This window comes from Streptomyces sp. NPDC029138 (assembly GCF_055564375.1).
This window is the reverse complement of sequence record NZ_JBVHWM010000002.1, coordinates 15,610-70,615: the sequence shown is the minus strand read 5'-3', so window position 1 is coordinate 70,615 and position 55,006 is coordinate 15,610. Positions and strand designations below refer to the sequence as shown.

Here is a 55,006-nt window from a genome sequence, read left to right as displayed (position 1 = left end):
GACTCGTCGTTGTCGAGGATCTCCTGGAACAGACTCCTGGCCGACAGCATGGCAGACACCTCTCCGCAGCTCCGCCGGACTCCGCGAGAACGGATCCCGCGAAGAACGAGTCAAATGCGGAGGACAGGGTGCCGCAACAGGGGGTGAGGGCGGACTGGGCCGAACGGAGGACAGGGGGCTGGGCGACAGGCCGGGTCCTCGTGCCACCGGAGTCGTGAAGGCCGAGTGCGGCGGGGGTCGTGAAGACCGATGCCGCTGGGGTCGTGAAGGCCGAGTGCCGCTGGAGTCGTGAAAGAAAGGGGGCGCGGTCGTAACCGCGCGGTGCCGGGCGCGTTGTTCCCGGTGACGGCCGTGGCGGGGAAGACCCCCGAGCCCCCACCACGGCCGCTGACATCCCCCTACGCGAGCCCGGCGCGCTCCAGCGCCTCGCTGCCGGCCCGCAGGGAGGCGATCCGCTCCTCCAGCGTGAAGCCGGCCGGGGCGAGGCTGAGGGTGGTGACCCCGGCGGCGGCGTAGGCCTTCATCCGGTCGGCGATCCGGTCGACGGAGCCCAGCAGGGTGGTCCGGTCGATGAGGTCCTGCGGGATCGCGGCGGCGGCACCCTGCTTGTCGCCGGACAGGTACGCCCGCTGGATCTCGGCGGCCTCCTTCTCGTACCCCATGCGCTGGGCGAGCTGGTTGTAGAAGTTCTGCTTGGCGCTGCCCATGCCGCCGACGTACAGCGCGGTGTACGGGCGGAAGGTGTCGGCGAGCCGGGCCACGTCCTTGTCGTCGCCGAGGGCGATCGGCAGGGTCGGGCACACGTCGAAGCCGTCGAGCGTCAGCCCCGCCTTCTCCCGGCCCGCGCGGAGGTACTTGACCGTGGTCTCCTCCAGGTGCTCGGCGGAGGGGAAGATCAGCAGCGCGCCGTCGGCGATCTCGCCGGTCTGCTCCAGGTTCTTCGGGCCGATGGCGGCGATGTAGAGCGGGATGTGCTCGCGCTGCGGGTGCACGGTCAGCTTGATCGGCTTGCCGGGGCCGCCGGGCAGCGGCAGCGTCCAGTGCTCGCCCTCGTACGTCAGCCGCTCTCGGGTCATCGCCCTGCGGACGATCTCCACGTACTCGCGGGTGCGGGCGAGCGGCTTGTCGAACTTGACGCCGTACCAGCCCTCGGAGACCTGCGGGCCCGAGACGCCGAGGCCGAGCCGGAACCGGCCGCCGGAGAGCGAGTCGAGCGTGGCCGCGGTCATCGCGGTCATCGCGGGCTGGCGGGCCGGGATCTGGAAGATGGCCGAGCCGACGTCGATGCGCTCGGTCTGCGCGGCGACCCAGCTGAGCACCGTGGCGGCGTCGGAGCCGTAGGCCTCGGCGGCCCAGCACACCGCGTAGCCCAGCCGGTCGGCCTCCTGCGCCACGGCCAGGTTGTCGCCGTCCATTCCGGCACCCCAGTAGCCGAGGTTGATCCCGAGCTGCATGGCCGAATCCCCTTACCCATGAGTAACGTCCTGTGCGGCAGACCTTAGCGCGGGGGCGGGGGTCGGGGGCAGGGTGCCCGGCTCCGGCGGGTCCTCGGCGGGTCCTCGGCGGTGCCTCGACGGTTCCTCGACGGTAGTTCGGCTGCGGGCCGGTGGGGGCCGGGCGCGCAGGTCCTCGCGCCCTTCGGGGCACTCCGAACGGGTTATCCACAGGCAACCCACCGCACCGGTTCTGGCCAGTAATCTCGCGGTCATGGAGCAGAGGCATCTCGGCCGGACCGGCCTGCGCGTGTCCCGGATCGGACTCGGCACCCTCACCTGGGGCCGGGACACCGACGAGCACGACGCCGCGGACATGCTAAAGGCGTTCTGGGAGGCCGGCGGCACCCTCGTCGACACCGCGGACGTGTACGGCGACGGGGAGGCGGAGTATCTGCTGGGGCAGCTCATGGACGGCCTGGTGCCCCGCCGGGACCTCGTCATCTCCACCAAGGCCGGCAGCGTGCCCGACCCCGACCGCCGGTTCGACGGCTCCCGCGGCCATCTGCTCGCCGCGCTCGACGCCTCCCTGGCCCGCCTCGGCACGGACTACGTCGACCTGTGGCACATCCACGCCTACGACCCCGACACCCCCCTGGAGGAGACGCTCCACGCCCTCGACCTCGCGGTGAGCAGCGGCCGGGCCCGGTATGCGGGAGTGTCCAATTTCTGCGGCTGGCAGCTGGCCAAGGCGGCCACCTGGCAGCTCGCCGCGCCGGGCGTCCGCACCCGGCTGGCCAGCACGCAGATGGAGTACTCGCTGCTCCAGCGGGGCGTGGAGCGCGAGGTGCTGCCCGCCGCGCTCGACCTCGGCGTGGGCCTGCTGCCCTCCTCCCCGCTCGGCCGGGGCGTGCTGACCGGCAAGTACCGGCACGCCACTCCCCCGGACTCGCGCGGCGCCTCCGAACACCTGGCGCCGTTCGTGGAGCCGTATCTGGACGACACGGCGACCCGCATCGTGGACGCGGTGACGACGGCCGCCGACGGGCTCGCGGTCACCCCGCTCCAGGTGGCCCTCGCCTGGGTCCGGGACCGGCCCGGTGTGGCCGCGCCGATCGTGGGCGCGCGCAACGCGCAGCAGCTCACGGCGGCGTTGTCAGTGGAGGCCCTTAGTCTTCCTGACGAGATCTGCCGGGCGCTGGACGATGTGTCGGCGCCCGTGCACCGCTATCCCGATCACGACTGGAGCACGCTGTGAGCACGGAGCCGGAGACCACGGAGGAAGCCGGGCCGGGGACGCCGGACACACCGGGGACCACGGAACAGGGCACCGACGGGGCCGTCACGGCCGACGCCGCAAGCGCGGACGCGGCCGGCGACTCCGACGGCGCCGATGCCGTCGGCGCTTCGGACGGTGCGGGTGACGCCGACGGCTCGGACGGTACGAATGCCGCGGACGGCTCCGAGGGCGCCGAGGGCGCCGCTGCCGAGGGCGCCGAGGGTGCCGAGGGTGCCGCTGCCGAGGGTGGCGCCGCCGCTGCCGAGTTGTCCGAGGCGGAGGCGGAGTTGGCCGCACAGCGGATCGAGCGGGAGCGGATCGAGCGGCGCAAGGCCGAGAAGAGCGGCCGGATCGACAGCGGCGCCAAGCTCAGCGGCAAGGCGGCCGACCTGCTCGCGGCGGTCCGGGCCGTGGAGGCCGGCGAGAAGCCGGTGGCCGCGGTGTTCGCGGAGCCCGCACCGGCACCGCGCCGCCCCGCCCCGGAACCGGTTCCCAGGCCCCAGCCGGCCCCCGCCCCGGTCGTACCCAGCGGCCCCGCGCCGGAGACCGTCGACGCCGTGCGCCGCGTGCTGACCGAGGGCGGCGCGCCCGACACCCTGGCCCCCCAGGTCGCCGCGGCCCTCGGCGAGGGCGCCGACACCGCGCTCCGGGAGGACCCCTGGCAGCTGCTCCGGGTCGGCGGTGTACGGCCGGAGCAGGCCGACGGCTTCGCCCGGGCGCTGCTCGGCGCCGCCTGCGGCCCGGACGACGAGCGGCGGGGCCGCGCGGTGACCGTCTGGCTGCTGGAGCAGGCGGCCGTGGCCGGACACACCGCCCTGGAGCTGCCCACGCTCACCTCGGCGCTCGGCAAGCAGGGCGTGCCGGACCCGGACGCGGCGGTGCAGGGCACGCTCGCCGAGGGCGAGGCGCTGGTGTTCCAGGACGCCCTGGAGGAGCCCGGTGCCCCCGCGCCCCAGGAGAGCGACGAGGACACCGACGAGGAACGGGAGCGGCCGGTCCGGGTCCTGGTCGGCCTGGAGCGGTACGCACTGGCCGAGGAGAGCCTCGCCGACGGGCTGGCCCGGCTGGTCAACTCCCTGTCCAAGGAGGCCGGGCAGGCCTGGGAGGCCACCGCGGGCGGGGTGTCCGGCGGTGCGGCCGAGCTGGCCCGCGCGGTCGCCGGGCACGGCCTGGTGCTGCACACCGGCGGGGAGGCGGCCCGCGCCGAACCGGCCGCGCTGCTCGGTGCCGCCCGTGCAGCGGGCCTGCGGGCCTTCGCCGCCTGCCACACCCCGGACGGGCGCCGGCGTCTGGCCGAGCGGCTGGGCGGGGAGCCGGCGGAGCATGGCGTGGGCACGGTCGCGGGGCTGCTGTCCGGCGCCGAGGGCCCGGGCCGCGACGCGGACGGCGCCCTGGAACTCGATCTGCTGATCGTGCTGGACGCGCCCCAGCTCGACGTGGAGAGCGCCGCGATGCTGGTGGAGTCGCTGCCCGACGGGGCCCGGCTGCTGCTCAGCGGCGACCCCGGGGTGCTGTGGTCGGCCGGTCCTGGCCGGGTCTTCGCCGACCTGCTCGCGGCCCGTGCCTGCCCGCAGATCGCCTCCCGCGTCCCGGACCCCGGTCCGCTCGGCGAGCTGGTCTCCGGCATCGGCGTCGGCGAGCTGAACCAGGTCGCCGCGCCCGGCAAGGAGATCGTCATCGTGCCGGTGCGGGACGCGGGCGAGGCCGTCCACCGGACGGTGCAGCTGGTCGCGGACTCGGTGCCACGGGCGATCGGCGTCCCGGCCGACCAGACCGTGGTGATCACCCCGGGCCACGGCGGCGCCGCGGGCACCCGCGCCCTCAACTCCGCCCTTAAGGAGCGCCTCAACCCCGGCCCCGGCCGGTTCGGCGGCTTCGACCCCGGCGACCGGATCGCCTACTCCCCCGCGCCGGGGCGCACCGTGCCGGGTGTGGTGGTGAAGGCCGACGCCGACGGGCTGCACCTGTCGTGCGCCGGCGCCCCCGTCGTCGTACCGCGCGAGCGGGTGGAGGGCAGCGTCCGGCACGGCTGGGCGCTGACCGCGCACCAGGCGGTGGGCACCCGCTGGCCGGCGGCGGTCGTGGTCCTCCCCGGCGACGCGGCGCAGGCCCTCAGCCGGGCCTGGGTGTACACGGCGTTCGGCCGGGCGGAACGGCACCTGTCCGTCGTCCACGGCGTGGAGCAGGCCCTGCCGAAGGCGGTGGCCGAGATCCCGCCCAAGCCCCGCACGACCCGCCTCCAGACGCTGCTGCGCCCGCAGGAGGCCTGACTTTCCTCTCGGCCGCGCGTGCACGCGATCCGACTTTCAGCTCGTCGATGCGCCGGTGCTCGCCCGGCGAGGCGCCGCCGCGACGGCGATCAGCGACGACGGCGGATTCCGGCGGTGCCGTACCGCTCCCAGGCCCCTACGGCACCGCCGACCCCGCTCACTTCTCGGCGTCGATCGGCTCCAGCTCCCCGTCCTCGTCCTCGTCGACGAAGTCGATGTCGTCCTCGCCGTCGGAGACCTCGTCGTCGAACACCGCGCTCACGTCGAACCGGCACACCACCTGCTGCGGGTCGATGTGCTCGAACGGCGCCTCCAGCCACTCCCCGGCCTCGGGCGGCTCCTCGGCCGCGGTGACCCAGAGCGTGGAGTCGCCCTCCTCCAGGCCGAACTCCTTGTGCCGGGAGGCGATCTCGTCCGGTTCGAACTCGCCGAAGAGGATGCCCAGCGCCCCTGGGACCGTCCCGGCGGCATCGTCTTCGTCCACGACGTCGTCGTACTCCGCCGCCTCGACCCGCTGGGCCTGCGCCAGCAGCCGCTGGGGTTCCGCCACGGTGTAGTCGCGGCGGATCAGCACACTGATCGCGTTGGGCTCCTCCGGGCCCGCGTACGGCGGCAGCGCCTCCTCCGCGCCGGGGATCTCGAAGGGCGTGACCTCGTCGTAACCGTCGTAGAGCAGTTCGTCGTACGCCTCGGCGGCAGCGGCCAGCTGGTTGAACGCCTCGGACACGGCCGGGTCGTCCTCCCCCGACCTGCGTTCGACCGCGGCGAGATGACGGTCGAGCGCGGTCTTGACGGCCTCGGCGGCGGCGCGTACCTCGGCAGCGGTGGGCTGCGCAGCATCAGACATAGTGCAGACGCTATCCGTACCAGGCACCAGCCCGCACAATAGATGCGATGGCGGAATACGAATTTGTCGACGTGTACGTACCTCGCGGGGTCTCCCGCAAGGAGGCCACACGTCTGCTGACGGACCATGCCGAGTACGGACACTGGGAGTTGGACCGACTGAGCCTGTTGCGCGACGGCAGCCGCAGGGTGCGGTTGCGCCGGCGGATCATCCGCCAGGTGCGAGCGACATGGTGAGCGTGATCACAGGGTGAGTGTGGACGGATGAACGGAGCGGGCCCCCGCCGGCATGGCAAGGCCCGCTCCGTTTCGGGTCACGCCTTGGCGCGACCGTTCTTCCGGTCACGCCTTGGCGCGTGCCTTGCGGTAGAGCACCGCGCCCGCGAGCAGCGCGCCAGTGCCGGCCGGCAGGGCGATGCCGAGCGGCACCTCACTGCCCGTGTGGGCGAGCTGGGCGGTGCCCAGGGGCTGGCCGGCGCGGCCCACCTGGGCGTTGACCTGGGACGTACTGTGCGTCCCGGAGCCGCCCTTGCCGGTGTGGGAGCCGGTGCCGGTGCCGGGATGCCCCGGGTTGCCGGGGTGACCCGGATTGCCAGGGTGCCCCGGGTTGCCCGGCTTACCGGGGTGCCCGGGCTCTCCCGGCTTCCCCGGATGCCCGGGCTCCCCCGGCTTTCCCGGATGCCCAGGCTCTCCCGGCTGGCCCGGGTGCCCCGGATGTCCGGGCTTCCCGGGCGGATTGCCGTACCCGCCCGCGTTGGCGCAGTCGTTCCCGACCGCGGCGTTCCCCACCCCGATGACGTCGACGCTGTTGCCGCACACGTTCACCGGGACGTCGATCGGCACCTGCACGGTGTTGCCGGAGCCGACGCCCGGCGAGCCGCCGGAGTGGCCGCCCGCGTGCGAGCCGCCGGTGCTGCCGTGGTGACCCCCCGAGGCGCCGCCGTGGTTGGCGCATGTGTTGCCCACCGACGGGTTCAGGAGCCCGACGACGTTCACGGTGTTGCCGCAGATGTTCACCGGTGCGTGCACGGGTGCCTGCACCGTGTTGCCGGACAGTACGCCGGGTGAGCCCCCGGCGGAGCCCGCCGCACCCGAGTCGGCGTGTGCGTAGCCGCTCGCGGCCGCGATCACACCGGTCGCGGCGGCCATGGTCATCAGGCCCTTGCGCGTGCCCTGTCGCATGCTGAATTCCCCCCTGCCTTCCATGTCTTCGTTCGTCTTCGTTCGGAAAGACCGGTCGGCCTCGGAGCGCATGGCGCGCGCTCCGAGGCCGACGGCTCGTAAAAGACGCCCCTCAGGGAGCCGACGTCACTTGTTGACGCAGGCGTTGCCGAAGGCGGGGTTCAGGAGCCCGATCACGTTGATCGTGTTGCCGCACACGTTCACCGGGACGTGCACGGGCACCTGGATGACGTTGCCGGACACGACGCCCGGGGAGTGCACGGCGGCACCCTGGGCTCCGGAATCGGCGACGGCCAGGCCCGCGCCCGCGAGAACCAGCCCACCGGTGGCAGCCGCAGCAGCGACGACCTTCTTGATCATTGTTCCTCCTTGTTGGCAATGCGACCCCAAGGCGCGGGATCACATCAGATGCAACGAGGAGGAACTAATGAAGCTACGAGACTATCGTCGCATTCACCCTTCTCAGTCGATCTCGTACGGCTGCCCGATTACCGTGGCGCGCCCCTCGCCGGGGGCACGGACTCATGACGCGTCGATGAACCGGTCGAGCACCCGCACGCCGAACTTCAGCCCGTCCACCGGCACCCGCTCGTCCACGCCGTGGAACATGCCGGCGAAGTCCAGCTCCGGCGGCAGCTTCAGCGGCGCGAAGCCGAAGCCGCGGATGCCGAGGTCGTCGAAGGACTTGGCGTCGGTGCCGCCGGAGAGCATGTAGGGGATCGCCTTGGCGGTCGGGTCCTCGGCGAGCAGGGCGGACTGCATGGCCTCGACCAGGGCGCCGTCGAAGGTGGTCTCGACGGCCTTGTCGGCGTGCACGTCCTCGCGGCGGACCTTCGGGCCGAGGAGCCGGTCCAGGTCGGCGAGGAACTCCTCCTCGTGGCCGGGCAGGAACCGTCCGTCGATGTGGGCGGTGGCCTCGCCCGGGATGACGTTGACCTTGTAACCGGCGTTCAGCTGGGTGGGGTTGGCGGTGTTGCTCAGGGTCGCGCCGATCAGCTTGGCGATGCCGCCGAGCTTGGCGAGGGTGGACTCCATGTCCTCCGGGTCCAGCTCGGTGCCGAGCGCGTCGCCCAGCTCGTCGAGGAAGGCCCGGGTGGTCTTGGTGACCCGCACCGGGAACTTGTGCCGGCCGACCCGGGCGACGGCCTCGGACAGCTCGGTGATGGCGTTGTCGCGGTGGATCATCGAGCCGTGCCCGGCGGTCCCGGCCACGGTCAGCTTCATCCAGTGCATGCCCTTCTCGGCCGTCTGGATCAGATAGAGCCGCCGCTGCTCGTCCACGGTGAAGGAGAAGCCGCCGACCTCGCTGATCGCCTCGGTGACGCCCTCGAACAGCTCGGGGTGGTGGTCGACCAGGTAACGGGCGCCGTACGTGCCGCCCGCCTCCTCGTCGGCGAGGAAGGCGACGACGATGTCCCGCGGCGGCCGGCGCCCGCTGCGCAGCCGGTCGCGGACGAGCGCCAGCGTCATGGCGTCCATGTCCTTCATGTCGACGGCCCCGCGTCCCCACACGCAGCCGTCGGCGATCTCGCCGGAGAACGGGTGGTGGGTCCAGTCGACCGCGTTGGCCGGTACGACATCCAGGTGGCCGTGGATGAGCAGCGCGGGCCGGGACGGGTCCTCGCCCTCGATGCGGGCCACCGTGGAGGCGCGGCCGGGGTGCGACTCGTAGATCTTCGGCTCCAGCCCGACCTCGGCGAGCTTCTCGGCGACCCACTCGGCGGCCTTGCGCTCGCCGGGGCCGGAGTGGTCGCCGTAGTTGCTGGTGTCGAACCGGATCAGCTCGCGGCAGAGGTCCACGACCTCGTCCTCGCCGGTGACGCTCCTGGTCGTGTCCGTCTCGCTCACGCTGCTTCCTCCCACTGTCACTGCTGGTGGTCCCTGTCATCCTCTCTCCGGCGCCGCCCCGGGCCCAAGACCGGTCCCGGCCCGTCACACGCCGTTCACGCCCCCCGGCCCCGGGACCGGGGGTGATCAGCCACTCCCGAAAGCCTGGTAATGTTTCCTTCGTCGCCGCGAGGGAAACCCCGCCGGGGGAACCTCGCACGACAGACACCTTGTCCGGGTGGCGGAATGGCAGACGCGCTAGCTTGAGGTGCTAGTGCCCTTTATCGGGCGTGGGGGTTCAAGTCCCCCCTCGGACACCACAGCGAAGCCCTCAGGTGACTGGGGGCTTCACTCGTAGCCGCTCGCTGCGCCCTCGCGACGGGCTTCGCCCTCGTCGGTCCACGGCAGGCCGATCACATCGCCACGCTCGTCTGGGCCCTCGTCGCGGCGGCAGGGCTGGGCGTCGCCGTGCGGGCGGTCGTACCGGCGGTTCCTGGACGCCGGAGCATCCGGGTGACCGGCACTGGGGAAGTGAGAGCACGGGGTACCGGGTCGGCGGTGTCCGGGGCGGCTGTTTCGATCACGACGAGCAGCTGACCGCGTCGGCCGGCCGGCCCGGTGGCCGGGAAACGGCGGACCGGCGGGACGGTGGCAGCGTCCCGCACCGGCACGGCTTCGGACCTTCTGCGTGCCCCGGTGCCGCTTCCTAGACTTGAGGGGTGGCCCGCCGTAACGACGAGGTCGAGGCGCTCTTGCAGGAGTACGCCGATCTCATCGCGATCACCGGAGGCGACGCGTTCAAGGCGCGCGCCTACGAGAAGGCGGCGCGGGCGATCGGCGGGTACCCGGTGGACATCTCCACGCTGGACGTCGACGGGCTGCGGGAGATCCCGAACGTGGGTCGGTCGATCGCCGAGAAGGTGGCCGAGTATCTGCGCACGGGCACGATGGCCGTGGTGGAGGAGCGCCGGGCGAAGATCCCGGCCGGGGTGCGCGAGCTGATCACGATCCCGACCCTGGGGCCGAAGAAGGCGCTGCGGCTCTACGAGGACCTGCACATCTCGTCGGTGAACGAGCTGGCCGCGGCCATCGAGGCGGACGCGCTGGCCGATCTGAAGGGCTTCGGCGAGAAGACTCAGGAGAACATCCGGCACGGGATCGAGCTGCTCCAGCGGGCGGGCGCGCGGGTGCCGCTGTCGCTGGCGCTGGACACCGCCGAGGAGATCGTCGCCCAGCTGTCCGCCGTGACGGGCTGCACGCGCTGCGCGTACGCCGGTTCGCTGCGCCGGATGCGGGAGACCGTCGGCGACCTGGACGTGCTGGTCTCGGCGAAGCGGTCGGCGCCGTTCATGGACGCGCTGTGCGAGCTGCCGGTCACCGCTGAGGTGATCGCGCGGGGCACGAAGAAGACGTCGGTGCGCACCGGCAAGGGGCTCCAGGTGGATCTGCGGGTGGTGCCGCCGGAGTCGTGGGGCGCGGCGATGCAGTACTTCACCGGGTCGAAGGCGCACAACATCCGCACCCGGACCATCGCCGTGCACCAGGGGCTGAAGCTGTCCGAGTACGGCGTGTTCGACACCGAGAGCGGGGAGTCGGTCGCCTCCCGCACCGAGGAGGAGGTGTACGCGCGGCTCGGCCTGCCGTGGATTCCGCCGACGCTGCGCGAGGACCGCGGGGAGATCGAGGCGGCGCTCGGCGAGGGCCTGCCCGCGGTGGTGACCGAGCGGGACGTCCGCGGTGACCTGCACACGCACACCGATCTCACGGACGGCCTGGCCTCGCTGGAGGCGATGGTGGAGGCCGCCGCCGAGCGCGGTCACGCGTACTACGCGGTCACCGACCACGCGCCCAACCTGTACATGCAGCGCATGACGGACGAGAAGATCCTCGCCCAGCGGGAGCGGCTGCGGGAGCTGGACGGCACCCGGCGCCGGATGCGGCTGCTGCACGGCACCGAGCTGAACATCGGTCCGGACGGGGAGGTGGACTGGCCGGAGGAGTTCCTGGCCGGTTTCGACCTGTGCGTGGCCTCCCTGCACTCCCACTTCGACCTGGGCCGGGCCGCGATGACGCGGCGGCTGGTGCGGGCCTGTGAGCATCCGTACGTCAACATCATCGGGCATCCCACGACCCGGCTGATCGGCAAGCGGCCGGGCGTCGACGCCGACTGGGACGAGGTGTTCGCGGCCTGCGCGCGCACCGGAACCGCGCTGGAGGTCAACGCCCAGCCCGACCGGCTGGACCTGCGCGACGAGGACATCCTGCGGGCCAGGGAGCACGGCGTGAAGTTCGCCGTGAACACCGACGCGCACTCCGTCCCGCACCTCGGGCAGCTGCGCTACGGCGTGGCGACCGCGCAGCGCGGCTGGCTCACCAAGGAGGACGTGATCAACACCTGGCCGCTGACCCGGCTGCGGAGGTTCCTGCGCAAGGGCGGGCGCGCCTGAGCGTCCGGTGTCACCGCAGCGGCCGTACCGTCAGCGTGCCGGCGTCGGCGTGCTCGACCCGGGTGCCGAGGCCGCGGGCGTACCCGTCGAGGACCGTGCGCAGCCAGGAGGTGTCCTCGGCCGAGGCGTGTTCCAGGCGCAGCCGGCGCGCCTGGAACGGCACCATCCGCAGGCCGGTGAGCCGGCCGGTGCCGGGCTCGACGGACACCAGGTACAGGAGCCGCAGGTCGTCGCGGTAGCGCTCGTAGCCGCCGATGCCCTCGTAGTCGTCGACGAGGTCGCCGCAGCCGTACAGGACGAGCCGGTCCCGGTAGACCTCCGGTGGGCGCGGATGGTGCGAGGAGTGTCCGTGGACGACGTCGACGCCCGCGTCGATCAGCGCGTGGGCGAAGCGGACCTCGTCACGGGAGGCCGTGTAGCCCCAGTTGGGGCCCCAGTGGACGGACGCGACGACGAGGTCGCCGGGCCGCGCGGTGCGCCGCAGGCGGTCGGCGAGATCCTTCGCGGCGGCGGCGGTCGGCGCGGTGACGAGGGCCACGCCGGGGCGTTCGGCGGTGGCGGCCCAGCTCTGCGGGATGCCGCTGGACGGCATGCCGAAGGCGAAGACCAGGACGCGTCCGCCCGGCCGCAGCGGGACGGTCGCCGGGCGCCAGGCGGCGTCCGCGTCCCGGCCCGCCCCGGCGGTGCGCAGCCCGGCCGCGGCGAGGGAGTCGAGGGTCTCCGCGAGGCCGGACGGCCCGAAGTCGAGGACGTGGTTGTTGGCTAGGACGCAGACGTCGGGGCGGACGGCGGCGAGGCAGGGCAGGTTGGCCGGGTGCATCCGGTAGTGGACGCCCTTGCCGGGCGCGAAGTCGCCGTCCCGGGTGACGGCGGTCTCCAGGTTGATCACCCGCACGTCCGGGGCGGCTCGCTCCAGGACGGGCAGGGCCTCGCCCCAGGGCCAGGCGGGATCGGCGGGCCGGGGTACCGGTCCGTTGGCGGTCTCCGCCAGGGCGACGTAGTCGCGGGCGTCGCGCATGTAGTCCTCCCGCAGGGCCGGGTCGCCGGGGTGCGGGAGGATCTGGTCGAGGCCCCGGCCGAGCATCACGTCACCGGCGAGGAACAGGGTGACGGCCTTCTCGCCCATGGCGGCGGGGCTACACGTGCGCGGGTGCCATGTGGTCCGTGAACCAGTCACGTGCCAGCTCGGTCACCCGTTCCAGCGTGCCCGGCTCCTCGAAGAGGTGGGTGGCGCCGGGGACCACCTCCAGCCGGTTCTCGCAGCGGAGTCGTGCCTGTGCCTCCCGGTTGAGTTCGAGGACCTGCCGATCGGCGCCGCCGACGACGAGCAGGGTGGGCGCCGTCACCGCGGCCAGCCGGGGTCCGGCGAGATCGGGCCGGCCGCCCCGGGAGACGACGGCGGCGGGCCGCGCGTCGGGGTCGGCGGCGGCCCACAGGGCGGCGGCCGCGCCGGTGCTGGCGCCGAAGAAGCCGATGGCGAGCCCCTCGGTGCCGGGTTCCTCGTGCAGCCAGCGGGTGGCGTCCAGCAGCCGTCCGGCGAGCAGGGCGATGTCGAACACGTTGCCCCGGTCGGCCTCCTCCGCGTCGGTGAGCAGGTCGAACAGCAGGGTGCCGAGGCCGGCCCGGTGCAGCCCCTCGGCCACGAACCGGTTGCGCGGGCTGTGCCGGCTGCTGCCGCTGCCGTGCGCGAAGGCCACGACGCCGGTGGCGTCCTCGGGGACGGTGAGCCGCCCGCCCAGCCGGGCGCCGCCGGCGGTCACCGTCACCTCCCGGTCGGTGGACCCGGCGCCCGCGGTGTGCCGGTGGCGGCTCGCGGCCCGGCGCAGGCATGCGGTGACCTCCTCGTCGGCGACCTGGGCGAAGTCGCCGTAGAACTGGCCGACCGCGGCGAAGTCCCAGGGGGTGTCCAGGCAGACCAGTTCGTCGGCGTCCCCGCCCAGTCGCCGGGTGAAGTCCCGGGGGGCCACGGGGACGGCCAGCACGATGCGGGCGGCGCCCCGGGCGCGGGCGATCCGGCAGGCGGCCCGCGCGGTGGAGCCGGTGGCCACACCGTCGTCCACCACGACGGCGGTCCGTCCGGCGACGGGGACGAGGGGTGCGGCGCACCGGTAGCGCGCGGCTCGTTGCTCGAGCACCCTGCGCTCGCGTTCCTCGACCCGGGCGAGGTCCGCGGTGGAGACCCCGGTGCCGCGCAGCACCTCCTGGTTGATCACGCGCACGCCGTCCTCGCCGATCGCGCCCATGCCCAGCTCGGGCTGGTACGGCACGCCCAGTTTCCGCACCAGGCAGACGTCCAGGGGTGCGTCGAGCGCCTCGGCGACCTCGGCGGCGACCGGCACCCCTCCCCGGGGCAGCCCGAGCACCACGATGTCCTGGCCCCTGAGGTACTCCAGGCGTTCGCCCAGCCTCCGTCCCGCTTCGAGGCGGTTCCTGAAGTGCACGGTGGGCTCCTTCACTCCCGGGGCTGCCAGAGCGGCGCCGGGGCGTCTGTGTCGGCGGCTCCCGTCGCCTTCATGTCACCGTCGGCGGCGCGCAGCAGCCTGCGGCCCATGGCGATGAGCGCGCGTCCGGCGGCGAGTTCGTCGCCGATCTCCGGTATCGCCTGGTCGTAGGGGTTGCGGCGGGCCTCCGCGTGGCTCTCCAGGACGTTGTCGCCGGTGTCGAGGATGATCCGGGCCGTGGTGTCCGGATCGTGCTCGGACAGGTACAGGTTCAGCCGCCATTCCTTGACGGCGGGACGGCTGCTCATGGGTCCGGTCATCGTCCGCCACCTCGCTCCGCGGATTGTGCCGCGATGGACCGTCGAGCCGTCTGCCGGTCCATCGCGGCTGGTCGCGCAGTTCCCCGCGCCCCTGCGGGGGCGCTGCGGTCCGGCACTTCCACTGTGCACCCGACCCGCGGCGGACGCCTCCCCTGCCCCGGGCAGAATGTGGGTCATGACCTCGCGCACCTGCCCCTGCGGGCTCCCCCGGTCCTACGACGCCTGCTGCGGCCGCTTCCACGCCGGCTCGGCCGCCGCGCCGACGGCCGAGCTGCTGATGCGCTCGCGGTACAGCGCGTTCGTCCGGGGGGACGCGGGGTATCTGCTGCGCACCTGGCATCCGCGGACCCGGCCGGAACGGCTGGACCTCGATGCGCGGATGAGGTGGACGGGGCTGGAGATCCTGGACACGACGGACGGGTCCGCCTTCCACAGCACCGGCACGGTGACCTTCCGCGCCTCCTACCGGGGCGGCTCGCTGCACGAGCGGAGCCGGTTCGAGCGGGTGGACGGGGCATGGGTGTACGTGGACGGGGACTTCCTCGAATAGCCCGGACCAGGGCGCCGGGGAACAGCCCGGACTAGGGCGCGAGGATGTCCAGTTCCTGGAGGGCGCCCACGGTGATCTGCCGGGTCAGCTCCTCCGCGCGGGGCGCGTCGCCCGCGCGGACCGCCTCGGCCACCCGCACGTGCAGGGTGACGGCCGCCGGGTCCGGGTCCTCGAACATCACCTCGTGATGGGTGCGGCCGGCCAGCACCTCCGCGACGACGTCGCCGAGGCGGGCGAACATCTCGTTGCCCGAGGCGGTGAGGACGACCCGGTGGAAGGCGATGTCGTGGACCAGGTACTCCTCCAGCTTGTGGCCGCGTGAGTGGGCCACCATGCCGAGCGCGCACTCGGTGAGTTCGGCGCACTGCTCGGCCGTGGCGTGCTGCGCGGCGAGGCCGGCCGCGACGGGTTCGATCGCGGAACGCAGCACGGTGAGGGAGCGCAGCTGGTGCGGGCGGTCGGCGCCGGCCAGGCGCCAGCGGATGACCTGCGGGTCGTAGACGTTCCACTCGGCCTTGGGGCGGACCGTGACGCCCACCCGGCGGCGGGACTCGACCAGGTGCATGGATTCGAGCACGCGGACCGCCTCGCGCATCACGGAGCGCGACACCTCGAAGTGCTGTGCCAGTTCGTCGGTGCGCAGGACACTGCCCGGCGGGTACTCGCCTGCCGTGATCGCGGGGCCGAGGGTGTCGAGTACATGGCCGTGCAGCCCCCGGCCCGGTGTGGTCATGCACTCAGCGTACGGCGTGGATCACAGCGACAAAAAGTCAGACTTATATGTCACAGACTCTTGAATTCGTCGTACCTAATGGGTTTCAGTGTGGCGACGCCGCAGTGGCGTCGATGTCGAGGAAGACAGCGAGGCAGTGATGCGAACCCCCCAGGTCGTCGTCGTGATGGGCGTCGCGGGGACGGGCAAGACCACGATCGGTCCCTTGCTCGCCGCGCGACTGGGCGTCCCGTACGCCGAGGGCGACGACTTCCACCCCCAGGCCAACATCGACAAGATGTCGGCCGGGATTCCGCTCGACGACGCCGACCGGTGGCCATGGCTGGAAGCCATCGGGCACTGGGCGCACGGCCGGGCCGGACTGGGCGGGGTGGTCAGCAGCTCGGCGCTGAAGCGGTCGTACCGCGACCGGCTTCGGGCCGTGGCCCCCGGAATCGTGTTCCTGCACCTCACGGGCGACCGGCAGCTGATCGAGGAGCGGATGTCCCAGCGTCAGGGGCACTTCATGCCCACCGCGCTGCTGGACTCCCAGTTCGCCACCCTCCAGCCGCTCCAGCCGGACGAGGCGGGAGTCGCCGTGGACGTCATCGGCACTCCTCAGGAGATCACCGAGCGCGCCGTACAGGCCCTCGAACTGCTTCCCGACACCGCGGGCAGCGCTCAGTAGCGCCCGTCAGAACACCCCCGTCACCGCAAGGGAACCCCCGTGACCAGACTCAGCGTCGAGATGCTGGCAGCGGACGCGCCACCGCCGATCACCTCCGCCGGACACGCCCAGCTGGGCATAGCCGTCCTGGTGGGCATCGCGGTCATCGTCCTGCTCATCACCAAGTTCAAGCTCCATGCCTTCCTGGCGCTGACCATCGGGTCGCTGGCGCTCGGGGCGGTCGCCGGGGCGCCGCTCGACAAGGCCATCATCAGTTTCACCACCGGACTCGGCTCCACCGTGGCCGGCGTCGGCGTCCTGATCGCGCTCGGGGCGATCCTGGGCAAGCTGCTCGCCGACTCCGGCGGTGCCGACGAGATCGTGGACACGATCCTCGCCAAGGCCGGCGGGCGCGCCATGCCCTGGGCGATGGTGCTGATCGCCTCCGTGATCGGCCTGCCCCTGTTCTTCGAGGTCGGCATCGTGCTGCTGATCCCGGTCGTGCTGATGGTCGCCAAGCGCGGCAACTACTCCCTGATGCGCATCGGCATCCCGGCCCTCGCCGGTCTGTCCGTGATGCACGGCCTGATCCCGCCGCACCCCGGCCCGCTGGTCGCCATCGACGCGGTCAAGGCCAACCTGGGCGTGACCCTGGCGCTCGGCATCCTGGTCGCCATCCCGACGGTGATCATCGCCGGTCCGCTGTTCTCGAAGGTCGCGGCCCGCTGGGTGGACGTGCCCGCGCCCGACCGGATGCTGCCGCAGCGCGCCTCGGAGGAGCTGGAGCGCCGTCCGGGCTTCGGTGCGACGCTCGCCACCGTGCTGCTGCCGGTGGTGCTGATGCTGGCCAAGGCGCTGGTGGACATCGTCATCGACGACCCCGCGCACACCACCCAGCGCGTCTTCGACGTCGTCGGCTCCCCGCTGATCGCGCTGCTCGCCGCCGTGATCGTCGGCTTCTTCACGCTGGGCCGGCCCGCCGGGTTCACCAAGGACCGGCTCCAGCAGACCGTCGAGAAGGGTCTGATGCCCATCGCCGGCATCCTGCTGATCGTCGGCGCGGGCGGCGGCTTCAAGCAGACGCTGATCGACTCCGGCGTGGGCCAGATGATCCTGGACGTCTCCAAGGACTGGTCGATCCCGGCGCTGCTGCTGGCCTGGCTGATCGCGGTCGCGATCCGGCTGGCGACCGGCTCGGCGACGGTCGCGACGGTCTCGGCGGCCGGCCTGGTGGCGCCGCTCGCGGCCGACATGTCGACCACCCACGCGGCCCTGCTCGTCCTGGCCATCGGCGCGGGCTCGCTGTTCTTCAGCCATGTCAACGACGCCGGTTTCTGGCTGGTGAAGGAGTACTTCGGGCTGAGCGTCGGGCAGACCGTGAAGACCTGGTCGGTGATGGAGACGATCATCTCGGTGGTCGCCGGCGGTCTGGTCCTGCTCCTCTCCCTGATCATCTAGGGGTACGACGATGACGGCTCACCCCCTCTTCGACATCAGCGGCCGTACGGCCCTGGTCACCGGGTCCAGCCGGGGCATCGGCCTCGCGCTGGCCCGGGGCCTGGCCGAGGCCGGCTGCACGGTGGTCCTCAACGGGCGCGACCCCGGCCGGCTGGCCGAGGCCGCGGCGGACCTTCCCGGTGAGGTGCGTACGGCGGTGTTCGACGTGACCGACGGTCCGGCCGTGGCCGCCGGGATCGCGGACGTCGAGGAGCGGGTGGGCCCACTCGACATCCTGGTGAACAACGCGGGCATGCAACTGCGCGCCCCGCTGCTGGAGTTCGCCGACGCCGACTGGCACCGCATCCTCGACACCAACCTCACCAGCGCGTTCCTCGTCGGCCGGGAGGCCGCCCGGCGGATGACGGCACGCGGCCACGGCAAGATCGTCAACATCTGCTCGTTGCAGAGCGAGGTCGTCCGGCCCGGCATCGCGCCGTACGCGGCGACCAAGGGCGCGCTGAAGATGCTCACCAAGGGCATGTGCGCCGACTGGGGGCCGTACGGCGTCCAGGTCAACGGCCTCGGCCCCGGCTACATCGAGACCGAGCTGACCCGGCCCCTGGTGGAGGACGAGGAGTTCAGCGCGTGGGTGCGCCGCCGCACCCCGGCCGGACGCTGGGGCCGCACCGAGGACCTGGTGGGCGGACTGCTCTTCCTGGCCTCGCCCGCGGCGGACTTCGTCGGCGGGCAGGTGCTGTACGTCGACGGCGGCATGACGAGCGTGCTGTGAAAGGGGCGGCGGGCGTGCTGGGGTGTGTGATCCACGGGGCCGGCGATCTGCGGGTGGAGGAGCTGCCGCCCCGTCAGCCCGGGCCCGGCGAGGCCCTGGTGACCGTCCGGTACGGCGGGGTGTGCGGGTCCGATCTGCACTACTGGCGGCACGGCGGGGTCGGGGACTTCCGGCTCCGCGAGCCTATGGTGCTCGGGCACGAGGTGGTCGGCACGGTGGTGTCCTACGGCCCCGGGGCCACCGGTCCCGGTCCGGGTACTGCGGTCGCCGTGCACCCGGCCACGCCGTGCGGGGTCTGCCCGGAGTGCGCCGACGGACGGGCGAACGTGTGCCGCGACACGCGGTATCTGGGCAGTGCGGCGCGTTTTCCGCACGTACAGGGCGGGTTCGCGGGTCAAGTGGTCGTGCCGTCGGCGCAGTTGAGGGCGTTGCCGGACGGGCTCGGGCTCCGCCGGGCCGCGCTCGCCGAGCCGCTGTCGGTGGCGCTGCACGCGGTGCGGCGGGCCGGGGAGGTGGCCGGGCGGCATGTGCTGGTGACCGGGGCCGGGCCGATCGGGTGCCTGGTCGTCGCGGCGGCGAGGGCGGCGGGCGCGGCGCGGGTGACGGTGACCGACCTGGTGCCTGAGGCGCTCGGGTACGCGGCCGTCGCCGGCGCCGACACGCTCGTACGGGCCGACGATCCGGACGATCCCGGGTGGCCGGCGGAGGTGGACGTGGCCGTGGAGGCGTCGGGGGTGGCCGCCGGTCTGGACACCTGTCTGCGGCTGGTGCGGCGCGGGGGTGTGGTCGTACAGCTCGGGATGCTGCCGGCCGGGCGGACGCCCTTCGCCGGGAACCTGGTGGTGAGCCGGGAGATCGAACTGCGGGGCGCGTTCCGCTTCGACGTCGAGTTCGACGACGCGCTGCAACTGCTGGCGGCGCGTGGGGAGTTCGACGGGCTGGTCAGCGCGGTGGTCCCGGTGGAGGAGGCCGAGTCCGCGTTTGCCCTGGCCTCTGACCGGGGGCGGTCGTGCAAGGTGTTGCTGGAGTTCTGAGGGCGCTGAAGCGCTGAGGGCGGGTCGCTGACGATTCGGCACCGCCGGACCGCGCCGCCGTGCCTGAGCGCCGTCGCGGCTGAGCGCCGTCGCGGCGGGGAAAAGGGGAGCCTGCGGCGGCGGATAGAGGGTCGGCGGACACGGGCAGCGGCGGACGAAAGAGGCCGGCGGACACGGGCAGCGGCGGAGAAAAGGGCCGACTGCGAAGAAAAGAGGTCGGCCGACACGGGCAGCGGTGGACGAAAGAAGCGGCGGAGAAGGGTCGGTGGGGGCGAGGGGCGGTAGAGGCGGGCTGTCAGGGTGTTGGCGTCATGGGCGCCACAAGGAGTGTTCCCTGTCTGCCCAGTCTCTCGTCACCGTCCCCGTCCGCAGTCCCCTCCTCGCCTCCGGGTCCCCCAGGGCCATGCCGATGTGGCCGGCCAGGACCACGCCGATCGTGAGGGCCAGCCAGTCGTGGACGAAGGTCGCCGAGGTGCGCCACATCAGCGGGGTGAGGTGGGTGAACCACATCATCAGGCCGGTGCCGAGCATGACCAGGGTCGCGCCGGCGATCCACGCGGCGTAGACCTTCTGACCGGCGTTGAACTTGCCGGCGGGACGCGAGCCGTGGCGTCGGTCGCGGCGCAGGGCGGCCCGCAGCCAGACCCGGTCGTGCGGGCCGAAGCGGTTGAGGAAGCGCAGGTCGGCGCGGAAGGCGCGGGAGGCCAGGCCCAGCAGGACCGGCACCGGCAGCGCGATCCCCGCGCACTCGTGCACCCGGACGACCAGTTCCCGGCGGCCGACCAGGATCGCCAGCTGCGGGATGTAGAGGACGGCCGCGGTCACCACGCACACGCCCATCAGCGCGGCCGTCGCGCGGTGCACCCACCGTTCGGCGCGGGTGAAGCGGTGGACGCGGGCGCTCGGCGGGGCCGGGGTCTCAGCTCGTAGGCTCATCGTCGCGTCCGTTCGAACGGCCGACCCAGGCGTCGACGTCGTAGCCGAGGTTCTCCCAGTAGCCCGGTTTGACCCGGTCGGTGACGGTGATGCCGGAGAGCCACTTGGCGGACTTGTAGAAGTACATGGGGGCCACGTAGAGGCGGACCGGGCCGCCGTGGTCGTGGCCGATGTCCTTGTCCTGCATGCGCAGGGCGACAAGCACGTCCGGGCGGCGCGCCTGGTCGAGGGTGAGGCTCTCGGTGTAGGTGCCGTCGAAGCAGGTGAAGCGGAGGGCCTTGGCGGAGGAGCGGACGCCCGCCGCGTCGAGCAGGTGGGACAGGCGTACGCCCTCGAAGGGGGTGCCGGGGACCCGCCAGCCGGTGACGCACTGGACGTCCTTGACCAGCCGGGTCTGCGGCAGGGCGCGCAGTTCGTCGAGGGTGTAGCCGCGCGGGTGGTCGACCAGGCCGTCGATGGTGAGGCGGTAGTCCGTGGCGCTCTTGTGCGGGACGGAGGCGGCGACGGAGTAGTAGCGGAAGCCGCCGCCGTTGGGCAGCAGGCCGGTCAGGCCGGTGGGGTCGTTGCCGGCGACGCCGCCGAGGAAGCCTTCGAGGCCGCGTTGCAGCGCGGGCGCCGCGACCACGCCGAGCGCGCCCAGGCCGAGGGTGCCGAGGAAGACGCGGCGGCCGATGGGCCGGCCGTCCTGCTCGTGTGCGTGTTCCTCGGATTGTTCAGAGTTCACGTATTCATTCGAGCACTCGGGGCCGCGTAGGGCCAGGCGATCGGGCCACTGGTCAGGGTTCCGTAATCACTTCTTACCGAGCGCGCGGGCGCGGGCCGTGTCGAAGGCCGCCACGGGGTCGCGGTGCGCGTACGACCAGGGCGCCGGGGTGGCGTGCGCGCCGATGCGCTGGAAGAGGGCCGCCGCCTCGGCCGGTCGGCCGGCGCAGGACAGGGCGAACGCGAGGTGGTTGAGGTCGATGTGGCGGCGCGGGTGTTCGTCGTGCTCCCACTCCAGCCACCAGTCGAAGCAGGCGCGCAGGATGCGCCGGGCGCGCGGGCCGGACCAGTGCCCGGAGGCGGCCGGGTCGGCGGGGGCGAGGCCGGTGGCGGCGAGGACCCGGTACCGCTCGGCGTAGGCGACGACCGGCAGGACGGCCAGCGGGGAGTCGGCGGGGGCCTCCGCGGCGGCCAGCTCGGCGAGGTCGTACACCTCGTGGGCCTCGGCCCGGCCGCCCGCGGGCCGTTCGGCGAGGCGGGCGATGAGCAGGTGGTGGGCGTGGTGGTGCTCGGGATGACGGCGGCGCAGTTCGGCGAAGGCGGCGAGCACTTCCCGCTCCGGGCCGAGGGCGCGGGCGAGCAGCAGGCGGCCGAGCCAGGGGGTGGGGTCGGCGGGGGCGAGCGCGACGGCCGTGTCGCAGGCCTCGCGGGCCCGGTCGGGCTCCTCCTTGCCGCGTAAGGCGCGGTGCACCAGGGCGAGGGCCAGCAGCGCGGTGGCGTCGGCGGAGCCGGGCTCGGCGGTCAGCCAGTCGGTCGCCCAGGCGGCGGCGTAGGGGTCCTGGGCGAGCACGGCAAGGCGGTGGCCGCGGCGGTCCCAGTCGTCGCCGGTGTGCACCAGCAGGGAGCGGGCGGCCTGTCGCCGGCCCTGGGTCAACGCGGCACGGGCGGTGCGGAGTTCGGCGTCGTCCAGGGCGGCGTCGAAGGCACCGGAGTCGTCCTCGGCGGTCTCGCCGGACGGTTCCGTGGGGGCCCGGCGAGTGCCGAGCAGAGGCGGGAGAGGGGGCACCGCGCGACTTCCTGTTTCTCGGGCTGCCATCGACCGATCACGCACAGCAAACCCTCAGCCAAGGGTTGCGTCAAGCGGAACGGCGGTGTTACCAGCTTCAATTTCCCTTCGCGAAACGGAACTTGACCGTCCCGCCGCAGGTGGGCCGGGTCACGGCCCACCGGACCCCGGAATGTTCCTGTGGCGTATGCCATCGCGCTTTCGGGGCGTACGCCCCGGCTTCTGTGGCGTACGCCATGGCGCCGCGCGTCCCGGCCCCGGACCATGGCGAGTCAACCGCCCGGTTCCGGGTACTTCCGGGGCAATGCCGTCCCGGGAGCGCTACAGTCGGCCACTACCGCCCGGGTACGGCCGGATGATCGAGGTACACAGCGTGTCCGTTCTGGTTCTCCTTCTCGCCGTGAGCGCGGCCTGCTGTCTGGGTTTCGGATTCGTGCTCCAGCAGAACGCGGCGCAGAAGGCACCCCTCAGCGACTTCCTCTCCTTCCGCCTGCTGCTCGACCTGATGCGGATACCGCGCTGGCTGGGCGGACTCGGGCTGATGGTGGCCGGCATGGTGCTGGGCGCGATCGCCCTCGGCAAGGGCGAGATCTCCCTGGTGGAACCGCTGCTCGCGACCAACCTGCTGTTCGCCCTCGCCCTCTCCCGGTACCAGACCGGACAACCCCTCGGCCGCCAGGGCTGGGCCGGGCTGCTGCTGCTCGCGGGCGGGGTGAGCGCGTTCATCACGGCGGGCGAGCCGCGCGGCGGCACGGCGGTCACCGATCCGCTGCGGCACTGGCTGATCATAGGGGCCGTGGTGGGGGTGGCCCTGGTCCTCACCACGTACGCCAAGCGCTCCCGGCTGAACTGGGGCCCGGTGCTGCTGGCTGTGGCGGCCGGACTGCTCTACGGCGTCCAGGACGCGCTGACCCGGGTGAGCGGCACCCGCTTCTCCGACGGCGGCCTCACCGAACTGTTCACCGGCTGGCAGCCGTACGGCGTGGTGGTCTGCGGTGTCACCGGTCTGGTCCTGGTGCAGAGCGCGTTCGAGACGGCCCCGCTGCGCATGTCGCTGCCCGCGCTCACGGCGGCCGAGCCGCTCGCCGGGATTCTGTGCGGGGTGGGCTTCATGGGCGACCGGCTGCGCACCGACACCGGTGCGCTGGCCTGGGAGGCGGCCGGGCTCGCGGCGGTGGTGGCGGGCATCGTGCTGCTCGGCTGCCATCCGGCGATGCCGTGCGGCACGGCGGAGCGGGAGCCGGGAGCCCGGGACCTCCAGCGCCGCTGAGACAGCACCGCCCGGATGGGGCGGCCCTGCTGGGACGAGCCCGGCCCTGCTTGGATGACGGGCATGAATCCTGCTGACGAGATCCTCGACATCGTCGACGAGAACGACCGGGTCGTCGCCCAGTACCCGCGCGGCGAGGCCTACGCGCGCGGGCTGCGCCACCGCTGTGTGTTCATCGAGGCCCGGGACGCGGCCGGCCGGCTCTTCGTGCACCGGCGTACGGCGACCAAGCTGGTGTTCCCCTCGCTGTACGACCTGTTCGTCGGCGGGGTCGTCGGCGCGGGCGAGTCCTACGACGAGGCGGCGCTGCGGGAGGCCGAGGAGGAACTGGGCGTGACCGGGCTGCCCCGGCCGGAGTTCCTCTTCAAGTTCCTCTACGACGACGGCGCCGGGAACAGCTGGTGGTCGGCGGTGTACGAGGTGCGCTGCGAGCTGCCCGTGCGTCCGCAGGCGGAGGAGGTCCAGTGGCACGCCTTCCTGCCCGAGGAGGAGGTCGAGCGGCGGCTCGGCGAGTGGGAGTGGGTGCCGGACGGACTGGCGGCCCACGAGCGGCTGCGGGCGTTCCGGGCGGGCCGGTGACCGCCGGATAGGGTCGGCCGCGTGAGCGAATTCGTACGGAACATCCGGCTGTGGCTCGCGCCGGAGCGGGTGCGGGACGAGGGCGGCACGCCCGACTACCGGTTCTCGCTGGCCAACGAACGCACCTTCCTCGCCTGGCTGCGCACCGCGCTGGCGCTGATCGGCGGCGGATTCGCGGTGGACCAGTTCCTCCCCGACCTGCGCTGGGCCTGGCGGGTCGGACTCGCGCTCGCGCTGCTCGCGGCCGGTGTCCTGTGCTCCCTGCGCGCGGTGAACCACTGGGTGCGCTGCGAGCGGGCGATGCGCCGCGGCGAGGATCTGCCCGCGTCCCGTTTCCCCGCACTGCTGAGTCTGGTCGTGGCGGTGGTGGCCGTCGCGATGGTGCTGGTGGTCCTGGTCGGGTGGGAGGGGTGAGTGCCGGGGAGGCGGACGCCGGGCGGGATCCCGGGCTCCAGCCCGAGCGCACCCGGCTGGCCTGGCGGCGTACGACCCTGTCGGCGACCGTGGCCACCGTGCTCGCGGTGAAGACGGCGCTGCACGACCGGCCGCCGGCCGCCGGGATCGCCGCGTGCGCGGTCTGCGCCCTCCTGTGGCTGGGCTTCCTCCGGGTGGCCCACCACCGGATCCGCGCCCTGACGGCCGGCCCCCGCCCGCCCGCGCTCGCGCCCCGGATCGCGACGGCGGCGGCGCTGTGCGCGGTGGCGCTGGCGGTGTGCGCTGCCGTGCTGGTGACCTAGGCCCCGCCGCCCCCGGCCCCCTGGTCCACCGTCACCACGATCTTCCCCCGGGTGTGGCCCTCCTGGCTCAGGCGGTGGGCGTCCGCCGTTCGTTCCAGGGGGAAGGTCTGCTCGATGTGGACGGAGACGGCACCCTGTTCCGCCAGCTCCGTCAGGTGTCGCAGGTCCTCGGGGTCCGGGCGGACGAAGCAGTACCGGCCGCCGTAGCCCAGGACCTCGGGGTCGGCGATCGACGCCAGCCGGCCCTCCGGGGCGAGCAGGTTGGCCGAGGTCTTCAGGGTGTCGCCGCCGATGGTGTCGAAGACCGCCTCCACCCCCTCGGGCGCGATCCCGCGCACCCGTTCGGCCAGGCCCTCGCCGTAGGTCACGGGCTCGCCGCCCAGCGTGCGGACGTAATCGTGGTTGCGTTCGCCGGCCGTGCCGATCACCCGGGCGCCGAGGTGGGCGGCGATCTGGACGGCGAACGAGCCGACCCCGCCGGCCGCCGCGTGCACCAGCACGGTCTCGCCCCGTTTCACCTCCAGCGCCTTGACCAGCACCTGATAGGCGGTGAGCCCGGCCAGCGGGAGCCCGGCGGCCCCCTCGAAGGACAGGTTGCGCGGTTTGCGGGCCAGGGCGCGGACGGGCGCGGCCACGTACTCGGCGAAGGTGCCCCGGGCGAGGTAGTCCTCGCGGACGTAGCCGATGACCTCGTCGCCGACGCCGAACTCGGTGACCGCGGCGCCGGGCCGCACGACCACCCCGCTGACGTCCCACCCGGGGATCACCGGGAAGACGGCGTCGAGGACCGGGTCCAGGTACCCCTCCCGGCACTTCCAGTCGACCGGGTTGACGGCCGCCGCGCGCACCTTGACCAGGACCTGGTCGGGGCCGACCTTGGGGTCGCGCAGCTCGCCGTACTCCAGCACCTCGGGTCCGCCGTAGCGGCGGTAGCTGATGCCCTTCATGCCCTCGACCCTCCGGGGTACTCGTGCGCCACGCAACCGGGATGCCCCGATACGCGGCTTTCGCGTGGCAGTCTTCCGACGTCAGGCACCCCGTACCCCCCGAAGGTGAGCACCATGACCACCCTTCACCAGGAACACACCGAGCACGCGACGCACCGCCACGGGCCGGACTGCGGGCACCACGCCGTGCCTCACGGCGACCATGTCGACTATGTCCACGACGGCCATCTGCACCGGGAGCACGAGGGCCACTGGGACGAGTGCGAGCCGGCCGGGCACGCCGTCCACGAGGGCCATGAGCATGTGCACCACGACGAGTGCGGGCACGCGCAGGTGCCGCACGGCGACCACGTGGACTATCTGCACGACGGGCACCGGCACGCCGAGCACGGGGATCACTGGGACGACCACTGACCCGCCGCGGACGAAGGCCGACGGCTCCCCGGCAGCGCGCCGGGGGGCCGTCGGCCTATCGTGGCTCCGGTCACGTTCCGCCTGATCTTCACCGCGCGCACTGGACGGCATACCGACCGGTCGGCATCATGAGTCGAGTCCTGTTCACCCGTTCGTAGGAGTGATGTATGAGCGCCGACCACCCGCCCGGTCTCGACCTGGACCGGCTGCGCGCCCTGCTCGACCGCGAGCGCCCCGGTCTGGTGAACGGCCCCCTGGCCGGACGGCTGATCGAGGGCGGACGGTCGAACCTCACCTACGCGCTCTCGGACGGCACGTCGAAGTGGGTCGTCCGCCGGCCCCCGCTCGGCCATGTGCTGGCCACCGCGCACGACATGAAGCGCGAGCACCGGGTCATCAGCGCGCTGCACCCGACCCGGGTGCCGGTCCCCCGCCCGCTGCTGCTGTGCGAGGACGACGAGGTGCTCGGGGCGCCCTTCTACGTCATGGAGTTCGTGGAGGGCACGCCCTACCGCACCGCCGACCAGCTCGCCCCGCTCGGCGCGGAGCGCACCCGGAACGCGGTGCTGTCCCTGGTGGACACACTGGTCGAGCTGCACGCCGTGGACCCCGCCGAGGTGGGCCTCGCCGACTTCGGCCGCCCGGAGGGCTTCCTGGACCGGCAGCTGCGCCGCTGGGGCAAGCAGCTGGACGCCTCCCGCAACCGCGAGCTGGCGGGCATCGACGAGCTGCACGCGGCCCTCGGCCGCCGGCTGCCCGCCTCCCCCGCCCCGGCGGTCGTCCACGGCGACTACCGCCTGGACAACGTCCTGATCGGGGACGACGACACGATCAAGGCGATCCTCGACTGGGAGATGTCCACGCTCGGCGACCCGCTCACCGACCTGGGACTGCTGGTGATGTACAGCCTGCCGCTCGGCATGCCCGACTCCCCCGTCTCCACCACCGCCGAGGCGCCGGGGCACCCCGACCCGCGGGAACTGATCGAGCGGTACGCCGCCCGCTCCGGCCGGGACGTCTCGGCCGTCTCCTGGTACACGGCGTTCGCCTGGTTCAAACTCGCCGTGATCCTGGAGGGCATCCACTACCGGTACACGCTCGGCCAGACGGTCGGCCGCGGCTTCGACCGCATCGGCGACCTCGTGCCCGTCTTCATCGACCACGGACTGACCACTCTTCAGGAAGGCTGACCGGCATGGACTTCGCGTTCGACGCGCGCACCGAGGAGCTGCGCGACAGGCTCCTCGCCTTCATGGACGAGTACGTGTACCCGGCCGAGGCGGTCGCCGAGGAGCAGCGGGCGCGGCTGGCGTCCCCCTGGGACACGCCGGCCGTGGTGGAGGAGCTGAAGGCCGAGGCCCGCAGGCAGGGACTGTGGAACCTGTTCCTGCCCGACGCCGAGCACGGCGCCGGGCTGACCAACCTCCAGTACGCGCCGCTCGCCGAGATCACCGGCCGTTCCCCGCATCTCGCGCCCACCGCGACCAACTGCGCCGCGCCCGACACCGGGAACATGGAGGTGCTGGCGCAGTTCGGCACCGAGGAGCAGAAGAAGCAGTGGCTGGAGCCGCTGCTGGCCGGTGAGATCCGCTCGGCGTTCGCGATGACCGAGCCGGAGGTGGCCTCCTCGGACGCCACGAACATCACCACGCACATCGAGCGGGATGGCGACGAGTACGTCGTCACCGGCCGCAAGTGGTACATCTCCGGGGCGATGAACCCGGACTGCAAGATCTTCATCGTGATGGGCAAGACGGACCCGGACGGGGCGGACATCCGCCGCCAGCAGTCCATGGTCCTGGTCCCGCGCGACACCCCCGGCGTCACGGTCAGGCGCGCGATGCGGGTCTTCGGCTACGAGGACCACTCCCACGGCGGCCACGCCGAGGTCGTCTTCGACCACGCGCGCGTGCCCGTGTCGAACCTCGTCGGCGAGGAGGGCGGCGGCTTCGCCATCGCCCAGGCCCGGCTCGGCCCCGGACGCATCCACCACTGCATGCGGCTGATCGGGATGGCCGAGCGGGCGATCGAGCTGATGTGCCGGCGGGCCGTCTCCCGTACCGCGTTCGGCAAGGCGCTCGCCCAGCAGGGTGTGGTCCAGAACTGGATCGCCGACGCGCGGGTCACGGTCGAGCAGCTGCGGCTGCTGGTGCTGAAGACGGCCTGGCTGATGGACACCGTCGGCAACAAGGGCGCCCACACGGAGATCCAGGCCATCAAGATCGCCACCCCGCGCGCGGTGGTCGGCATCCTGGACCGGGCGATCCAGTTGCACGGCGCGGGCGGGGTGAGCCAGGACTTCCCGCTGGCCGAGCTGTACGCGAGCGCCCGCACGCTGATGCTCGCCGACGGCCCGGACGAGGTCCACCAGCGCTCGCTGGCCCGCCGGGAGCTGAAGAAGTACCTCTGAGGGGCCCCGTGCCCCTCAGGTACTCCTGAGGTCCCTACGGCCGCAGGGCCCGCAGGAGCAGGTCGGCCAGATGGTCGGCGACCTCCTGCGGGCCCATCGGGCCGTCCGGCCGGTACCACGTCGACAGATGGTGGACCGAGCCGAAGTGGTAGTCCACGACCAGGTCGGCCGGGGTCGCCGTGGAGAAGACGCCCGCCTTCTGGCCCTCCTCCACGAGCGCGCGGAAGCGCTCGTGGTAGCGCCGGCGCTCGGCGCGGACCTGCTTGTTCTTCTCCGGGCTGAGGTGGTGCATGGACCGGAAGAAGATCATCGCGTCGTCGAGGTTCTCGATCGTCGTGACGACGACGTCCGCCGCCGCGTCCCTGAGCCGCTTCTCCACCGGCTCGTCGGCGTTCGCGAACGTGTCCAGCCGCTCCTGCTGGAGACGCAGCACGCGCGCGTACACCTCGTGCAGCAGATCGTCCTTGGAACCGAAGTAGTGGTACAGCGCCCCCTTGGTGACGCCGGCCGCCTCCACGATCTCCTGCACGGAGGTGCGGTCGTAGCCCTGCTCGGCGAAGAGCCGGGTGGCGGCGGCCAGCAGCCGCTGCGGGACGGGCGTCCCGTCTCCGTCCGTCGTCCTGGGCACTGCCGCCACCTGCCTTTCCGTGAGGTCACTCGCTGTCGCGGGAACGCAGTTCCCGACGGAGGATCTTCCCACTCGCCGTCTTGGGCAAGTCGGGCAGGATCTCCACCTGACGCGGGTACTTGTAGGCGGCCAGTCTCTCCTTGCAGTACACCGCGAGTTCATCCGGGTCCGCCTCGGCCCCCGGACGGAGGCTGATATAGGCCTTGACGGTCTCGCCACGGTACCCGTCGGGGACGCCGACGACGGCCGCCTCGCGCACCGCCGGGTGGGTGTACAGGACGTCCTCGACCTCGCGCGGCCACACCTTGAAGCCGGACGCGTTGATCATGTCCTTCTTGCGGTCCACGACGTACAGCCAGCCCTGCTCGTCCATGAACCCGATGTCGCCGGTGCGCAGCTCGCCCTCCGGGAAGGTCTCGGCGGTGGCGTCCGGCCGCCGCCAGTACCCGGGCACGACCTGCGGCCCCCGTACGACGATCTCGCCCTGCTCCCCGAACGGCACCTCGGCGCCCCGCTCGTCCAGGACGCGCACGACCGTGTCGGCGCCGGGCAGGCCGACGGACAGCGTCCCGGAGACCGGGTCCACGGGCGCCTCCAGATGGGGCGGGACGGAGGCGCAGGGGGCGGTGCACTCGGTGAGGCCGTAGCCGACGCGGATGTACGGCCCGAAGCGCTCCCGGAACGTCTCCACCAGGGCGGGCGGCACGGGGGCGCCACCCGAGGAGATGTTCACGAAGGAGGCGAAGTGCTCGCGGGTGACGTCGGGGTGGGCGGCGAGCGCCATGTAGGCCGTGGAGGGGCCGACCGTGTAGTGCGGGCGGTGCTCGGCGAAGGCCTCCAGGACGACGCCGGGCTCGAAGCGGTAGGTGAGCACGAGGGTGCCGACGCTGTTCAGACAGGCGCCGAACTGGCAGACCATGCCGGTGATGTGGAACAGCGGCGCGAGCGCGTAGTAGACGGGCGCCTCGGGCAGGCCGAGCCCGGTGGCCTGCCGCTCGGCGTTGTGCATGACGTTCGCGTGCGTGTTGGTGGCGCCCTTGGGCGTGCCACTGGTGCCCGAGGTGTAGCTGATCAACGCGATGTCGTCCGGGCGGGGCAGGCGGCCCTCGGGGGCCCGGCCGCCCTGCCGGGCGACGGCCACCAGGTCGTCGGCGTCGGGGGCCTGGGGCAGCCGCTCGAAGGTCAGCACGCGCGGGTCGTTCCGGGTCTGGAAGTCCCGTTCGCAGGCGGTGAGCACGATCCGCACCGGTGAGCCGGCGGCCGTGTCCCTGAGATACGTCTCCCAGGCCCGGTCGGAGCAGATCAGCGCGGCCACCTCGCCGTCCCGCAGGACGTGCGCCACCTCGCCCGACTTGTACATGGGGTTGACCGGGACGACGGTCGCGCCCGCCTTCCAGGCGCCGAGCACGGCGAGCACGAAGTGCGGGGAGTTCTGGAGCAGGACGGCCACCCGGTCGCCGCGCTCCAGGCCGCGCGCGGCGAGGTGGGCGGCGACGGAGTCGGTCAGCTCGTCGACCTCCCGGTAGCTCAGCCGGGCGTCGAAGTAGGCGAGGAAGGCGCGGTCGGGGGCCTCGGCGACGGCACCGCGCAGGGCGTGCACGAGCGAGTCGGTGGGGTCGAGCGGGGCGCGCTGGGCCTCGGTCAGCAGCGCGAGCCACGGCCGGGCCGCGTACGGGGAGATGGTCACCGGGCGGCCTCCCACTTCTGCTGGAGGTGGTTCATGTTCGCGAGCCAGCGGTCGGGCTCGGCGGCCCGCGCCTGGTAGAAGCCGGCGACCTCGGGGTGCGGCAGGATCAGGAAGCGGTCCTCCTCGATGCCCCGGAACAGGGCGTCGGCGACGGCCTCCGGGGCGATCGCGGTCGGCTGGAGCACCAGGTCGCCCGCGCTGCCGGTGGCGGCCAGCATGTCGGTGCGGACGCCCTGGGGGCAGACGGCGTGGACCTTGACCCCCCGGTGCCGGTACGTCAGCGACAGCCACTCGGCGAAGGCGTAGGCGCCGTGCTTGGTCACGCTGTAGGAGGGCGCGCCGATCATCGTCAGCAGCCCGGCGGCGGAGACGGTGGAGACGAACCGCCCGCCGCCCCGCTCCAGCCAGTCGGGCAGCAGCACGTGCGCGGCCCGGACGTGGGCCATCAGGTTCACGTCCCACGAGGTGGCCCAGGTCTTCTCGTCCAGGGTGCCGTCGAGGTCACCGTCCTCGAAGGCGACGCCCGCGTTGGCGCAGTAGACGTCCACCGTGCCGCCGAGCGCGTCGCGGGCCTCGGCGACGATCGCGGAGGCGTCACCGGGCACGGCGGTCCCGCCGATCTCCTCGGCCACCGCCTTGGCCTTCCCGGCATCCAGGTCGTTCACCACGACCCGGGCCCCCTCCGCGGCGAACCGCCGGGCCAGTGCCGCCCCGATCCCCCCACCGGCTCCGGTGACGACCACTCCCGCATCCTGCACGGCTTCCACCATCGGTCTCCTTCGACACGACTTTCGCGCGGCGCGCGTCGGCTCTGGTCGGGTCAGACTAACCGGTCGGTATGTGTGAAGGAAGGGGAACTGCTCCAACCTCAAGGGGCGCGGGGAACTGCGCGAGCAACCCCAGACAGCCCGCGCGTGCCCACCCACCGGAGGATCCCTTGCACCTGTCCCGACGAACACTTCTCGCATCGACATCGACAGCAGCCCTCCCCGCCACGCCCCGACACCGCGAGCATCTCCGCACCGGCTTCGACAGACTCGCGGCCGACGGCTACTCCCTCCTGGAAGGCCGGCGCGTCGGCATCGTCACCAATCCCACCGGCATCACCCGAGACACCGAGCACATCGTCGACGTCATGCACCGGGACCCCCGCGTCAAGCTGACGGCGGTCTTCGGCCCCGAACACGGCTTCCGGGGCACCGCACAGGCCGGCGGCTCCGAGGGCCGCTACGACGACCCCGCGACCGGCCTCCCGGTGTACGACACGTACCTGAAGAGCGGCCGGCCGCTCGCCGACGTCTTCACCACCTCCGGCGTCGACACCGTCGTCTTCGACATCCAGGACGTCGGCGCCCGCTTCTACACGTACATCTGGACCCTCTACGACTGCATGGAGGCGGCCCAGCTCGCCGGCAAGCGGTTCGTCGTGCTGGACCGCCCGAACCCGGTGACCGGGCGCGAGGCCCAGGGCCCGGTGCTGCACAAGGAGTTCGCCACCTTCGTCGGCCGGCAGCCGATCGCGCAGGCGCACGGGATGACCGTGGCGGAGCTGGCCCGCCTGTTCAACGGCGAGTTCCTGACCACACCCGTCCCGCTGGAGACCGTCCGCATGTCGGGCTGGAGACGCTCCGCCTTCTACGACGCCTCCGGCCTGCCCTGGGTGCCGCCGAGCCCCAACATGCCCACGCCGGACACCGCGTTGGTGTACTCCGGGACCTGCGTGTTCGAGGGCACCAACCTCTCCGAGGGGCGCGGCACCACCCGGCCCTTCGAACTCCTCGGCGCCGAGGGCGTCGACGGCCGCTGGGCCGCCGCCGCGAACGAGGCGGGGCTGCCGGGCGTGCGGTTCCGGGAGGCGTACTTCACGCCCACGTTCTCCAAGTTCCAGGGCAAGACCGTCGGCGGGGTGCAGATCCATGTGACCGACCGGGCCGCCTACGACCCCGTGCGCACCGGGATCGCGCTGCTGGTGACCGCCAGGAAGGTGTGGAGCGGCTTCGCCTGGCGGTCCGACAACTGGATCGACAAGCTCACCGGTTCCGCTCAGGTGCGCACGATGATCGACGCGGGCGCCGGCACGGACGAGGTGACGGGCGCCTGGCAGGAGGAGCTGGCCGCGTTCCGGCGGGTCCGGAAGGGGTATCTCCTGTACACATAGCGCACCTCCTCCGGGGACTTGGGGGCCTGGCATGGCGGATCCTGGGATGAGTGTGGCTCCGTACTGGGAGCTGACCTTCGACGCGGACGGGGACGTGGACCACCCCGAACGCGACCGGCTGCTGGCGCAGGTCACGGACCGCGGTGTCCGTGACCTGATCGTCTTCTCGCACGGCTGGAACAACGACCGCTCGGGCGCGACGGCGCTGTACCGCCGTTTCTTCGCACCGGTCCCGAAGATGGCGCCGAAGGCCCGGCTGGGGTACGTCGGTGTGATCTGGCCGTCGATGCGGTTCAGCGACGAGCCGATCCCCGACTTCCCGAGGTCCGTGGCGGCCGTGGAGGCGGAGGCGGAGCCACGCCCGGCGCTGGACAAGGAGACCCGGCGCGCCCTGGTCGACGCCTTCCCGCGCCGGACGATCGTGGTGGACCGGCTGGCGCGGATGCTGGACGAACGGCCGGACGGCACGGAGGGGCTGACCGAGTTCGGGGGCTGGGTACGGCTGCTGCTGAACGAGGACGGCCGGCAAGGGGTGGCCGACACCGACGAGGACGGCGAACCGGGCGTGTTCGACGGGGACCCGGTGACCGCGTGCGAGGAATTCGCCAAGGCTCTGGCCGCGCTCCAACCGCCCGGCGCGGCTGCCGGGTTCAGCCTGCCGAATCCGTGGGACGGCGCCAAGGAGCTGCTGCGGCAGGCGACGTACTACCGGATGAAACGGCGGGCCGGGATGGTCGGCGAGCGTGGCCTCGGGCCGCTCCTCGGACAGATGGCCGAAGCGGCGCCCGGGGTGCGGGTGCATCTGGTCGGGCACAGTTTCGGCGGGCGGCTGGTCGCGTTCGCGCTGCGCGGGCTGCCCGAGGCAGTGCACACGGTCAAGTCGGTGACCCTGCTCCAGGGCGCCTTCTCGCACTACGCGTTCGCGGCCCGGCTGCCGCACGCCCCGGACCGGTCCGGGGCGCTCAAGGACCTCCAGCGGCGCGTCGACGGCCCGCTGGTGTGCTGCTACTCGCACCTCGACGCGGCCCTGGGCACGTTCTACCCGCTGGCCTCCCGGCTCGCCGGGGACGACCGCAGCTGCGCGGGCAACGAGATCGCGGCGGTGCTGGGGCCGCGGTGGGGCGCGATGGGGCACGACGGGGTGCAGGCGGTGCCGGGCACCGCCCGCCTGGATCTGGCGGCGGCCCTCGGCGGCCGGCTGCCTTCGTCGGGGTGCGCGAACGTGGACGCGGCGGCCGTGGTGCGGCGCGGGGGCGCGCCATCCGGGGCGCACAGCGACATCGTGCACCCCGAACTGGCGCGGCTGGTGCTGGTGGCGGGCCGCGTCGTGGCGGCGGGCCGTACCGCCTGACCCGCCGCCGGTGGCACCTCAGCGGTGCGCGGTGTACTCCACGACCTGCTGGAAGGTCGGCCGGTTCTGCCAGCTGATCTTGCCGTGCTTGATGCCGCCCAGGGTGCGCTGGACGATCGAGTCGGCGCACCACTGGTCGCCCGCCGAGCACTGGTCGTCGCCCGGGTAGACCTGGGCGGCGGTCAGGCCGGCGGCCTGCTTCAGGGTGCTGATCAGGGTGTCCCGGCAGGCGGTGAGGCTGCCGCCGCCGCAGTACTTCCGGGCGAGGCCGCCCTGCACGGACTCCCCGAGCACCGCCCGGATGTCCTTGTCGACGTAGGACCACCAGCCGTACTGGAAGGAGCTGCCGGCGTGCGAGCCGGTCGGGCCGTGGCCGGCGGACGGTGCCTCGTCGGTCGGCAGGCTGTTGGTGATCGCGGTGTAGAGGTCGCTGCCGAGACCGGGCTCGAACTCGGCCTTGACCAGCAGCGGCCACCAGGCGTCAAGGATGCGGATCGCGTCGGCGTCGGCGTACTTCTTGGAACCGGCCGACGTCTCGGTGCGCTTGGCGCCCGCGGTCACCCACGCCTTGAGCTTGCTCACCGCCGCGGCGGCCGTGGAGTCGGTGACCGGTGAGGAGGTGACCACCTTGAGCAGCTTGGGCAGCACGTCCTCGGCGCGCAGATCGGCGAGGCCCGCGTCCGCCATGGCCTGCACCAGCTTGGTCCGGGTCACCCCGCCGGCCGCGACCAGCTTCTTCACCCGGTCGTCCAGCAGGTTGCCGCGGTGCACCGAGCCGTCGCCCCAGGGCGCGGTCGTGTAGTCCTTGGCCTGCTTGTTGTTCCAGGAGATGTAGTAGTCCTGGTCGACGGAGTTGGGGTGCGCGGAGGGCGTGGTGTAGTCGGCGGTGTTGGTGGCCGGGTCCCAGTCGCGCCACTCGTACGCCGGCCGCGCCCACACCGGGAACTCGGTGTCGACACCGCTCGCCCGGACGGGGTTGTCACCGCTGTTGTAGTAGGCGGTGTGCTGGGAGTCGGCGTAGAACCAGTTGAAGGTGAAGTTGATGTGCTGCGCCGCGCTCTGGAAGTCCTTCGGCCCCTTGACGTAGTCGGGGTCGTTGAGCATCTGGAAGCCGATGATCGAGTCGGCCTCGTGCAGGTAGGAGGAGCGCAGGGTGGTGTAGGCGACCTTCTTGCCGCCGACGGTCGCCCGGTACTCCACCGGACCGTACTTGGTCCGCCACACGCGCATGGTGTACGACCCCGCGGCCGTGCCGTCGGCGGTGGTCGGCTTCCAGGCGTTCTTCTGCTCGATCTTCTCCATGGCCGTGCAGGTGCCGTGGTACAGGTAGTGGTAGTCGTCCTGGCACAGCTCGACCGCGTAGGTGTCGATGATGTCCTGGCCGGAGGTGGTGGCGCTCCAGGAGTAGTCCTGGCCCCGGCCGAGTTCGACGTACATGCTCAGGCCCGCGAAGGAGGCGCCGCGGGCGCTGATGCCCGGGCCCTGGATCTCCTGGAGCATGAGCAGCTGCGGGGCGAAGTAGCCGGTCTGCGGCCCGAAGACGGCGATGGGGTGGCCGCTCGCGGTGTACTTGCCGCTGACCACGAGGGCGTTGGACATGCCGCGTTTCGCGGAGCCGAGGGCGGTCTTCGCGGCGGAGGCCGACGTGCTGGTGGCGCTCGCGGTGGCCGCGCTGCCGGTACGGTCGTGGACCAGCGGTTCCTGGGTCACCGAGCCGGTGTCGGGCAGGGCCTCGCCCTGGGCGTCGGCGGGTTTGGCGCCGTAGGGGAAGCTCTCGCCGTTGTGGACGGTGAGCACGGCCTCGGGGTCGTTGCGTTCCCGGAAGGACTCCCAGACCTCGGTGCCCTCCTCGACGCCGTACTTGGCCTGGGCGGCGAGCAGGGAGAGGGCGTTGTTGACCTCGCCGCCACCGCCGGAGCCGAACAGTGAGCCGATCACGGAGGCGAGCGCCACCATGTCGGTGACCTTGAAGTGTTCTATGGTGCCGGCGTTGGTGATCGAGTCCTTGTGGCCGGTCAGGACGTACTCGCCGGGGAAGTAACGGCCGCTGTCGGAGGCGTCGATGTAGGCGTTGACGCCGTCCAGGTACGCCTTGACGTCGGCGAGGGCCTGCTGGCCACGGGCGCCGTTGTTCGCGACCGCGTTGTCGATCTGCGCCTGGAGGTCGGCCTCGGTGTAGGGCGCGTTGCGGTAGAACTGCTGCTCGAGTCCCTGGTTGGCGGGCGCGCCCCCGGCGAAGGAGGTCAGCTGGCCACGGCCCACGTGCCGGAAGACGTCCATCAGCCACAGCCGGTCCTGGGCCGCCGCGTATCCGGCGCCGAACTCGGTGCCGTAGCGGGTGGTGCCCGTGATGTGCGGCACACCGGTCTTCTTGTCGCGGACGATGGTCACATCGCCGCGGCCGGCCGGCTTCTCCGTGGAGGCGACCTGGTCGGCGGGGACGCCGAACGAGGCGTCGTTGAAGAAGGTGTTGATCGTGGCGTCGGTCAGGCCCTTGTAGCCGGTGGCCAGGTTGGCGTACGGGCCGAGCTGGTCCTCGGCGTGCGCCGGCTGGGTGCCGAAGGCCTGGTTGAGCAGGATCTGGGCGAGCGTCGCGTTGCCGTTCTCGCCGGGCGGCAGGATGTCCGAACACTGGCCGCCGCAGTAGTCGTTGGCGGCCGTGGCGTCGGCCGCCGCCACCGCCGTCCGGGTGAGGGGGGAGAGAAGACCGGCGACGAGGACGCATACGGACGCGGTCTTCAGGAACCCGGGGAGTCGGCGGGACGTTCTCAGTCTGTCAAGGGCGGTACGTGGGGTTCGCCGTGGCATGGCAGCTCCTAGCGACAGAGGTGGCCGAACGTTACCGCCGGTATCCCCAGCTTTAAAGATGAACATGCGTCACTTTCTGGAGTCTGGAAGCAGATCCCGAGAAGAGATGGAGCCGAATCGCCTGTCGATACGTCTATTCGGCGACGTCCGTGCGACGACGCCGAAGTGACCGAAGTGCAGGTGCAGGTGTGACGGAGGTGCAGGGCGATGGCAGGTTTCCGGAGTCTGGCGAGACAGGTACGCGATCCGGGCTGTGATCTGGCGCTGCGGCGGTACTCGCTGCGCAAGTGCCTGGAGAAGTTCGCCCCTTACGGGCATCGGGCGACCTGGGACCATCTGTGCTCCCGGGCGGGGTTCGGCCCCGAGGACCGCTCCCCCGATCCGGCGCGGCTCGTGGCCGCGCTGGAGGAGCTGGAGGAGGCCCGTGACGTCTGGCTCGCCTACGAGACCGAGTTCACCGAGCGGCGCAGGAAGGAGAAGCACGACGGGCTGCGCCGGCCGGGCAGCGTGGACGACTGGCACCGGCTGACCTGGGGCGGCTTCGGGGTCGCCTGGTGCGACGACCCACGGGTGCACCCCGATGAGCCGCTGGCGGTGGTGCTGCGCCGGCTGATCGCCGCGCTGGAGCGGGAACCGGGCTCGTCGTGCCCGGTGTGCGGCGGAGAGCGCCTGGTCTGGAAGTACGGCCTGGACCACGAGCCGTCGTCCGGCCCGGTCTGCGCGGACTGCGGGATTCTGGTGCCGCGTCCGGTCCTCAGCCCGCGGGCCCTCGAGTACGCCCGCCGGGGACGCGTGCTGATGTCGGCCTGAACGGTGGTGTTCCCAGGGGGATGGTGAGGGGGGCGCGCAGGGGATGCCGCGCCCTCTGCGGTGCGGTGTGCGGCACGATCTGCTGTGTGGTGTGCGGCACCCTCCGCTGTGCGGTGTGCGGCACCATCGAGGCATGGTGCAGGTGTGTCTCAACGGGCGCCGCTCGGCCGCCGACGGTGTCGCCGTGCCGATGTCCCCGCAGGATCTGGCGCGTTCCGCCGCCGAAGCGGTGGCGGCCGGCGCCACCTCGGTCCATGTCCACCCCAGGACGCCGTGCGGCCACGACAGCCTCTCCCCGCGCGTCCTCGCTCCGGCCCTGGAGGCGATCCGGGCGCGGGTGCCGGTGCCGGTCGGCGTGACCACCGGTGCCTGGGCGGAACCGGATCCGTCCGCGCGGCTCGCCCGGGTGCGGTCCTGGTCTGTGCTGCCCGACTTCGCCTCGGTCAACTGGCATGAACCGGGCGCCGAGGAGGTCGCCGGACACCTCCTGTCGACGGGCGTGGGCGTGGAGGCGGGCATCTGGTCCGGCACCGAGGGCGCACGCCGCTTCGCGGCCTCGCCGCTCGGGCCGAGGGTGCTGCGGGTGCTGGCCGAGGTGACCGACCCGGACCCGGCGACCGCCGAGGCGTCGGCGCGGGCGCTGCTGGCCGAGCTGGGGACGGCACACGGCCGCCCGGTGCTGCTGCACGGCGAGGAGGGCGGGACCTGGCCGGTGCTCCGGCTGGCGGGCCGGCTGGGCCTCGCCACCCGGATCGGCCTGGAGGACACCCTGTTCCTGCCGGACGGCCGACGGGCCGTGTCCAACGCCCAGTTGGTGGCGGAGGCGCGGGCCCGGTACGGAGCCGGGCGAAGACGGTGTCAGTCTCCGTGAGGGCAGCGGCAGGAGCGTTGGTGCACAAGGGAGTCCGGCCCGCGGTGACTACCCGCGTGAGGCACCGCCTCGGCCCGGTCAACGCCGGTCCGTCACGGCCGCGGCGAGACGCGCCCCGAGGTCCGCGACCGCGGCGCGCAGTTCCTCCCCGCCCTCGACGCGGAAGGCGAACGGCACGCGCGCCAGCCATTCCTGCGCGTACGCGGCCGGGTTGCGCGTGCTGCCGACCAGCACGCAGCCGTCCCCCGAGGGTTCGAGCCGTCCCATGGGCGGTCGGATCCAGGGGGCGACCTCCGTCAGGGGGGCGTCGAACACCACGCGGGTGGAGAACACCCATCCCAGGCCCAGGTTCTCCTCCAGCACCGCGACCGGATCGAGGCCCTCGGGTGGTGTGAATCCGTGCGCGGTGGGCCGGACCGCGCGGACCCGGTCGACCCGGTAGGTGCGGATCGCGTCCGCGCGATGGGAGTGGCACAGCAGGTACCAGCGCCCGTAGCGGACCACGACGGACCAGGGGTCCACCTCCGCCTCCCACTCGTCACCGGCCTCGCCTCGGTAGGTGACCGACACGCGGCGCCGGGCCCCGACGGCGGCGACGAGTTCGCTGGTGATGGCCGGATCCGGGCGGACCGCGTACGGGTCCGGTGCGGCCGCCGCGTACTCCCGCAACAGGGCCGCCTGCCGGCCGACGCTCTCCGGCAGCGCCTTGACGACCTTGCCCAGGGCGGTGCCGACCAGGTCGTCGGCGTCGGCCGCGGCCGGCCTGCCGCTGAGGACCGCCATCACCAGTCCGAGGGCCTCGGACTGCGTGAAGTGCACGGGCGGCAGCCGCGTCCCGCGCCCCAGCCGGTACCCGCCGTACGGCCCCCGGGCCGACTCCACGGGGATGCCGGCCTCGCGGAGGATGCCGACGTACCGGCGCGCGGCCCGCTCCGTGACGCCCAGTCGCACGGCGAGTTCGCCGGCCGTCGTACCGGGGCGGGCCTGGAGGATCTCCAGGGCGCGCAGCGCTCGCGCGGTGGGGCTGAGATCGTTCGGCACGGGTGCAGGCTAGTCCGCTCCGCCGATCTCCCGGGTGGTCGCGGAACAAACCGGCAGTGGTTCGTCCGGAACTCCTCCTACGGTGACGTCCACGACCTGGAAGAAGGGGAACCGACCATGGACATCCTGCTCATCGGCGGCCTGTGGCTGGACGGATCGGTGTGGGGCCGCGTGGCGTCCACACTGGAGTCGCTCGGCCATCGCCCGGTGCCGCTCACCCTGCCGGGCCAGGGGGACGGCTCCTCGTCCGCCACGTTGGAGGACCAGGTGGCGGCGGTGCTCGCCGCGGTGGACGCGGCGCCGGACAAGCCCATGGTGGTGGGGCATTCGGCCGCCTGCACGCTGGCCTGGCTGGCCGCCGACCGGCGGCCGGAGCGGCTGGCCGAGGTCGCCCTCATCGGCGGCTTCCCGTTCTCGGACGGCCAGACGTACGCCGACTTCTTCGAGGTGCGCGGCGGCGTCGTGCCCTTCCCGGGCTGGGGGCCCTTCGAAGGGCCGGACATCGCCGACCTGGACGACGAGGCCAGGCGCGAGCTGGCGGCCGCCGCGATTCCCGTACCCGCGGCCGTGACCAAGGGCGTGGTGCGGCTGGCGGACGAACGGCGCTTCGACGTGCCGGTCGTGGTCGTGTGCCCGGAGTTCACGCCCGCACAGGCGCGGGAGTGGATCGGCGCCGGTGACGTCCCGGAGCTGGCCCGGGCCAAGCACGTCGACTTCGCCGACATCGACTCGGGCCACTGGCCCATGGTGACCAGGCCCGCCGAGCTGGCCCGCATCCTGGCCGCGGCGGCCGACGCGGCCTGACGGGCGCGCCTTCGGGCACGAGCACGACACGGATCGGCTTTCTCCTCCTCAGCGCCGCTCCCCCCAGCGCCGCTCCGCCCCCAGCGCCGCTCCGGCCCCCTCAGCGCCGCTCCGCCATCAGCCGCGACCCCGTCAGCCGTTCGCCGAACACGTCGTCCGGGTTGGACAGCACGCACGTCTCCATCGACAGGCAGCCGCATCCGATGCAGTCGGTGAGATGGTCGCGCAGGCGGTTCAGCTGCTGGATGCGCTCGTCCAGTTCCGAGCGCCACTTCTCGGACAGGCGCGCCCAGTCCTCCCTGGTCGGCGTCCGTTCCTCCGGCAGTTCGGCCAGGGCCTCCCGGATCGTGGCGAGCGGGATGCCCACCCGCTGGGCCGCGCGGACGAAGGCGACCCGGCGCAGCGTGTCCCGGCTGTACCGGCGCTGGTTGCCGGGGGTCCGCCGGCTGGAGATCAGTCCCTTGGACTCGTAGAAGTGCAGGGCGGACACCGCGGCACCACTGCGGGCGGACAACTGGCCGACGGTCAGCTCGTGGATCTTCTCGGGAATCTGGGGCACTCCTCAGAGATTACCCACCCGGCCGGTCCGTCCTCCGTTGACATCGACTCCTCACCCGACCATGCTAAGCAGTTGCTTAGAGACGCGAGCGAGAGGCCGGGAACATGGCAGAACCGAGGACCTTCACCTCCCCCGACGAGCTGAGGGCGGCCGTGGGCGAGCAGCTGGGCCCCACCGACTGGGTGGAGATCGACCAGAAGCGGATCGACCTGTTCGCCGAAGCGACCGGGGACCACCAGTGGATCCACGTGGACCCGGAGAAGGCCGCCGCCGGACCGTTCGGGACGACCATCGCGCACGGCTACCTCACCCTGTCCCTGCTCCCGCTGTTCGGGCCGCGGCTCATCCAGGTCGAGGGCGTGAAGATGGGCGTCAACTACGGGACGAACAAGGTCCGCTTCCCCGCCCCCGTCCCCGTCGGCTCCCGACTGCGCGCCACCGGAAAGATCACCGGTGTCGAGGACGTCACCGGCGGTGTGCAGGTGACGGTCGCGTTCACCGTGGAGCGCGAGGGCGGCGACAAGCCGGTGTGCGTGGCCGAGTCGGTGTCCCGGTACTACGTGTAGACCGGGCGGCTACCGGGCCCCGACCATGCGCAGCACGAGGTCGGCGTAGAGCGCGCCGACCTCCTCGGGGGTGCGCGGGCCGTTCACGTTGAACCAGCGGGCCACGTCGATGCACAGCGACAGCACGGCGAGCGTGGTGCCCTGCACGTCCAGCACGTCGAACTCGCCCGAGGCCACGCCGTCCTCGATGATCCCGCGCACCTCCGCGTCCACCTGACGGCGCAGCGCGACGATCTCCGCGCGGGCCTCGGGGCCGAGGGCGTCGAGTTCGTACTGCACGACCCGCGCGGTGGTGCGCCGGCCCGCGTGCCAGCGGACGAAGGAGCTGACCGCGTCGGCCAGCCGCTCGGCGGCCGTGCCCTCGCGGCCGGCCGCCGTGCGCAGGATGTCGAGGGCCTTGTCGTGGCCGATCCGGCTGATCCGGTGGAGCAGCTCTTCCTTGGTCTTGTAGTGGATGTAGAGCGCGGCCGGGCTCATGCCGGCGCGGCCCGCGATGTCACGGGTCGTCGTCGCGTGATAGCCACGCTCGGCGAAGGCCTCCACGGCCGCGACGAGCAGCCGCCGGGCCGCGTCAGGGGTGACCTCTTCCCACGGCTCCACTTCGCCGCCGGTCGTCTCCCGCGCCGTACTCATCGCTCGCTCGCCCCTCTCGGTGACAGGAGCACCACCATACCGCCGACGGTGAGCGAGCGCTTAGCGTACCCGCTCAGAGCTTTTCGAAGGGGTCGTGCTCGGCGAGCAGCTTCTCCAGGCGTGCCTGGTCGACACGGCTGACGATCTGCCCGGCCTCCTGCCGGTCCCGGATCACCTTGGCGAGGGTGAAGGCGGAGGTGACGAGGTACAGGACGGCGATCGCCAGGAAGCCGCGGACCCAGGCGCTGGCGTCGAGCCGTGCGATGCCGATGGCGGTGGCCGCCATGGCGACCGCGAAGGAGGCGACGGCCTGGCCGTAGAACGCGGCCGTGCTCTGCTGTTTGACCGGTGTGTCACTCATGGCCCCAGCATCGGCGGACGTGGCCCGTGCCACATCCGCCGGAATACTCAGAGACGCACGCGTCAGGTACTCAGAACGCGGAGACCCCGGTCAGGGAGCGGCCGATGAGCAGCTTCTGGATCTGGCTGGTGCCCTCGTAGAGGGTCATCACGCGGGCGTCGCGCAGGAGCTTGCCGGCCGGGTACTCGTCGATGTAGCCGTAGCCGCCGAAGACCTGGAGGGCGTTGTTGGCGGCGCGCACGGCCGCCTCGGAGGCGAACAGCTTGGCCTTGGAGGACTCGACGGCGAACGGCTCGCCACGGTCGATGAGGTCGGCGACCCGCCAGGTCAGCAGCCGGGCCGCGTCCACGTCGACGGCGATGTCGCTGATCAGCTCCTGCACCAGCTGGTGACGGGCGATCGGCTTGCCGAACTGCTCCCGCTCACCGGCGTACCTCACGGCCGCGTCCAGCGCGGCCTGGGCTATGCCGACGCAGCCGGCGGCCACCGACATCCGTCCCTTGGCGAGCGCGGACATGGCGACGGAGAAGCCCTTGCCCTCCGCGCCGAGCATCGCCGAGGCGGGCACGCGCACGTCCTCCAGCACGAGTTCGGCGGTGGCCTGGCCGCGCAGCCCGAGCTTGCCGTGGATGGTGCGGCGGGTCAGACCGGGGGTGTCGGTGGGCACCAGGAACGCGGACACGCCCTTGTGGCCGGGGGCGTCGGTGGAGCGGGCGAAGAGCAGGACGACGTCGGCCCAGGTGCCGTTGGTGATGAACATCTTGGTGCCGTTCACGACGTAGTCGTCGCCGTCGCGCACTGCCCGGGTGGTGAGGTTGCCCGCGTCGGAGCCGGTGCCGGGCTCGGTGAGGCCGAAGCAGCCGACGTACTCGCCGGCGGTGAGCCCCGGCAGCCAGCGCCGCTTGTGCTCCTCGCTCCCCCAGGCGGCGATCGTCTTGGCGACGAGCCCGAGGGAGACGGAGACGATCCCGCGCACCGAGGAGTCGCCGCGCCCCAGTTCCTCGGTGACCAGGCAGTAGGAGAGGTGATCGCCGCCGGAGCCGCCGTACTCCTCGGGGACGGTCAGTCCGAGGAAGCCGACCTCGCCGAGCTTCTTCACGATGCCCCGGTCGACCTCCTCGGCGCGGTCCCAGGCGACCACGTGCGGGGCGATCTCGCGCTCCACGAAGTCCCGGGCGAGCCGCCGTACGGCGGCCTGCTCCTCGCTGAGCCCCAGGTTCACCACGAGATCACCCCATAACCGATGGATCTTGAAAGCCGTACATTTAAATTAGCACTGCTAGTTTCCAGTCGCAGCCCTACTATGTGCGCCATGGCCCGACCGCGCAAGCCCCTCCTCAGCACCGACCGGATCGTCGAGACGGCCCGGGACCTCGTGGACCGGGAGGGCCTGGCGGCCGTCTCCACGCGCCGGCTCGCCGCCGAGCTGGGGGTGAGCGGGCCCTCGCTCTACAACCACTTCCGCACCAAGGACGAGATCCTGGAAGCGGTGGCCGACTCGGTGAGCGCCCAGGTCGACCTGTCGATGTTCGAGGACGGCCGGGACTGGCGGACCGCGCTGCACGACTGGGCCGTCTCCTACCGGGCCGCCCTGCGCGACCACCCGAACATCGTCCCGGTCCTCGCCCGGGGTCCCGGCCGCCGCCCCGCCGCGCTGCGCCTGGCCGACGCGGTCTACGGCGCGATGGTCGACGCGGGCTGGCCGCCGGCGCAGGCCACCTCCATCGGCGCGCTGATGCGGTACTTCATCATGGGCTCGGCGCTCGGTTCCTTCGCCGGCGGCTTCGTGGACGACGCGAGCGCGTACGACCCCGCCGACTACCCGCACCTCGGACAGGCCCATCTGCTCGCCGAGCAGCAGGAGAAGATCGACGAGCGGGCCTTCGAGGCGGGGCTCACCGCGCTGCTGGGCGGGCTGGCTCAGCAGTACGAGCAGGTACGGGTGTGAGGATGCCGCGGTCGGTGACGCTTCGGCCGCCGCCGAAGCGTCGCTGCCGCATGCTGGGGGCATGAGCACCGAGAATCCCCAGGCGGCGGGGCTGGCGGCGCTGGCCGGGCTGATCGCCGACCGGACCCGGGCCGCGTGCCTGCTGGCGCTGCTGGACGGGCGGGCGTGGACGGCCGGCGAGCTGGCCCGGCACGCCGGAGTCGCGGCCTCCACGCTGAGCGAGCACCTCGGCAAGCTGGTGGCCGGCGGGCTGCTCGCGGAGGAACGGCAGGGGCGGCACCGGTATGTGCGGCTGGCGGACGCGCGGGTGGCGCAGGTGGTCGAGGACCTCGCCGCGCAGGTGCCTCCGGCGGTGGTACGGCGCCCTCCGCGCAGCCTGCGCGAGGCGAGCGCCGGCGCCGCCATGGCCCGGGGGCGCACCTGTTACGACCATCTCGCCGGGCGGCTCGGGATCGTGCTCACCGACGCGCTGACCCGGCGGGGGCTGCTGCGGCAGGACACCGGGTTCGCGCTGACGGACGCGGGGGTGGAGTGGTTCGGTACGGCGGGTGTCCCCCTGGACCCCGGCGGCCGACGCCCACTGGCCCGCGCGTGCCTCGACTGGACGGAACGGCGACCGCATCTCGCCGGGGCGGCGGGGGCGGCGTTGTGCCGGCGGGCGCTGGAGGCGGGGTGGTGCGTGCGGGTGGGGTCGGGGCGGGCGGTGAAGGTGACTCCGTCGGGGGAGCGGGTGTTCTCCGACCTGCTCGGCATCTCGCGGGGCGACCTGCGCTGAATCGCGGCAACCGGGGAGAGTTCGGCGGTGGTGTGCCGGCTGCGGTTGCGTGGGGCCGGTCGCGCAGTTCCCCGCGCCCCTTCGGGGCGCTCGCCCTCAGAACACCACCAGCGCTCGTCCCCCCTTCCCCGCGAGCATGTTGTCGAAGGCCGTCGGGATGCCTTCCAGACCGATCCGGTCGGTGACCAGCAGCGAGAGGTCCAGGCGGCCCTCCCTGACGTGTTCGGCGAGGAGCGGGACGTCGCGGGACGGGTCGCTGTTGCCGTAGACGCAGCCGGAGAGGGTGCGGCCCCAGTGGAAGAGCTCCAGGGCGTTGAAGGTGACCTGCTGCTCCTTGCCGCCGATGCCGACGACCGTCGTACGGCCGCCCCGGCGCGTGGACTCCCAGGCCGCGCGGATGGAGACCGCGCGGCCCACGCACTCCACGGAGACGTCGACGCCCTGCTTGCCGGTGAGGGCGCGGATCTCGCGCGGGGTGTTCTCGGAGGCGAGGACGTAGTCCGTGGCGCCGGCCGCGCGGGCCAGTTCCTCCTTCTCCCGGGAGACGTCGACGGCGATGATCCGGGACGCGCCCGCGATGCGGGCCGACTGGAGCGTGGCCAGACCGACTCCGCCGACGCCGAACACGGCGACCGTCTCGCCGGATCGGACCCGCGCCGAGTGGTGCACCGCGCCGTAGCCGGTGAGCACGGCGCAGCCCAGGAGGGCCGCGTCCACGAGCGGCACCCCGTCCGGCAGCGGCAGCACACAGGACGCGGAGACCACCGTCTCCTCGGCGAACGCGGCCACGTTCAGCCCGGGATGCAGATCGGTGCCGTCGGCGGTGCGGGCGTGGACGCCGGCCGCGCCGTTCAGCGCGTTGGCGCACAGCCAGACCTCGCCCAGCGTGCAGGCATGGCAACGTCCGCAGGACGGCGCCCAGTTGAGGACGACCGGGGACCCGGGTGAGACATGGGTGACGCCCTCCCCCACGGCGATGACCGTGCCGGCGCCCTCGTGGCCGAGGACGGCCGGGACCGGCACCCGCATGGTCCCGTCGGACAGGGACAGGTCGGAGTGGCAGACGCCGGCGGCGGCGAGGCGGACCCGGACCTGTCCGGGGCCCGGGTCGGGCAGCTCGATCCCGGTGATCTCCAGCGGTGCGCCGATGGCGGGCAGGACGGCGGCTCGTACGGCCATGAGTCTCGGACTTCCTTAGAACTGGAGGGACTTGGTCTGGAGGTACTCGGCGAGTCCGTGCGTGCCGAGTTCCCGGCCGACGCCGGACTGCTTGTAACCGCCGAAGGGCGCGAGGGGGTTGAACCGGCCGCCGTTGATGTCGACCTGGCCGGTGTCCATGCGACGTGCGAAGGCCACCGCCTCGGCCTCCTCGGCGGCCCAGACGGCGCCCGCGAGGCCGTACACCGTGCCGTTGGCGATGCGCAGGGCGTCGTCCTCGTCGTCGTACCTCAGGATCGACAGGACCGGCCCGAAGATCTCCTCCTGGGCGATGGTCATGTCGGGCGTGACGTCCGCGAAGACCGTCGGGCTGACGAAGTAGCCGCGTTCGCACGGGGATTCGGGGCCTCCCGCGACCAGGCGGGCTCCCTCGGCGATGCCCTTCTCGATGTAACCGCGCACCCGGGCCTGCTGCTTGGCGCTGACGACCGGGCCGATGCGGTCGCCGTACTTGGCGGCGGCCGTCGCGGCGAGTTCGACGGCCTCGGCGTACCGGTCGCGGTGGACCAGCATGCGGGTCCAGGCGCTGCACGTCTGACCGGAGTTGGACATCACGTTGGCGACACCGACGTTGACCGCCTTGGCGAGGTCGGCGCTCGGCAGGATGACGTTGGCGGACTTGCCGCCGAGTTCCAGGGCGACCTTCTTCACGGCCGCGCCGGCCACCGCGCCGATCCGCCGGCCGACAGCCGTGGAGCCGGTGAAGGAGACCAGGTCGACGCCGGGGTGCTCGGCGAGGGCCTGTCCGGCGACCGGGCCGAGGCCGGTGACCAGGTTGAACACGCCCGCGGGCACGCCCGCCTCGTGCACCGCCTCGGCGAACAGCTGGGCGGTGAGCGGGGTGTCCTCGGCGGGCTTGAGGACGATCGCGCAGCCGGCGGCGAGGGCCGGGGCGACCTTGGCGACGATCTGGTGGAGGGGGTAGTTCCAGGGGGTGATGGCGCCGACCACGCCGATCGGCTCGTGCAGGACCGTGGAGTTGCCGACCTTCTCCTCGAAGGCGTGGTTCGCGGCCAGTTCGGCGTAGGAGCCAGCGACCGCGATCGGCACGGCCGCGTGCACGGCCTGGGAGAACGGCAGCGGCGAGCCCAGTTCCGCGGTGACCGTCTCGGCGATCTCGTCCTTGCGGGCCGCGAGCACGTCCCGGAGGGCGGCCAGGCGCGCGGCGCGTTCGGCCGGGGGCGTGGCGGCCCAGGCGGGGAGCGCGGCCCGCGCGGCGCGTACGGCGGTGTCGACGTCCAGGGCCGAACCGGCGGGCACCCGGGCGATGACCTGCTCGTCGGCGGGGTTGACGACCTCGATGTCGTCCCTGCTCTCGGCGGGGCGCCAGGCGCCGTCGATGTACAGGCCGTCGTGTGCCTTCATTGCTGTGTCCTCCCGGCGGGTCCGCGTCGTCCGGGACACAAACTAGCGATGATAGTTTTCCTGCGCCAGACATTCCTGAGCCGCGGACGTTCCGGGACGTCATCGCGAAGGGACCGGCCGGTGCGGGCACGGCGTCCGCACCGGCCGGTCCGTCGGTCACTTCGTCGCGGTCAGATGGGCGAAGACCACCACGTTGCTGGTGTATCCGGTCCGCCGGCTGAACAGGCCGCCGCAGGTGAGCACCCGCAGTTCCGGGCGCCCGGTGGGGCCGTAGACCTCCTTGTCGGGGAAGCCGGCCTTGTCGTAGACCTTCACCCGGTCGACGGAGTAGACGGCGATGCGGCCGTCCGCCCGCTTCACCTCGATGTGCCTGCCGGGCTTGACCTGGGCGAGCCCGGCGAACACGGCGGGGCCGGTCCGGGTGTCGCGGTGGCCGACGGCGACGGCGGTGCCGGCCTCGCCGGGCGTGGGGCCGCCCTGGTACCAGCCGACCAGCTGGGGTCGGTCGACGGGCGGTGTCTCCAACTCGCTGTTCCGGTCGAGGCGGAGCGGGGTGATCGGGGCGTCGACCCCCAGGGAGGGTACGCGGAAGGACGTCGGCCGGGACCGGGGCAGCGGGCGGGGCGGCGGTGCCGGAGGGGCGGAGGACGACTCGGCGCCGGCGGAGTCCGTACCGGCCGCCACGGCGTGCGGGCCGGACCCTGCCGCTCCGCCGTCCGACCCGCAGCGCGACCCCACCGTCACCAGGACGAACACCAGCAGCGCCGTCCTGGCGAGACGGTAGGCGCGGGTCCGGTACCAGGGCCTGCGGCGGTACCTACGCGGCGCCATGGGGCCGCCGGCGGATCAGCCGGATGTACACGACACCACAGACGGCGACCAGGCCCACGGCACCCGCGGCGGCCACCGGGGAGTAGGCGGCGGCCGTGTCGATCAGACCGCCGCCGCCCGCGTGCACCCCGCCCTTGGGGCCGTTCTGGTCGCCCTTCCCCCAGGACGCGTCGTTGTCGTGCTGACCGTCGGAGTTGTTGTGCTGGCCGTCGGAGATCTGCCCGCCAGGGCCGTGCTCCCCCTCGTGGCGCCCGTCCTTGCAGTTGACGCGGAAGACCTTCTCCTTCAGGGCGGCGGGGGTACCCACGATCCAGCTGATCTTGTACTGACCGTCCGCAAGGCCCAGCGGGTCGGTGTGCCCGGCACCCCCGGCGAGCTGGATGGTGCCGGCGACGGTGGCCGCGGTGGGGAGCGGGGGCTGCGGAGTGATGGTGTAGGCGATGCTGGTGAGCGTGTCGAAGTTGACGGCCTCCAGATAGAACCGGCACACCACGGGATCGTCCTTGGCCGACCCCACGAGCGACGTTCCGTGGAGGTGGCGCTCGTCGTGAATCCTGATGTCGCCGTTCTCCCCCTGGGCCACCGCGCTCGGCGCCGCCACCCATGACGCGCCCGCCGCGGCGAGGGCGGTGAGGACGACTGTGGCGCCCGCGCGGGAGCCGACGGCACGTGGGAGTGTCAGGGTGGGCATGCGCAATCCTCCGAGTTCAGACGATTTTCATACAAATCGCTCTTTCGCCTGGACTCTCCGTCATGGGCCGCGCAGCCCACGGCACCGACGCCCGACGCGCCGTCAGAGATCGCTCGTGCGGCGCAATCCCGGGCGCTTCGGCCGCTTCCCGGTCACCCGTCCGGACGACCCCTCGGGCCGGCCCGGTGAGCGCAGCGCCACTCCCGACGACACCAGCAGCAGCGCCCCGAGCATCACGAACGGCGCAGCGACCCCCGCCAGACCGGCGACCAGACCCGCGGCGGCCGGAGCGGCGACCTGGCCCAGCCGGTTGCCGGTCAGCCGCAGGGCGAGCGCGGTGGAGCGGGCCTGAGCCGGCGCCGCCTGCACCACCGTCGTCATCGACAGCGGCTGGCCCACGCCCAGGCAGAAGCCGAGGACCGTGAGCATCGCGCCGAGCGCCCACACCGGCACCGGCAGCGCCACGCCCGCGCACAGCAGGGCCGCCAGCAGACAGGTCACGGTGAGCAGCGCGGGCCGGCCGAGCAGCCGCAGCAGCGGAGTGAGGACGAGCCGGCAGGCGATGGTGGCGCCGGCCCGGAGGCTGAGCAGGACACCGATCACCGAGGGCGCGATGCCCCGGTGTTCGCCGACCACCGGGAGATACGCGGTGAGGATGTCGGTCGCGGACAGCACCGACAGGCTGATCAGCATGCCCGCGGGCACGCCCCGGGCGCGCAGGATGCCGCCGACCGGCACCCGCCCGGCGCTGCGCGCACGGGAGTTGACGGCCGCACGGTCCTCGATGCGCCACAGCGAGGTGAACGCGACCGCCGCGCCCGCCCCCGCCACGACGAGGGCGAGGGCACTGCTGCGGGCCATGTCGGGGCCGCCGATGAGGGAGCCCGCGGCGACGGGCCCGATGAGCTGCCCGAGGGAGGCGCCGATGGTGAAGTGGCCGAAGTTGCGGTCCTGTTCGTGCGGCGCGGACTGGCGGGCCACCAGCGACTGGGCGCCGATCACGAAGCAGAGGTGGCCGAGTCCCATCACCCCGCTCCACAGGGCCATCGCCCACAGCGAGCCGGCGAGCCCGCTGAGCGCGCAGCCGGCGGCGATGAGGACCACGCCGGCCGGCAGCAGGGGCGCGCAGCGGCCGTGGTCGGTGCGGCGGCCGAGCGGTACGGCGGCGAACAGCGGCAGCAGCGCGTAGACACCGGCGATGACACCGACCGCCCGTTCGTCGGCGCCCAGCGCGAGGGCCCGGTAGGAGACGGCGGGCCGGGCCATCGACACCGCCCCCTGCGCGCAGCCGAAGGCGATGACGAGGCGGAGCAGCCAGCCGCGGTTCCCACCGGGCCCCATGACGTCCTCCTGGGGGGATCAGATGATGCCGAACAGGATGCCCGCGCCGAGGACCACCAGTGAGGTGAGCGCGGCCCACTTGACCACGAACCGGGTGTGGTCGCCGAACTCCACCTTGGCCATGCCGACCAGGACGTACACGGCGGGAACGAGCGGGCTGGACATGTGCAGGGGCTGGCCGATGATCGAGGCGCGGGCGATCTCCACCGCGGAGACGCCGTGCGCCTGGCCCGCCTCGGCGAGCACCGGCAGGACACCGAAGTAGAAGCCGTCGTTGGACATGAAGTAGGTGAGCGGGATGCTCAGCACGCCGGTGACGAGGGCCATGTGCGGGCCCATGCCGTCGGGGATGTTGTCCACCAGCCACGTGGCCATGTGGTCGACCATGCCCGTGCCTTGCAGGACGCCGGTGAAGACGGCGGCGGCGAAGACCATGCCGGAGACATTGAGGACGTTCTCGGCGTGGGCGGCGATCCGGGCCTTCTGGTCCGGCATGTGCGGGAAGTTGACGGTCAGGGCGAGGGCGGCGCCGAGCAGGAACAGCACCGGGATCGGCAGCCACTCCATGATCATGGCGGTGAGCAGGACGACCGTGAGCAGCGCGTTGAACCAGTACAGCTTCGGGCGCAGGGTGGCGCGGTTCGGGTCCAGGCCCTGGAAGCTCTCGTCCTCGGGCTCGTCGGGCAGGTCCACGCCCGGGCCGGAACCGCCGCCCTTCTTCGCGTCCTTGCCGGCACCGGCGCCGACCAGGACCGTCTCGGTCTCCTCCACCAGCACCTCGTCCAGCGTGAGCACACCGAGCCGCTTGCGTTCGCGGCGGCCGAGGACGTAGGCGAGGGCGAAGACGAACAGCAGGCCCATGGCGAGGGCCGGGATCATCGGCACGAAGATGTCACTGGCGTCGAGCTTCAGCGCGGTGGCGGCGCGGGCGGTGGGGCCGCCCCACGGCAGCGTGTTCATCACGCCGTTGGCCATGGCGGCGACGCCGGTCATCACGACCAGGGACATCTTCAGGCGCTTGTACAGCGGGTACATCGCCGAGACGGTGATCATGAAGGTGGTGGAGCCGTCGCCGTCCAGCGAGACGATCGCGGCGAGGACCGCCGTACCGACCACGATCCGCAGCGGGTCGGCCTTGCAGAACTTGAGGATGCCCCGCACGACCGGGTCGAAGAGGCCGACGTCGATCATCACACCGAAGTAGACGATCGCGAACATGAGCATCGCCGCGGTGGGGGCGAGGCCGGTGATGCCGTCGATGACGTAGTCGCCGAGCTTGGCGCCCTTGCCCACGAACACGCAGAAGAGCGCGGGTATGAGCACGAGCGCCGCGATCGGCGACATCTTCTTCAGCATGATCAGGACCAGGAAGGTCGCGATCATGGCGAAGCCGAGGATGGTCAGCATGAGTGGATACCTAACGTTCGCCCTTGAACATCCCACCTGGGGGTCGGCGGTGCGATGACGTTAGGTCCGTTCAAACGGCGTTAACAAGACGTTGACGTGCGAGCAATAAGAGCGAAAGTCCAGGTCACGGCAGTGCTACGACCTCGACGGGTACGCCGTTGAGGACCGCGTTGCCCGACAGGGGGTCGAGCAGGCTGCCGTCGAGCAGCTGGTTGACGTTGACACCGGGGTCGGTGGAGGCATGGCTCAGCCGGGTGCCGGGACGGTCGTGGCCCCAGCCGTGCGGCAGGCTCACCACGCCGGGCCGGACGCCGTCGGTGACCTCGGCGGGGGCCGTCACCTCTCCCCCGGCGCCCTTGACGCGGACGTCCGCGCCGTCCCGGACGCCGAGGCGGGTCGCGTCCTCGGGGTGGATGTGCACGGTGCAGCGGTTGCTGCCGCCGGTGAGGGCGGGCACGTTGTGCATCCAGCTGTTGTTGGAGCGCAGATGGCGGCGGCCGACGAGAACGAGGCCGGCGGGCCGCTCGCGCAGGGCCGCGCGGAGCCGGGGCAGGTCACCGGCGATCGGCTCCGGCAGCAGCTCGATCTTGCCGCTGCGGGTCCTCAGCGGTTGCGGCAGGCGCGGGCGCAGCGGGCCGAGGTCGATGCCGTGCGGGTGGGCGAGCAGCTTCTCCAGGCTCAGCCCGTCGGGACGGGCGCCGAAGCCGTCGCCGTACGGGCCGAGGCGCAGCATCAGGTCGAGCCGCCGCTCGGGGCCGTTCTCACCGGTCAGCCGGGCGGCGAGGTCGCGCGGGTCGCGGCCGTGCACCGGCCCGTGCGGGTCCTGGACGGCCTTGCCGAGGGCCTGGTCGACGACCATCGCGTCGACGGCGGCGGGGTCGGCGCCGTGCATCCCCGTGGCGGCCAGGATCAGCCGGGCGAGGATCTCGCTCTCCGCCATGCGGCCGGGCTCCAGCGGGACGGCGGGGCGGGTGTAGCGGACCTGGTTGCGCACGGCCAGGGTGTTGAAGGCGAAGTCGTGGTGCGGGCTCTGGGCGGGCGGGGGCGGGGGCAGGACGACGTGGGCGTGGCGCGAGGTCTCGTTGAGGTACGGGTCGACGCTGACCATGAAGTCCAGGGAGTCCAGCGCCTTGTCGAGCCGGTCGCCGTCGGGTGCGGACAGGACGGGGTTGGCGGCGACGGCGATCAGCGCGCGGACCGGGGTGCCCTCGTCGGTCGCGGTGTCGATCTCCTCGGCGAGCGCGGCGAGCGGCAACTCGCCCTTCGCCTCGGGGTGTCCGCTCACCCGGGAGTGCCAGCGGCCGAGCGCGAAGCCGCGGCCGGGGCCCGCCGGGCGGGGTGTCTTGTCGGTGGCGGCCTGCGGGAAGAGCGCGCCGCCGGGACGGTCCAGGTTGCCGGTGAGAATGTTGAGGACGTCGACCAGCCAGCTGGCCAGGGTGCCGTGCGGGACGGTGCAACTGCCGATGCGGGCGTAGACGGCGGCGGTCGGGGCGGCGGCCAGCTCGCGGGCGAGGGTACGGATGACCCCCGCGTCCAGGTCGCAGGCGGGCGCCACGACCTCGGGGGTGAAGTCGCCCATGGCCTCCCGGAGTTGATCGAGCCCCTGGACGTGCGGGGCGAGGTGCCCGAGGTCGACCAGGTCCTCCGCGAAGAGGGTGTGGGCCATCGCGGCGAGCAGCAGGGCGTCGGTGCCGGGGCGTATCGCGAGGTGGCGGTCGGCGAGCTTCGCGGTGCGGGTGCGGCGCGGGTCCACGACGGTGAGCCGGCCGCCGCGCGCCTTGAGGGCCTTGAGCCTGCCGGGGAAGTCGGGGGCGGTGCACAGACTGCCGTTGGACTCCAGCGGGTTGGCGCCGATGAGCAGCAGATGGTCGGTGTGGTCGAGGTCCGGCACCGGAATGGCGTTGGCGTCGCCGAACAGCAGTCCGCTGGAGACGTGCTTGGGCATCTGGTCGACCGTGGAGGCGGTGAACAGGCTGCGGGTGCGCAGGGCGCCGAGCAGGACCGGCGGGTAGAGGGCGCCGGCCATGGTGTGCACGTTGGGGTTGCCGAGGACCACGCCCACGGCGTCGGGGCCGTACCGCTCCACCACCGGGCGCAGGCCCGCGGCGACCGCGTCGAAGGCCTCCTCCCAGGTGGCCTCGCGCAGGGTGCCGTTCTCCCGGACGAGCGGGGTGCGCAGCCGGTCGGGGTCGCCGTCGACGGCACCGAAGGCGGCGCCCTTGGGGCAGATGAACCCCTTGCTGAAGACGTCGTCCCCGTCACCGCGGGCACGGGTGACGCGGGTGCCCTCGACGGTGAGGGTCAGCCCGCAGGTGGCCTCGCACAGGGGGCAGATTCGCAGGGCGGTGCGGGACACGGGTCCTCCCGGAGGGATCGGCGGCGGGGTCGCCCGCGCACGAACGGGCGGACCGGCTGGGGGCGAGCATACCGACCGGTAGGCATGGAGGGGAGGCCCCACGCGAGACCGGCCGCCCGCCGGGGAGTGTTTCGGTCGAACCGTCAGCCCTCGGGGATGCTTCGGCCGGCCCACGTCAGCCGTCGGCGGACGCTTCGGTCGAACCGTCAGCCGTCGGGGATGCTTCGGTCGGTCCGCGCCAGCCGTCGGGGGACGCTTCGGCCGCCCCGCGCCAGCCTCCGGGGGCGCTTCGATCGAACCGTCAGCCCTCGGAGATGCTTCGCTCGGCCCGCGCCAACCTTCGGGGACGCTTCGGTCGAACCGTCAGCCCTCGGGGATGCTTGGCCCGGCCCGCTCCAGCCCTCGGGGGACGCTTCGGCCGCCCCGCGCCAGCCTCCGGGGGCGCTTCGATCGAACCGTCAGCCCTCGGAGATGCTTCGCTCGGCCCGCGCCAACCTT

54 protein-coding genes and 1 tRNA gene (1 of these 55 cut by a window edge) are annotated in these 55,006 nt (G+C 72.7%); 25 read left to right on the top strand and 30 right to left on the bottom strand.

From position 1 onward, the window contains the following. Positions 1–50: the 5' portion of a ferritin-like domain-containing protein gene (locus ACZ4WH_RS02535; protein WP_468175769.1), read on the bottom strand. Its footprint begins 739 nt before the window's first position; the window shows 50 of its 789 coding nt (coding positions 1–50); it begins with the start codon at positions 48–50; its stop codon lies beyond the left edge, outside the window. 348 nt (positions 51–398) lie between these two features. Continuing rightward, positions 399–1,454, bottom strand: coding sequence for an LLM class F420-dependent oxidoreductase (locus tag ACZ4WH_RS02530; protein WP_468175766.1), 1,056 nt, complete (start codon positions 1,452–1,454; stop codon positions 399–401). A 253-nt stretch (positions 1,455–1,707) separates the two neighbouring features. Between ACZ4WH_RS02530 and ACZ4WH_RS02525 the strand changes: the two genes are divergently transcribed. Together ACZ4WH_RS02525 and ACZ4WH_RS02520 are read left to right on the top strand one after the other, a co-directional pair. Then, positions 1,708–2,691, top strand: coding sequence for an aldo/keto reductase (locus ACZ4WH_RS02525; protein ID WP_468175763.1), 984 nt, complete (start codon positions 1,708–1,710; stop codon positions 2,689–2,691). Beyond that, the gene (locus ACZ4WH_RS02520) at positions 2,688–4,982 is read left to right on the top strand and encodes a helix-hairpin-helix domain-containing protein (protein ID WP_468175760.1); all 2,295 of its coding nucleotides are present in this window, start codon (positions 2,688–2,690) and stop codon (positions 4,980–4,982) included. The genes ACZ4WH_RS02525 and ACZ4WH_RS02520 overlap by 4 nt, the downstream gene beginning before the upstream one ends. Before the next feature lie 157 nt (positions 4,983–5,139). Here ACZ4WH_RS02520 and ACZ4WH_RS02515 read toward each other — a convergent pair whose 3' ends face one another. Next, the gene (locus ACZ4WH_RS02515) at positions 5,140–5,829 is read right to left on the bottom strand and encodes a hypothetical protein (RefSeq protein ID WP_468175757.1); all 690 of its coding nucleotides are present in this window, start codon (positions 5,827–5,829) and stop codon (positions 5,140–5,142) included. Positions 5,830–5,876: 47 nt separating this feature from the next. Here ACZ4WH_RS02515 and ACZ4WH_RS02510 point away from each other — a divergent pair, with 47 nt between their 5' ends. Then, positions 5,877–6,065 carry a DUF5703 family protein gene (locus tag ACZ4WH_RS02510; RefSeq protein WP_468175754.1) on the top strand — a complete coding sequence of 63 codons (189 nt, stop codon included), beginning with the start codon at positions 5,877–5,879 and terminating at the stop codon, positions 6,063–6,065. A 105-nt stretch (positions 6,066–6,170) separates the two neighbouring features. On the opposite strand, the gene ACZ4WH_RS02505 is transcribed toward ACZ4WH_RS02510, so the two are convergent. From ACZ4WH_RS02505 to ACZ4WH_RS02495, 3 genes are all read right to left on the bottom strand, one after another. Next, positions 6,171–7,010 (bottom strand): chaplin family protein, encoded by an 840-nt coding sequence (locus ACZ4WH_RS02505; RefSeq protein ID WP_468175751.1) that lies wholly within the window; start codon positions 7,008–7,010, stop codon positions 6,171–6,173. A 126-nt stretch (positions 7,011–7,136) separates the two neighbouring features. Continuing rightward, positions 7,137–7,370, bottom strand: coding sequence for a chaplin ChpH (chpH, locus tag ACZ4WH_RS02500; protein ID WP_014671723.1), 234 nt, complete (start codon positions 7,368–7,370; stop codon positions 7,137–7,139). Between the two features lie 162 nt (positions 7,371–7,532). After that, positions 7,533–8,858, bottom strand: a complete 1,326-nt coding sequence (locus tag ACZ4WH_RS02495) for a M20/M25/M40 family metallo-hydrolase (protein WP_468175748.1) — start codon at positions 8,856–8,858, stop codon at positions 7,533–7,535. Between the two features lie 211 nt (positions 8,859–9,069). Here ACZ4WH_RS02495 and ACZ4WH_RS02490 point away from each other — a divergent pair. Both ACZ4WH_RS02490 and polX read left to right on the top strand, forming a co-directional pair. Continuing rightward, positions 9,070–9,157 (top strand) — tRNA-Leu (locus ACZ4WH_RS02490). 399 nt (positions 9,158–9,556) lie between these two features. After that, a complete protein-coding gene (polX, locus tag ACZ4WH_RS02485; protein WP_468175745.1) occupies positions 9,557–11,284 on the top strand; it encodes a DNA polymerase/3'-5' exonuclease PolX in 1,728 nt (575 codons plus the stop codon). Between the two features lie 10 nt (positions 11,285–11,294). Here the strand turns inward: polX and ACZ4WH_RS02480 are convergent, their stop codons facing one another. From ACZ4WH_RS02480 to ACZ4WH_RS02470, 3 genes are read right to left on the bottom strand one after another with little or no spacing between them, the layout of a single operon-like run. After that, positions 11,295–12,410, bottom strand: coding sequence for a CapA family protein (locus ACZ4WH_RS02480; protein ID WP_468175742.1), 1,116 nt, complete (start codon positions 12,408–12,410; stop codon positions 11,295–11,297). Positions 12,411–12,420: 10 nt separating this feature from the next. Then, positions 12,421–13,725, bottom strand: a complete 1,305-nt coding sequence (locus ACZ4WH_RS02475) for a phosphoribosyltransferase family protein (RefSeq protein ID WP_468175739.1) — start codon at positions 13,723–13,725, stop codon at positions 12,421–12,423. An 11-nt stretch (positions 13,726–13,736) separates the two neighbouring features. Further along, positions 13,737–14,045, bottom strand: a complete 309-nt coding sequence (locus ACZ4WH_RS02470; RefSeq protein WP_468175736.1) for a dsRBD fold-containing protein — start codon at positions 14,043–14,045, stop codon at positions 13,737–13,739. Between the two features lie 175 nt (positions 14,046–14,220). Between ACZ4WH_RS02470 and ACZ4WH_RS02465 the strand changes: the two genes are divergently transcribed. Continuing rightward, complete coding sequence (locus ACZ4WH_RS02465; protein ID WP_468175733.1) at positions 14,221–14,595, top strand: YchJ family protein; 375 nt, start codon at positions 14,221–14,223, stop codon at positions 14,593–14,595. A 31-nt stretch (positions 14,596–14,626) separates the two neighbouring features. Here ACZ4WH_RS02465 and ACZ4WH_RS02460 read toward each other — a convergent pair whose 3' ends face one another. Continuing rightward, a complete protein-coding gene (locus tag ACZ4WH_RS02460) occupies positions 14,627–15,328 on the bottom strand; it encodes a FadR/GntR family transcriptional regulator (protein ID WP_468175730.1) in 702 nt (233 codons plus the stop codon). A 139-nt stretch (positions 15,329–15,467) separates the two neighbouring features. Here ACZ4WH_RS02460 and ACZ4WH_RS02455 point away from each other — a divergent pair, with 139 nt between their 5' ends. The 4 genes from ACZ4WH_RS02455 to ACZ4WH_RS02440 are packed head-to-tail and all read left to right on the top strand — an operon-like array spanning position 15,468 to position 19,238. Beyond that, on the top strand, positions 15,468–15,995 hold the full coding sequence (locus tag ACZ4WH_RS02455; protein WP_468175727.1) for a gluconokinase: 528 nt from the start codon (positions 15,468–15,470) through the stop codon (positions 15,993–15,995). Positions 15,996–16,034: 39 nt separating this feature from the next. Then, complete coding sequence (locus ACZ4WH_RS02450; RefSeq protein WP_468175725.1) at positions 16,035–17,432, top strand: GntP family permease; 1,398 nt, start codon at positions 16,035–16,037, stop codon at positions 17,430–17,432. A 10-nt stretch (positions 17,433–17,442) separates the two neighbouring features. Then, entirely contained in the window at positions 17,443–18,204 is a 762-nt protein-coding gene (locus tag ACZ4WH_RS02445; RefSeq protein ID WP_468175723.1) for an SDR family oxidoreductase, read from the top strand. Between the two features lie 14 nt (positions 18,205–18,218). Next, on the top strand, positions 18,219–19,238 hold the full coding sequence (locus ACZ4WH_RS02440) for an L-idonate 5-dehydrogenase (protein ID WP_468175721.1): 1,020 nt from the start codon (positions 18,219–18,221) through the stop codon (positions 19,236–19,238). Positions 19,239–19,547: 309 nt separating this feature from the next. Here ACZ4WH_RS02440 and ACZ4WH_RS02435 read toward each other — a convergent pair whose 3' ends face one another. The 3 genes from ACZ4WH_RS02435 to ACZ4WH_RS02425 all read right to left on the bottom strand — a co-directional run bounded on the left by ACZ4WH_RS02435 (position 19,548) and on the right by ACZ4WH_RS02425 (position 21,942). Then, entirely contained in the window at positions 19,548–20,174 is a 627-nt protein-coding gene (locus ACZ4WH_RS02435) for a cytochrome b/b6 domain-containing protein (RefSeq protein WP_468175719.1), read from the bottom strand. Beyond that, positions 20,158–20,898 (bottom strand): molybdopterin-dependent oxidoreductase, encoded by a 741-nt coding sequence (locus ACZ4WH_RS02430; RefSeq protein ID WP_468175717.1) that lies wholly within the window; start codon positions 20,896–20,898, stop codon positions 20,158–20,160. Before ACZ4WH_RS02430 ends, ACZ4WH_RS02435 begins: the two co-directional genes overlap by 17 nt. Before the next feature lie 66 nt (positions 20,899–20,964). Beyond that, positions 20,965–21,942 carry a hypothetical protein gene (locus ACZ4WH_RS02425; protein WP_468175715.1) on the bottom strand — a complete coding sequence of 326 codons (978 nt, stop codon included), beginning with the start codon at positions 21,940–21,942 and terminating at the stop codon, positions 20,965–20,967. Positions 21,943–22,315: 373 nt separating this feature from the next. Here ACZ4WH_RS02425 and ACZ4WH_RS02420 point away from each other — a divergent pair, with 373 nt between their 5' ends. The 4 genes from ACZ4WH_RS02420 to ACZ4WH_RS02405 all read left to right on the top strand — a co-directional run bounded on the left by ACZ4WH_RS02420 (position 22,316) and on the right by ACZ4WH_RS02405 (position 24,528). Beyond that, a complete protein-coding gene (locus ACZ4WH_RS02420) occupies positions 22,316–23,212 on the top strand; it encodes a DMT family transporter (RefSeq protein ID WP_468175714.1) in 897 nt (298 codons plus the stop codon). 63 nt (positions 23,213–23,275) lie between these two features. Beyond that, positions 23,276–23,791 (top strand): NUDIX domain-containing protein, encoded by a 516-nt coding sequence (locus tag ACZ4WH_RS02415; protein WP_468175711.1) that lies wholly within the window; start codon positions 23,276–23,278, stop codon positions 23,789–23,791. Positions 23,792–23,812: 21 nt separating this feature from the next. Further along, positions 23,813–24,205: a YidH family protein gene (locus tag ACZ4WH_RS02410; protein ID WP_468175708.1), complete on the top strand. Its 393-nt coding sequence runs from the start codon at positions 23,813–23,815 to the stop codon at positions 24,203–24,205. Further along, entirely contained in the window at positions 24,202–24,528 is a 327-nt protein-coding gene (locus tag ACZ4WH_RS02405) for a DUF202 domain-containing protein (RefSeq protein ID WP_468175705.1), read from the top strand. Before ACZ4WH_RS02410 ends, ACZ4WH_RS02405 begins: the two co-directional genes overlap by 4 nt. Here the strand turns inward: ACZ4WH_RS02405 and ACZ4WH_RS02400 are convergent. Then, positions 24,525–25,475 carry an NADP-dependent oxidoreductase gene (locus ACZ4WH_RS02400; protein WP_468175702.1) on the bottom strand — a complete coding sequence of 317 codons (951 nt, stop codon included), beginning with the start codon at positions 25,473–25,475 and terminating at the stop codon, positions 24,525–24,527. The two genes, ACZ4WH_RS02405 and ACZ4WH_RS02400, sit on opposite strands and share 4 nt — an antisense overlap. Positions 25,476–25,589: 114 nt before the next feature. Here ACZ4WH_RS02400 and ACZ4WH_RS02395 point away from each other — a divergent pair, with 114 nt between their 5' ends. From ACZ4WH_RS02395 to ACZ4WH_RS02385, 3 genes are all read left to right on the top strand, one after another. Beyond that, positions 25,590–25,889 carry a hypothetical protein gene (locus ACZ4WH_RS02395; protein WP_468175699.1) on the top strand — a complete coding sequence of 100 codons (300 nt, stop codon included), beginning with the start codon at positions 25,590–25,592 and terminating at the stop codon, positions 25,887–25,889. 167 nt (positions 25,890–26,056) lie between these two features. Further along, a complete protein-coding gene (locus ACZ4WH_RS02390; RefSeq protein ID WP_468175696.1) occupies positions 26,057–27,079 on the top strand; it encodes a phosphotransferase family protein in 1,023 nt (340 codons plus the stop codon). A 5-nt stretch (positions 27,080–27,084) separates the two neighbouring features. Beyond that, a complete protein-coding gene (locus ACZ4WH_RS02385) occupies positions 27,085–28,299 on the top strand; it encodes an acyl-CoA dehydrogenase (RefSeq protein WP_468175693.1) in 1,215 nt (404 codons plus the stop codon). A 34-nt stretch (positions 28,300–28,333) separates the two neighbouring features. Here ACZ4WH_RS02385 and ACZ4WH_RS02380 read toward each other — a convergent pair whose 3' ends face one another. The 3 genes from ACZ4WH_RS02380 to ACZ4WH_RS02370 are packed head-to-tail and all read right to left on the bottom strand — an operon-like array spanning position 28,334 to position 31,384. Then, positions 28,334–28,927 (bottom strand): TetR/AcrR family transcriptional regulator, encoded by a 594-nt coding sequence (locus tag ACZ4WH_RS02380; protein ID WP_041665058.1) that lies wholly within the window; start codon positions 28,925–28,927, stop codon positions 28,334–28,336. 25 nt (positions 28,928–28,952) lie between these two features. Beyond that, positions 28,953–30,614: a class I adenylate-forming enzyme family protein gene (locus ACZ4WH_RS02375; protein ID WP_468175690.1), complete on the bottom strand. Its 1,662-nt coding sequence runs from the start codon at positions 30,612–30,614 to the stop codon at positions 28,953–28,955. Next, positions 30,611–31,384 (bottom strand): SDR family oxidoreductase, encoded by a 774-nt coding sequence (locus ACZ4WH_RS02370; RefSeq protein ID WP_468175687.1) that lies wholly within the window; start codon positions 31,382–31,384, stop codon positions 30,611–30,613. The genes ACZ4WH_RS02375 and ACZ4WH_RS02370 overlap by 4 nt, the downstream gene beginning before the upstream one ends. 167 nt (positions 31,385–31,551) lie before the next feature. Between ACZ4WH_RS02370 and ACZ4WH_RS02365 the strand changes: the two genes are divergently transcribed. Then, positions 31,552–32,772, top strand: coding sequence for an exo-beta-N-acetylmuramidase NamZ family protein (locus tag ACZ4WH_RS02365; protein WP_468175684.1), 1,221 nt, complete (start codon positions 31,552–31,554; stop codon positions 32,770–32,772). A gap of 31 nt (positions 32,773–32,803) precedes the next feature. Next, on the top strand, positions 32,804–34,123 hold the full coding sequence (locus tag ACZ4WH_RS02360; protein WP_468175682.1) for a serine-threonine protein kinase: 1,320 nt from the start codon (positions 32,804–32,806) through the stop codon (positions 34,121–34,123). A gap of 18 nt (positions 34,124–34,141) precedes the next feature. On the opposite strand, the gene ACZ4WH_RS02355 is transcribed toward ACZ4WH_RS02360, so the two are convergent. Then, on the bottom strand, positions 34,142–36,931 hold the full coding sequence (locus ACZ4WH_RS02355) for a penicillin acylase family protein (RefSeq protein WP_468175679.1): 2,790 nt from the start codon (positions 36,929–36,931) through the stop codon (positions 34,142–34,144). 207 nt (positions 36,932–37,138) lie between these two features. Here ACZ4WH_RS02355 and ACZ4WH_RS02350 point away from each other — a divergent pair, with 207 nt between their 5' ends. Continuing rightward, on the top strand, positions 37,139–37,741 hold the full coding sequence (locus ACZ4WH_RS02350; protein ID WP_468175676.1) for a hypothetical protein: 603 nt from the start codon (positions 37,139–37,141) through the stop codon (positions 37,739–37,741). Between the two features lie 133 nt (positions 37,742–37,874). Next, positions 37,875–38,612 (top strand): 3-keto-5-aminohexanoate cleavage protein, encoded by a 738-nt coding sequence (locus ACZ4WH_RS02345; protein ID WP_468175673.1) that lies wholly within the window; start codon positions 37,875–37,877, stop codon positions 38,610–38,612. A gap of 78 nt (positions 38,613–38,690) precedes the next feature. Here the strand turns inward: ACZ4WH_RS02345 and ACZ4WH_RS02340 are convergent, their stop codons facing one another. Then, positions 38,691–39,653, bottom strand: a complete 963-nt coding sequence (locus tag ACZ4WH_RS02340; protein ID WP_468175670.1) for a helix-turn-helix transcriptional regulator — start codon at positions 39,651–39,653, stop codon at positions 38,691–38,693. A gap of 117 nt (positions 39,654–39,770) precedes the next feature. Between ACZ4WH_RS02340 and ACZ4WH_RS02335 the strand changes: the two genes are divergently transcribed. Beyond that, entirely contained in the window at positions 39,771–40,457 is a 687-nt protein-coding gene (locus ACZ4WH_RS02335) for an alpha/beta fold hydrolase (RefSeq protein WP_468175668.1), read from the top strand. A gap of 100 nt (positions 40,458–40,557) precedes the next feature. Here ACZ4WH_RS02335 and soxR read toward each other — a convergent pair whose 3' ends face one another. Further along, complete coding sequence (gene soxR, locus ACZ4WH_RS02330) at positions 40,558–41,016, bottom strand: redox-sensitive transcriptional activator SoxR (RefSeq protein ID WP_030650015.1); 459 nt, start codon at positions 41,014–41,016, stop codon at positions 40,558–40,560. 104 nt (positions 41,017–41,120) lie between these two features. Between soxR and ACZ4WH_RS02325 the strand changes: the two genes are divergently transcribed. Next, positions 41,121–41,582: a MaoC family dehydratase gene (locus ACZ4WH_RS02325; RefSeq protein WP_468175666.1), complete on the top strand. Its 462-nt coding sequence runs from the start codon at positions 41,121–41,123 to the stop codon at positions 41,580–41,582. Between the two features lie 9 nt (positions 41,583–41,591). On the opposite strand, the gene ACZ4WH_RS02320 is transcribed toward ACZ4WH_RS02325, so the two are convergent. The 3 genes from ACZ4WH_RS02320 to ACZ4WH_RS02310 form a co-directional block, all read right to left on the bottom strand. Then, entirely contained in the window at positions 41,592–42,215 is a 624-nt protein-coding gene (locus ACZ4WH_RS02320) for a TetR/AcrR family transcriptional regulator (RefSeq protein ID WP_468175663.1), read from the bottom strand. A 73-nt stretch (positions 42,216–42,288) separates the two neighbouring features. Continuing rightward, positions 42,289–42,576, bottom strand: coding sequence for a YiaA/YiaB family inner membrane protein (locus ACZ4WH_RS02315; RefSeq protein WP_041665905.1), 288 nt, complete (start codon positions 42,574–42,576; stop codon positions 42,289–42,291). Positions 42,577–42,646: 70 nt separating this feature from the next. Next, entirely contained in the window at positions 42,647–43,798 is a 1,152-nt protein-coding gene (locus ACZ4WH_RS02310) for an acyl-CoA dehydrogenase family protein (RefSeq protein ID WP_468176312.1), read from the bottom strand. A 90-nt stretch (positions 43,799–43,888) separates the two neighbouring features. On the opposite strand from ACZ4WH_RS02310, the gene ACZ4WH_RS02305 reads away from it, so the two are divergent. Both ACZ4WH_RS02305 and ACZ4WH_RS02300 read left to right on the top strand, forming a co-directional pair. Continuing rightward, positions 43,889–44,524: a TetR/AcrR family transcriptional regulator gene (locus ACZ4WH_RS02305; RefSeq protein ID WP_468175660.1), complete on the top strand. Its 636-nt coding sequence runs from the start codon at positions 43,889–43,891 to the stop codon at positions 44,522–44,524. A gap of 61 nt (positions 44,525–44,585) precedes the next feature. Next, on the top strand, positions 44,586–45,299 hold the full coding sequence (locus tag ACZ4WH_RS02300) for an ArsR/SmtB family transcription factor (RefSeq protein WP_468175657.1): 714 nt from the start codon (positions 44,586–44,588) through the stop codon (positions 45,297–45,299). A gap of 96 nt (positions 45,300–45,395) precedes the next feature. Here the strand turns inward: ACZ4WH_RS02300 and ACZ4WH_RS02295 are convergent, their stop codons facing one another. The 7 genes from ACZ4WH_RS02295 to ACZ4WH_RS02265 form a co-directional block, all read right to left on the bottom strand. Next, positions 45,396–46,478, bottom strand: coding sequence for a Zn-dependent alcohol dehydrogenase (locus ACZ4WH_RS02295; protein WP_468175654.1), 1,083 nt, complete (start codon positions 46,476–46,478; stop codon positions 45,396–45,398). 15 nt (positions 46,479–46,493) lie between these two features. Then, on the bottom strand, positions 46,494–47,882 hold the full coding sequence (locus ACZ4WH_RS02290; RefSeq protein ID WP_468175652.1) for an aldehyde dehydrogenase family protein: 1,389 nt from the start codon (positions 47,880–47,882) through the stop codon (positions 46,494–46,496). A 156-nt stretch (positions 47,883–48,038) separates the two neighbouring features. Then, positions 48,039–48,713: a class F sortase gene (locus tag ACZ4WH_RS02285; RefSeq protein WP_468175649.1), complete on the bottom strand. Its 675-nt coding sequence runs from the start codon at positions 48,711–48,713 to the stop codon at positions 48,039–48,041. Further along, positions 48,700–49,404 (bottom strand): hypothetical protein, encoded by a 705-nt coding sequence (locus tag ACZ4WH_RS02280; protein WP_468175646.1) that lies wholly within the window; start codon positions 49,402–49,404, stop codon positions 48,700–48,702. The genes ACZ4WH_RS02285 and ACZ4WH_RS02280 overlap by 14 nt, the downstream gene beginning before the upstream one ends. A 102-nt stretch (positions 49,405–49,506) precedes the next feature. Continuing rightward, the gene (locus tag ACZ4WH_RS02275) at positions 49,507–50,745 is read right to left on the bottom strand and encodes an MFS transporter (protein WP_468175643.1); all 1,239 of its coding nucleotides are present in this window, start codon (positions 50,743–50,745) and stop codon (positions 49,507–49,509) included. Between the two features lie 18 nt (positions 50,746–50,763). Continuing rightward, complete coding sequence (locus tag ACZ4WH_RS02270) at positions 50,764–52,152, bottom strand: CitMHS family transporter (RefSeq protein ID WP_468175640.1); 1,389 nt, start codon at positions 52,150–52,152, stop codon at positions 50,764–50,766. A gap of 124 nt (positions 52,153–52,276) precedes the next feature. Further along, positions 52,277–54,508 (bottom strand): molybdopterin oxidoreductase family protein, encoded by a 2,232-nt coding sequence (locus ACZ4WH_RS02265; RefSeq protein WP_468175637.1) that lies wholly within the window; start codon positions 54,506–54,508, stop codon positions 52,277–52,279. Positions 54,509–55,006: the final 498 nt, after the last annotated feature.

Excerpts from the sequence above, each read along its gene's own strand:
- ACZ4WH_RS02530 (WP_468175766.1), bottom strand. The coding sequence starts at position 1,454 with ATGCAGCTCGGGATCAACCTCGGCTACTGGGGTGCCGGAATGGACGGC.
- ACZ4WH_RS02525 (WP_468175763.1), top strand. The coding sequence starts at position 1,708 with ATGGAGCAGAGGCATCTCGGCCGGACCGGCCTGCGCGTGTCCCGGATC.
- ACZ4WH_RS02515 (WP_468175757.1), bottom strand. The coding sequence starts at position 5,829 with ATGTCTGATGCTGCGCAGCCCACCGCTGCCGAGGTACGCGCCGCCGCC.
- ACZ4WH_RS02510 (WP_468175754.1), top strand. The coding sequence starts at position 5,877 with ATGGCGGAATACGAATTTGTCGACGTGTACGTACCTCGCGGGGTCTCC.
- ACZ4WH_RS02505 (WP_468175751.1), bottom strand. The coding sequence starts at position 7,010 with ATGCGACAGGGCACGCGCAAGGGCCTGATGACCATGGCCGCCGCGACC.
- chpH (WP_014671723.1), bottom strand. The coding sequence starts at position 7,370 with ATGATCAAGAAGGTCGTCGCTGCTGCGGCTGCCACCGGTGGGCTGGTT.
- ACZ4WH_RS02480 (WP_468175742.1), bottom strand. The coding sequence starts at position 12,410 with ATGGGCGAGAAGGCCGTCACCCTGTTCCTCGCCGGTGACGTGATGCTC.
- ACZ4WH_RS02470 (WP_468175736.1), bottom strand. The coding sequence starts at position 14,045 with ATGACCGGACCCATGAGCAGCCGTCCCGCCGTCAAGGAATGGCGGCTG.
- ACZ4WH_RS02465 (WP_468175733.1), top strand. The coding sequence starts at position 14,221 with ATGACCTCGCGCACCTGCCCCTGCGGGCTCCCCCGGTCCTACGACGCC.
- ACZ4WH_RS02460 (WP_468175730.1), bottom strand. The coding sequence starts at position 15,328 with ATGACCACACCGGGCCGGGGGCTGCACGGCCATGTACTCGACACCCTC.
- ACZ4WH_RS02455 (WP_468175727.1), top strand. The coding sequence starts at position 15,468 with ATGCGAACCCCCCAGGTCGTCGTCGTGATGGGCGTCGCGGGGACGGGC.
- ACZ4WH_RS02445 (WP_468175723.1), top strand. The coding sequence starts at position 17,443 with ATGACGGCTCACCCCCTCTTCGACATCAGCGGCCGTACGGCCCTGGTC.
- ACZ4WH_RS02435 (WP_468175719.1), bottom strand. The coding sequence starts at position 20,174 with ATGAGCCTACGAGCTGAGACCCCGGCCCCGCCGAGCGCCCGCGTCCAC.
- ACZ4WH_RS02415 (WP_468175711.1), top strand. The coding sequence starts at position 23,276 with ATGAATCCTGCTGACGAGATCCTCGACATCGTCGACGAGAACGACCGG.
- ACZ4WH_RS02400 (WP_468175702.1), bottom strand. The coding sequence starts at position 25,475 with ATGAAGGGCATCAGCTACCGCCGCTACGGCGGACCCGAGGTGCTGGAG.
- ACZ4WH_RS02395 (WP_468175699.1), top strand. The coding sequence starts at position 25,590 with ATGACCACCCTTCACCAGGAACACACCGAGCACGCGACGCACCGCCAC.
- ACZ4WH_RS02390 (WP_468175696.1), top strand. The coding sequence starts at position 26,057 with ATGAGCGCCGACCACCCGCCCGGTCTCGACCTGGACCGGCTGCGCGCC.
- ACZ4WH_RS02385 (WP_468175693.1), top strand. The coding sequence starts at position 27,085 with ATGGACTTCGCGTTCGACGCGCGCACCGAGGAGCTGCGCGACAGGCTC.
- ACZ4WH_RS02370 (WP_468175687.1), bottom strand. The coding sequence starts at position 31,384 with ATGGTGGAAGCCGTGCAGGATGCGGGAGTGGTCGTCACCGGAGCCGGT.
- ACZ4WH_RS02360 (WP_468175682.1), top strand. The coding sequence starts at position 32,804 with ATGGCGGATCCTGGGATGAGTGTGGCTCCGTACTGGGAGCTGACCTTC.
- ACZ4WH_RS02355 (WP_468175679.1), bottom strand. The coding sequence starts at position 36,931 with ATGCCACGGCGAACCCCACGTACCGCCCTTGACAGACTGAGAACGTCC.
- ACZ4WH_RS02350 (WP_468175676.1), top strand. The coding sequence starts at position 37,139 with ATGGCAGGTTTCCGGAGTCTGGCGAGACAGGTACGCGATCCGGGCTGT.
- ACZ4WH_RS02345 (WP_468175673.1), top strand. The coding sequence starts at position 37,875 with ATGGTGCAGGTGTGTCTCAACGGGCGCCGCTCGGCCGCCGACGGTGTC.
- ACZ4WH_RS02335 (WP_468175668.1), top strand. The coding sequence starts at position 39,771 with ATGGACATCCTGCTCATCGGCGGCCTGTGGCTGGACGGATCGGTGTGG.
- ACZ4WH_RS02325 (WP_468175666.1), top strand. The coding sequence starts at position 41,121 with ATGGCAGAACCGAGGACCTTCACCTCCCCCGACGAGCTGAGGGCGGCC.
- ACZ4WH_RS02320 (WP_468175663.1), bottom strand. The coding sequence starts at position 42,215 with ATGAGTACGGCGCGGGAGACGACCGGCGGCGAAGTGGAGCCGTGGGAA.
- ACZ4WH_RS02315 (WP_041665905.1), bottom strand. The coding sequence starts at position 42,576 with ATGAGTGACACACCGGTCAAACAGCAGAGCACGGCCGCGTTCTACGGC.
- ACZ4WH_RS02305 (WP_468175660.1), top strand. The coding sequence starts at position 43,889 with ATGGCCCGACCGCGCAAGCCCCTCCTCAGCACCGACCGGATCGTCGAG.
- ACZ4WH_RS02300 (WP_468175657.1), top strand. The coding sequence starts at position 44,586 with ATGAGCACCGAGAATCCCCAGGCGGCGGGGCTGGCGGCGCTGGCCGGG.
- ACZ4WH_RS02295 (WP_468175654.1), bottom strand. The coding sequence starts at position 46,478 with ATGGCCGTACGAGCCGCCGTCCTGCCCGCCATCGGCGCACCGCTGGAG.
- ACZ4WH_RS02290 (WP_468175652.1), bottom strand. The coding sequence starts at position 47,882 with ATGAAGGCACACGACGGCCTGTACATCGACGGCGCCTGGCGCCCCGCC.
- ACZ4WH_RS02285 (WP_468175649.1), bottom strand. The coding sequence starts at position 48,713 with ATGGCGCCGCGTAGGTACCGCCGCAGGCCCTGGTACCGGACCCGCGCC.
- ACZ4WH_RS02280 (WP_468175646.1), bottom strand. The coding sequence starts at position 49,404 with ATGCCCACCCTGACACTCCCACGTGCCGTCGGCTCCCGCGCGGGCGCC.
- ACZ4WH_RS02275 (WP_468175643.1), bottom strand. The coding sequence starts at position 50,745 with ATGGGGCCCGGTGGGAACCGCGGCTGGCTGCTCCGCCTCGTCATCGCC.
- ACZ4WH_RS02270 (WP_468175640.1), bottom strand. The coding sequence starts at position 52,152 with ATGCTGACCATCCTCGGCTTCGCCATGATCGCGACCTTCCTGGTCCTG.